Here is a 57,480-nt window from a genome sequence, read left to right on the forward strand (position 1 = left end):
AACCGCCTGCAACGTTGCACGTCGCTGGCAGCGGATGCGTACTCTACGGATTCCTCCGGGAGCACGCAAGGGCTTCAGGAAAGAAAAGTTGTGGATGAACTGCCTGAAGTGCAGAGACGACGACGCTCGCTCAGGGCGGGCGTCGTAGCGAAACTTGTGATGGGGTCAGGCGAGGTTCACCCGGGCATAGCGCTTCTTGCCCGCCTGAATGACATAGCTCCGCCCAGTGTCCAGCATATGATCGCGCTGGACCACGTCGCCATCCACCTTGACCCGGCCATTACCCAGCATGTCCTTGGCCTGGGCGCTGTTGTTGGCCAATCCCGAGCGATTCAGCACCGCCGCGATAGGCGCCTGGGCGCTACCCTCGAAGTCGACCTCTATCTCGGGCAGATCCTCGGGTAACTCACCCTCTGCCAGTTGGTTGCCGGCAGAGCGATGGGCGTTAGCCGCCGCATCCTCACCGTGATAGCGACCAATCAGCTCGCGGGCCAAGGTCATCTTGATGTCACGGGGATTAGCGCCGGCCTCGACATCGCGCTTGAGCGCCTCGAGCTCCTCGTTGGGCTTGAGCGAGAGCAGCTCGAAATACCGCCACATCAGGCTATCGGGCATGGAAACCAGCTTGTTGAACATCGCCCCCGGCGCCTCATCGACCCCGACATAGTTGCCCAGGGACTTGGACATCTTCTGTACGCCGTCCAACCCTTCTAGCAGCGGCATGGTGATCACGACTTGGGGCGACTGGCCGAAGTGTTTCTGGATCTCGCGACCCATCAACAGGTTGAACTTCTGATCGGTACCGCCGAGCTCAACGTCGGCCTCCAGCGCCACGGAGTCGTAGCCCTGCACCAACGGATAGAGGAACTCGTGGATGGAAATGGGCTGAGCCGCGCTGTAGCGCTTGTCGAAATCATCCCGCTCGAGCATGCGCGCCACGGTGCTCTGGCCGGCCAGCTCGATCATGTCGGCTGCGCTCATCGCGGAGAACCATTCGGCATTGAAGCGCACTTCGGTCTTCTCGGGGTCGAGGATCTTGAACACCTGCTCCTTGTAGGTCTGGGCGTTGGCCTTGACCTCTTCCTCGGTGAGCGGCTTGCGCGTTACGTTCTTGCCTGTGGGGTCACCGATGCGACCGGTAAAGTCGCCGATCAGGAAGATGACCTCGTGGCCCAGGTCCTGAAACTGACGCATCTTGGTCAGCAAGACACTGTGTCCCAAGTGCAGGTCCGGCGCGGTGGGGTCAAAGCCTGCCTTGATGCGCAACCTGCGCCCGGACTCCAGCTTCTTGACCAGCTCCTCCTCGAGGAGAATCTCATGGGTGCCACGTTTCAGCAGCGCCAGGGCGCCAGCAACATCGGTCATTGTCTCCTCTCCACTCAGCAGGCGGCCCGCAACCCCGCGGGCACGCGGTAGTCGAATGGTCGAGGATGTTACCATGTCCGGCCATCCACGGTTGAGCCCGTCAGGGAGTCCCCATGAGCCTCTTCATCGGCCTGATGTCAGGCACCAGCCTCGACGGCATCGACGCCGCCCTCGTCGAGATCCACGAGGAGGGCACACCACGCCTGGTTGCCACCCACCACACGCCGATGCCCGAGACGCTACGCGACCTGCTATGGCGGCTCTGTCATGCCGACCAGGCGGCCTTCAGCGAACTGGCGACCGCAGAGGACGCCTTCTGCCGTCTGCAGACCACCGCCGTCGAAGCCGTAATGGCAGCAGGTAACGTGGAAAAGGCGGCGATTTCCGCAATCGGTAGCCATGGCCAGACCATTGAGCACGCCCCACTGGGCCATGGCGGTGGCCCGAGCTATACACTACAGCTCGACAATCCGAGCTTGCTGGCCGAGCTCACCAACTGCCAGGTGGTGGCCGACTTCCGCCGTCGCGATCTAGCCGCCGGCGGCCAGGCCGCACCCTTGGCTCCAGCCTTCCATGAGGCATTGTTCCGGACATGCCGCGAATGGCGCCTGGTGCTCAACCTGGGCGGCTTCGCCAACCTTACCCTTCTGCCGCCCGCCGAGGACGAACGCCTGCCGCTGGGCTTCGATACCGGCCCCGCCAATGCTCTGCTGGACGCCTGGCATGCCCGCCATCGTGGGGGACGCTTCGATGCCGGTGGGGCCTGGGCAGCTTCGGGAAAAGTCGACGAGGCGCTGCTGAAGCGCCTCCTGGCGGAGCCCTACTTCCACCTGCCTCCGCCCCGCAGCACCGGCCGCGAGCTCTTCCACCTGCACTGGCTGCAAGGACACCTGCGGGGCGGAGAGGCGCCACGGGACGTCCAGGCTACATTGGCCGAGCTGACCGCCGCTAGCATAGCCCTCGGCGTGGACATGGCCAGGGAGCGCCTCGATGCCCCGCCAGCCGCGCTGCTGGTGCCCTGCGGCGGCGGCGCCCACAATCCGGACCTTCTGTCCCGTCTGGCCCGTCGGCTGCCCGAGACGCCGCTGCTTCCAGGAGATGACTGGGGCTGGCCCGCTGATTGGCTGGAAGCCGGCGCCTTCGCCTGGTTGGCGTGGCGGCGCCTGGCCGGGTTGCCCGGCAACCTGCCCTCGGTCACGGGCGCCGCCGGCCCCCGGCTGCTGGGCGGGATCTACGCCTCCTGAGCCGCCGGGCGCCCTAGAAGTCGTCCTCCCCGCGCAGTGACAGATGACTGGCCGCTTCCCTGGCCCCGGCCACCCCTTCGCTGTCCTTGTCGCCGTACTTGATCATCATGCGCAGGTCGTTGGCAGAATCGGCATGCACCAGCGCCACTTCCTCGGTGATCTTGCCGGCCTTGAAGAGATCGAAAAGCGCCTGGTCGAAGGTCTGCATGCCGAGATCCCGCGAGCGTGTCATGATGTTCTTGATCTCGGAGACCTCCCCCTTGCGCACCAGGTCACCGATCAACGGCGACTTGAGCATGATCTCGATGGCCGGACAGCGTCCGCCATCCACGGTGGGGAGCAGTTGCTGGGCAACGATGGCCCGCAGGTTGAGCGAGAGGTCGAGCCAAACCTGGGCATGCCGCTCGATAGGAAAGAAGTTGATGATTCGATCCAGCGCCTGGTTGGCGTTGTTGGCGTGCAAGGTGGCCAGGCAGAGATGGCCGGTCTCGGCGAAGGTAAGGGCGTGCTCCATGGTCTCCCGGGTACGCACCTCGCCGATCAGGATCACGTCCGGTGCCTGGCGCAGGGTGTTCTTCAGCGCCACCTCGAAGGATTCGGTGTCGATGCCGACCTCGCGCTGATTGATGATCGCCTTGCGGTGTGGATGAACGTACTCGATGGGGTCCTCGACGCTGATGATGTGCCCACCCACGGTCTCGTTGCGCTGCTGGATCATAGACGCCAGGGTGGTCGACTTGCCGGTGCCTGTCCCCCCGACCACGAACACCAGGCCACGCTTATTGTTGACCAGATCGCCGAGGGTGGAAGGCAGCGACAGCTCCTCCATGTGGGGAATCTCGAAGCCAATGCGCCGGATCACCATGGCCATCTGGTTGCGCTGCTGGAAGGCACTGACGCGGAAGCGACCCTTGCCCTTGAGGCTCAGCGCGAAGTTGGCCTCGTGCTCGACCCGGAAGCGTTCCTGCAATATATCGGGAATCGACGCAGCAACCAGTTCGGTGACCTGCGCCACGCTGAGCCCCTGGTCGCCCAAGGGAGTGAGCTGGCCGGCCATCTTGAGGGTCGGCGGCGCATTCACCGAGATCAGCAGATCCGACGCCTCCTTCTGCACCATGATGTCCAGCAGTTGGTTGAGCCACTCTTGAGCCGTCATGTCGCTGCTCCTTGGTTGTCGTTGTCTCTTCCTCAGCTCGCCAGCACGCTCTTGGCCTTTGCCTGGGCCTCTTCGCGCGCCACCGTGTTGTCCGTCACCAGGCGCGCCAACGAGGAATCCAGGGTCTGCATACCCAGGTTGCCACCGGTCTGGATCGCCGAGTAGATCTGCGCCACCTTGTCCTCGCGGATCAGGTTGCGCACCGCCGCAGTAGCCACGAGGATCTCGTGGGCCGCCACGCGGCCGCCGCCCTGGCGCTTGAGCAGGGCCTGAGAGATTACCGCCTGCAATGACTCGGAGAGCATCGAGCGCACCATGGACTTTTCATCACCGGGAAACACATCGATGATCCGGTCGATGGTCTTGGCCGCTGAGGTGGTGTGCAAGGTGCCGAACACCAGGTGGCCGGTCTCGGCGGCGGTGAGGGCAAGTCTGATCGTCTCCAGGTCGCGTAGCTCGCCGACCAGGATGATGTCCGGGTCTTCGCGAAGGGCACTGCGCAACGCCGGAGCGAAGCCATGGGTATCGCGGTGCACCTCGCGCTGGTTGACCAAACAGCGCTTGCTGCGGTGGACGAATTCCACCGGGTCCTCGATGGTGAGGATGTGCTCGAAGCGGTTGTCGTTGATGTAGTCGATCATCGCCGCGAGCGTGGTGCTCTTACCCGAGCCGGTGGGGCCGGTGACCAGCACCAGGCCGCGAGGCAGCATGGAGAGCTGACGGAAGACCTGCCCCATTCCCAGGTTCTCCATGGTCAGGACCTCGGTAGGGATCGTCCGAAAGACGGCAGCCGCGCCGCGCCCCTGGTTGAAGACGTTGACACGAAAGCGCGAGACACCCGGCACCTCGAAGGAGAAATCGGTTTCGAAGAACTCCTCATAGTCGCGGCGCTGGCGGTCCGCCATGATGTCGTAGATCATTTTACGGACCTCGCGGTCATCCATGGCCGGCACGTTGAGCCGGCGGATGTCGCCATCGACACGGATCATCGGCGGCAGACCCGCCGAAAGGTGGAGGTCCGAGGCGTTCTGCTTTGCCGAGAAAGCCAACAGTTCGGTAATATCCATGCGTTTCCCCTGCTCCCGGGATAAGGTTTCCTTCAGTATGACAGACACTCAGACATGACGGAGCTGGTACTTTCCGAGTCATTGGCCGCTGCCCGCACCCGCCTCGTCGAGGCGCTGAGCGCCGCCGACCGGCCCGCCGATGCCGTCCGACTGCTGGCCGTCAGCAAGACCAAGCCCGCCGCCATGATCCGCGAGGCCTGGCACCTCGGCCAGCGCGAGTTCGGCGAGAACTATGTGCAAGAGGCCTTGGACAAACAGGCCGAGCTGACGGAACTGGATCCCATCGTCTGGCATTTCATCGGCCCCCTGCAATCCAACAAGACTCGCGAGGTGGCCGAGCACTTCACCTGGGTACATAGCGTAGACCGTGAGAAGATTGCCAGGCGCCTGAATGATCAACGCCCCGAGGCGCTTGGCCCATTGGACATCTGCCTGCAGGTCAACATCAGCGACGAGGCGAGCAAGTCCGGCGTCTCGCTGGAGGCACTACCGGCCCTCGCCGAGGCAATACAGGCGATGCCGGCCCTGCGCCTGCGCGGGCTGATGGCGATCCCCGCTCCGGCCGAAGAGTTGAATGCGCAGCGTGCGCCCTTTGCCCGGCTCCGCGAGGCTCTCGAGGGGCTCCGCGAGCGCTTCCCTGAGGCGCCACTCGACACCCTCTCGATGGGCATGTCCAGCGACCTGGAGGCTGCCGTGCTCGAGGGTGCCACCCTGATCCGCCTGGGTACCGCGATTTTCGGTGAGCGAACCGCACGAGAGTGATAACCACCAGACGCCGGCAGACAAAACCGGCCACATACGTCGACCGACACAGGACAGATCCCATGGCCAGCAAAGTCACCTTCATCGGCGCCGGCAACATGGCGGGCGCCATCATCGGCGGGATGATCGAGAGCGGCTTCTCACCCGACGACATCATGGCCACCTCACCAAGCGACGACATCCTCGCCCCACTACGCGAAAGGCTGGGCATCCGCACCGCGACCGACAATGCCGCGGCCGTCGCCGAGTCGGATGTGGTGGTGCTGGCAGTCAAACCGCAAATCATGCGCGAAGTCTGCGAGAAGATGCGCGATGCCGTCCAGGCGCGCCGGCCGCTGATCGTCTCGGTGGCGGCAGGCCTGCCCGCCGAGACCCTGGAACACTGGCTCGGCGGCGACCTTCCCTTGGTACGCTGCATGCCCAACACTCCCGCCCTCGTCGGCGCCGGGGCCGCCGGACTCTTCGCCAATGCCAACGTGGACGACACCCAGCGCCGGCTGGCCACCGAGCTTATGGAGGCCGTGGGCCTGGTGGAATGGGTCGACGACGAGGCCTTGCTCGATGCGGTCACCGCGGTCTCGGGCAGTGCCCCGGCCTACTTCTTCCTGATGTTCGAGGCCATGGAGGAGGCCGGCGCAAAGCTGGGCCTGCCCGCCGACACCGCACGGCGACTGGCCATGCAGACCGCCCTGGGCGCGGCAAAGATGGCGCTCTCGAGTGACAAGCCACCCGCCGAGCTCAAGCGCAACGTCATGTCACCAGGCGGCACCACCGAGCGAGCCATCGAGCACCTGGAAGATGCCGGCCTGCGCCGCATCATGGCCGAGGCGATGACCGCTTGTGCCAACCGTGCCGGCGAGATGGCCGACGAACTCGGCAAGCGCTGACCCGATAGTGATAGTGTCCGTCACTCAATAAGGCCGACACGACGACGATTCAACGACACGGAGGAGCCCCGATGGGCAGTCAACTGGGAAGCGCCGGCCTACTGCTGGTAAACACCCTGATCAACATCTACATATTTCTGCTGATGCTGCGCTTCCTGCTGCAGGCATCCCGGGCCGACTACTACAACCCCATCAGCCAATCGGTGGTGAAGATCACCCAGCCGGCGGTGCGTCCCTTCCAGAGTTTCCTGGGACCGGTAATGGGACGCTTCGACCTGGCCACCCTGGCCACGGCCTTCGTCATCAAGGCGATCAGCATCATCGTGATCCTCCAGATCGCCGGCTTCGGCATGGCACCCATCGCCGGCGTGGCGATCGGCTCAGTGGCTGCCATTGCCAACGCCATCCTCAAGATCTACTTCTTCGCCCTGATCGTGATGATCATCCTCAGTTGGGTGGCCCCCCAGGCCAGCCACCCGGGCGCCCTGCTGGTGATGCAGCTGGTGGAGCCGATCATGGCGCCGGTACGCAAGGTGATCCCGCCACTCGGCATGATCGACCTATCGCCCATCGTGGTGTTCATCGCCATCAGCCTGATCGATGGTATCGTGGTGGGCTCGCTGACCCGTGCCGCCGGCATCGCCGGTGCCCTGGTCGGCCTCTGAGGCCGGCCGACACCCACGACTGGACACGACACGACTGATGCCCGAGCTTCCCCCCGATTCGGTCGGCCTGGTGACGCCCGAGACGGCGCACTTCGACGACCCGCTGCCCCTGGCCTGCGGCAGGACGCTGCCGGCCTATGACCTGGTATACGAGACCTACGGTACCCTAAACCCCGAACGCTCCAATGCTATCCTGATCTGTCATGCCCTCTCCGGCCACCACCATGCGGCGGGCTATCACGCGATGGACGAGCGCAAGCCGGGCTGGTGGGACGCGCACATCGGCCCCGGCAAGTCGATCGACACGGAGCGCTTCTTCGTGGTTTCGCTGAACAACCTCGGCGGCTGCCATGGCAGCACCGGCCCCACCAGCGAGAACCCGGCGACAGGGCACCATTGGGGGCCCGACTTCCCGATCATGACCGTAGAAGACTGGGTCCACAGCCAGGCGCGGCTGGCCGATCGACTGGGCATCGAGCGCTTTGCCGCCGTGATCGGAGGCAGCCTGGGGGGCATGCAGGTCCTGCAGTGGACCCTCGACTATCCCGAGCGAATCGCCAATGCAGTGGTCATCGCGGCGACGCCAAAACTGTCGGCACAGAACATCGCCTTCAACGAAGTGGCGCGCCAGGCAATCCGCTCCGACCGTGACTTCCAGGATGGTTGGTACGCCAATCATGACACGGTGCCGCGTCGCGGCCTCAAGCTCGCCCGCATGGTGGGCCACATCACTTACCTCTCCGAAGATGCCATGGGCAGCAAGTTCGGCCGCGACTTGCGCAGCAACGACCTGAACTTCGGCTACGACGTGGAATTCCAGGTGGAATCCTATCTGCGCCACCAGGGCGACACCTTTTCCAATTCCTTCGATGCCAACACCTACCTGCTGATGACCAAGGCGCTGGACTACTTCGACCCGGCTGCGGCCCACGGCGGTGATCTGGCTCGAGCTCTGGCCTCTGCCGCCTGCCCTTTCCTGGTGGTCAGCTTCACCACCGACTGGCGCTTCCCACCGCCGCGCTCCAAGGAGCTGGTCAATGCCCTGATCCGCGCCGACAAGGCCGTCAGCTATGCCAATATCGACTCGCCCCATGGTCACGACGCTTTCCTGATGCCCGAGCCGCGTTATCAGGCGGTGTTCGCCGCCTTCATGAACCGTGTTGCCCGCGACCAGGGCCTGGAGGAACGCCGATGATGCGTGCCGACCTCAAGCTGATTCACGACTGGGTTCCACAAGGTGCGAGGGTACTCGACCTGGGCTGCGGCGAGGGCACGCTGCTGGCGGCGCTGGCCAGCGACAAGCAGGTCACGGGCTTCGGCCTGGAGATCGACCCGGACGGCATCACCGCCTGCCTGGCCAAGGGCGTCAACGTCATCGAGCAGAACCTCGACGAAGGGCTCGCAAATTTCGAGGATGATGCCTGCGACCTGGTGGTCATGACTCAGGCGCTTCAGGCCCTGCGCCGCCCCGACCTGATGCTCGACGAGATGCTGCGCGTTGCCGGAGAGTGCATCATCACCTTCCCCAACTTCGCCTACTGGCGTCACCGCGCCTACCTGGGCTTCAAGGGCTACATGCCGGTATCCCGGTCGCTGCCTCACGCCTGGTACGACACGCCGAACATCCACCTATCGACCTTCAACGACTTTGAACAACTCTGCCGCGACAAGGGTCTGAGCATTGTCGACCGGGCGGTGGGCATCGGCGACCACGAGGGGCACTGGACCTCGCGGTGGTGGCCCAACCTGTTCGGCGAGATCGCCATCTTCCGGGTCGCCCGCCGCGAGGCATGATGCCGGGGAGGCGCAGGCGAAAGAGACCGAATAAGGGAGAACCGACGATGATGCGACACAGCCTGATAGCCCTGGCAGCGAGCCTGGTGCTGCTGTTGACCCTACCGGCCCAGGCCCAGCAGTACGAACAGGTGGGGAACCACCAGATCCACTACAGCGCAGTGAACACCAGCTTCCTGCCTGAGGAAGTGGCCCGGGAGCATGGCATCCAGCGCAGCCGGGTCATGGCCCTGCTCAACGTCAGCGTGATCGAAGAGCTCGAGGATGGCTCGACCCGGCCGGTCTCGGCGCCGGTCGACGGTAGCATCGGCGGGCTCGACGGGGACGACGCCATGCCGCTGGCGTTCCGCAGCCTGCGCATCGGCGACACGCCGTCCCAGGTAGCCGTCTTCCGCATCCACGAGGATGAGCCGATGCGCTTCGACCTGCGCGTGCGCTACGACCGCAATGCCGAGCCCGCCGAGGTCAGCTTCATCCAGCGCTTCTATATCGACCGCTGAGCACGCGAGTCTTCCGGCTCAATCGACGACCACGGCGGGGCCCAGCTCGCGGATGAACGAGACCGGCAACCGGCGTCCCAGGCGGATCGCCACCGGCACGCCGGCCTCGCGGAGTACATCGCAGCGCCGCGCCAGCACTTCCACGCCACGGGTCGCCACTTCACGCAGGGTATCGGCATAGGCCGGATCCAGGTGGGCCGCCGGGGCCACATCCTCGATGCCCTCGTGGGCCACGCAGAAGAGCAGCACGGCACGGTGGCCCTGGGCCGCCAGCGCGGCCAGCGCTTCGAGGTGCCGGCGGCCCCGCGTGCTCACCGCATCCGGGAAGTAGCCGTGGCCATCGGCCTCCCTGAGGGTCACCTGCTTGACCTCGACGAAGGTGGTGCCGCGTTCAGGGTCGTCGAGGCGAAAGTCGAGTCTCGCCCCCTCTACCGCGGCTTCCCTCCGGATCGTCGCATGACCGGCCAGTTCCTTTACACACCCCGCGCGCAGCGCTTCCTCGACGATGCGGTTGGCTCGCCCGGTATGCACCGAGACCGCCGCCATGGTGCCATCGAGTTGCGGCAACTCGATCAGCTCCCAGGTCCAGGCCAGCTTGCGGGCCGGGTTGTCGCTGGACGATAGCCAGACCCGGCAACCCGGCACGTTCACCGCCCGCATCGAGCCGGTATTGGGACAGTGAGCCACCACCTCGCGGCCATCGTCGAGGCGCACGTCAGCCAGGAAGCGCTTGTAGCGACGCAGCAGGGTCCCGGGGGCCAGGGCCGGATACTCCATCAGCGACGCGCCAGGAAGCGCTCGAGGCGACACACGGCTTCTTCAAGTCGCGCCTCGCCGGTGGTGAAGGCGATACGCACATGGTGCTCGCCGCCGAGCAGGGCGAAATCGGTGCCCGGGGTGATGGCGACGTTCTCTTCCTCGAGCAGCGCCTGGCAGAAAGCCTCGCTGTCGTCGCTGTAGCGCGAGATATCCAGCCACAGGTAGAAGGCCCCCTGGGGCGGCAGCGAGGGCGCCAGCCCCAGGCGGGAAAGCCCCGCCAGCAGGGCATTGCGGCGGCGCCCGAGCTCGCTGCGCCGAGTCTCGAGGATGCCCCGGCATTCGGGCGAGAAGGCGGCGAGTGCCGCATGCTGGGCTGGCGTGGAAGCGGCCAGGAAGACGTTCTGGGCCAGCCGAGCAAGCGGCTCCACCGCCGCCTCGGGTGCCAGCAGCCAGCCGAGGCGCCAGCCGGTCATGCCGAAGTACTTGGAGAAACTGTTGACCACGAAGGCGTCCGCGGTGATCGAGGCCACCGAGAGCGGCTCGAGATCGTAGCAGAGCCCCTGGTAGATCTCGTCCACCAGCAAGTGGCCGCCACGCGTCGCCACCGTTTCGGCCACCGCCGAGAGCTGGCCGGCATCGAGCATATGGCCGGTGGGGTTCGAGGGCGTGGCGAGCATCGCCAGACGAGTCTCGTCGCGCCAGTGGCTGTCGACGAGCCCCGCATCCAGTTGCCAGCCGCTGGCAGGCCCCACCGGCACGGCGTCCACCTCGGCACCGGCCAGGGCCATGAAGTGGCGATTGCAGGGGTAATTGGGGTCGGCCATCAGCACCCGATCACCGGAGCCGGCCAGCAGCTGGCTGGCCAGCAGCAACGCCCCGGAGGCGCCAGGCGTGACCAGGATCCGCCTCGGGTCGACCGTAGTGCCGAAGTGCTCGGCATAGTGGCCGGCGATGGCTTCACGCAGTGCCGGCAGCCCCGCCGCCGGCGTGTAACGCGTATGACCGGCAGACAGTGCGGCATGGCCAGCCTCGATCACCGGCTCGGGGGTCGGGAAATCGGGCTCACCGACCTCCAGGTGGATAACATCGTGCCCAGCGGCTTCGCGGGCCTGGGCCGTCTCCAGCAGGCTCATCACGCGGAAGGGGGCGATGCGCTCGACGCGCGAATTCCAGGACATGCACGGCTCCTCTAGACACGTCGCGGCACAACGGGCATCTTCCCGAGGCCGAGAGTAAAACCGGCATGTTACGACTTTTGGCGTGCAAGCGCAGTCCTGGCGGTGGAAGAGGTTGCACGACCTTTGTTTTTACGCTAAACAAGCACCCCTTTGGCGTGAGATACCAGGCATCACGGCGGGTATTGATCAGTAGTCACTCAAGTAACGAGGCAATCCCATGCCAGTAGCTGAAAAGAAGATGGATGCTCCCAAGAAATTCACCCCGTACGAGCCGGCGCCGGGTGAAGAGTACATGAACGATAAGCAGCTGGAGCACTTCCGACAGATCCTGCTGGGCTGGAAACAGGAGCTCATGGAAGAAGTCGACCGTACCGTGCGCCACCTGCAGGAGGAGGCGAACAACTACGCCGACCCCGCCGATCGCGCCACCCAGGAAGAAGGCTTCAACCTGGAGCTGCGCACCCGCGATCGCGAGCGCAAGCTGCTCAAGAAGATCAACGAGACGCTCGAGAAGATCGACGAGGACGAATACGGCTTCTGCGAGGCATGTGGCGTCGAGATAGGTATTCGTCGGCTCGAGGCACGGCCCACCGCCACCCTGTGCGTAGACTGCAAGACCCTGGCCGAGCTCAAGGAAAAGCAGTTGGGCGGCTGAGTCAGCCATGCCGATCGCCACGATCTCACCCCGCGACGGGCACCCCAGGGTGCCCGTTTGCGTATTGCCCCTGCGCGACAGGGAGTGCCGATGAGCAACTACCGTGGACGCTTTGCGCCAACCCCCTCGGGGCCCCTGCACTTCGGCTCTCTGGTGGCGGCCCTGGCCAGTTTTCTGGATGCCCGCCGTGCGAAGGGCGAGTGGCGTCTGCGCATCGAGGACATTGACCCGCCGCGTTGCCCCGCCGGGGCCGCCGATACCATACTGCGCCAGCTCGAGGCCTTCGGCCTGCACTGGGACGGCCCGGCCACCTGGCAACATGACTGCAACGATGCCTATGCCGCCGCCCTGGAGCGCCTGAAGGCACAAGGGCTCGCCTATCCCTGCAGCTGCTCACGCAAGCAGTGGCGCAACTACTCGGTCTACCCCGGCTGGTGTCGGCACGGGGTGCAAGAACCCGACAAGCCGGTGGCCTGGCGACTGCGCAGCGATCTGGGCCTGCGTCCGGTGGTCTGGCAGGACCGCCTGTTCGGAGAGCAGCGCTTCGACCCCGCCGAGCTCGGAGACGTGGTGCTCCAGCGCAAGGATGGCCTCTGGGCCTACCAGCTCGCCGTGGTGGTCGACGACGCCGACCAGGGAATCAGCGACGTGGTGCGCGGCTTCGACCTGCTCGACAACACCCCTTGGCAGCGCCAGCTGCAGCATGCCATGAGCCTCCCCGTCCCCCGCTACCTGCATCTGCCATTGATCATCGGGGAAGACGGTCAGAAGCTCTCCAAGCAGAACCTGGCGCCGGCCCTGCCGGAGTACGACGATGCGGTGCGCCCGCTGCTGCATGCGGCACTGACGGCACTGGACCAGGCACCGCCCCGGGAGCTGACCACCGCGCCGGTGGAGGAGCAGCTGAGCTGGGCGACAGCCCACTGGAAGATCGCCCGGCTGCGCGCCGAGGCTTACCATCAGGCAGGCGTCGTTACACTTTGAGAGGAGCCTCTCATGTACGTCTATCGCATCATGCTCTTCCTGGTTTTCGGCGGGTACCTGCTCTCCCCGCTGTTGATGAGCGGCTGGGCCAACCCCGAGGTGGCCTGGTACCGCCCCTTCGTCATCTGGGGGGTGCTGATCGCCCTGACCCTGTGGCTGGAGCAGAAGAGAAAACTCGATGAACGCTAGCCTCGGCGGCCTGCTCACCCTCGGCAGCGGCTACCTGCTGCTGCTGTTCCTGGGTGCCCTGGCGGTAGAGCGGCACTGGATTCCTACGCGCATCGCACGCCATCCTGTTGTCTACACCCTGGCGCTGGGGGTCTACGCCAGCGCCTGGGCGATCTACGGCAGCCTGGAGCTTGCCGGCAATGCCGGTTACGGCTATCTCGCCTACTATCTGGGGGTGGCGGGCGCCTTCCTGCTCGCTCCGGTCCTGCTGGTGCCGATCCAGCGCATGACCCGCACCTACCAATTGGCCTCGCTGGCCGACCTCTTCGCCTTCCGCTTTCGTTCACGCTGGGTCGGCACCCTGATCACCCTGATCAGCCTGTTGGCCGTGCTGCCCCTGCTGGCTCTACAGGTGCAAACCCTGGGCGATACCATCTCCCTGCTAACCGGCAGCGACTCGCCATCCCTGTTGGCTCTGCTGTTCTGTGCGCTGATCGCGCTCTTTGCCATTCTCTTCGGCGCTCGCCACAGCCGACTCCACGCCCGCCACGACACCCTGCTCGCCGTCATCGCCCTGGAGTCGCTGGTCAAGCTCACCGCCATGCTGGCACTGGGGACCTTCGCCCTCTTCGTGGTCTTCGATGGCCCCTCCGATCTCCAGACCTGGCTGGACGGCCCCGGACGCGCGGCCCAGGCCAGTGTCGCCCACCTCGATCCGGCCCAGTGGCGCACCCTGCTGCTACTGTTCTTCGCCGCGGCATTCCTGATGCCGCACATGTTCCACATCACCTTCGCCGAGACCCTCTCGCGGCGCACCCTCCTGCAGGCCGCCTGGTCGTTGCCGCTATTCCTGCTGCTGATGGCGCTGCCAGTGCCACTCATCCTCTGGGCCTCCCAGCGCCTGGGAGTCGATGCCGGCGGTCTCGGCACTGCCTACCTGGCCTATGGACTCTCCGAATCGCTGTGGCTCCAGGGACTGGTGTTCATCGCCGGACTGGCGGCCACCAGCGGTACCATGATCATCATCTCCCTGGCGCTGTCGGGCATGATCCTCAATCACCTGGTGCTGGTCGCCCACCCCCCGGTGGTCCAGCCAGACCTCTATCGCTGGTTGCGTTGGCTGCGCCGCGCCCTGATCGTGGCGGTGATCCTCGGCGGATGGATCTTCTACCGCCTGGTGGGGGTGAACCATGACCTCACCACCCTGGGGCTGGCCGCCTTCATCGGCATGGCCCAGTGCTTACCGGGCATGCTCGCGCTGCTCTACTGGCCGGGCGCCAACCGCAAGGGCATGGTCAGCGGGCTGACGGCGGGCGGACTGGTGTGGCTCGCCGGCACCTGGGTGCCACTGCTCAGCGACATCCCTGCCCTGGTGCTGCTGCCGCCGGGCCTCGAAGCACTGGCCGGCGACCCTGTCTGGTACGTGGTGACCCTGGTCTCGCTGGCGGCCAATATCCTGACCCTCATCCTGGTTTCGCTGATCACGCCCACCTCTGCCGGCGAGCAGGCTGCGGCCGAGGCCTGCTCGGTGGATGCGGTGATCCGCCCCAAGCGCCTGCCGCTGATGGCCGGTAACGGTGAGGAATTCAAGTACCATCTGGCCCGCGCCCTGGGCGAGGAGGTCGCCAGCCGAGAGGTCGACCGCGCCCTGACCGACCTGGGCCTGTCGCCGCTGGATGGCCGCCCCTACGCCCTGCGCCGGCTGCGCGACCGCATCCAGGCCAACCTCTCGGGACTGATGGGCCCTTCGGTGGCCCAGGACATCGTCGACCGCCACCTGCCCTATCGCCGTGGCGGCCTGGAGCCCAATGATGACGTCCAATTCGTCGAAAGCCGCCTGGAGGCCTATCGCACCCGACTGACCGGCCTGGCCCGGGAGCTCGACGGCCTGCGCCGCTACCACCGCCGCATCCTCACCCGCCTGCCGGTGGGGTTGTGTGCCTTCGGCGTCGACGACGAACTACTGATGTGGAACGACACCCTCGCCGAGCTTTCCGGCATCGAGGGCGACAGCGTGGTCGGTTCGCGCCGCGATGGCCTGCCGCCGCCCTGGGGGGCCCTGCTGGGCCGCGTGCTTCTCGAACATCATGACCACCTCTACAAGCAGCCGGTGACGCTGGACGGCACCACTCGCTACCTGAGCCTGCACAAGGCCGAACTGGAGGTCGACGAGGAGATGCGCGGCGGTACCGTGATCCTGGTGGAGGACCACAGCGAGATGAAGTGGCTGGAGGACGAGTTGGTGCATGCCGCCCGGCTGGCCTCCATCGGCCAGTTGGCGGCGGGCGTGGCCCACGAGATCGGCAACCCCGTCACCGGCATCTCCTCGCTGGCCCAGAACCTGCGCTACGACACCGACGAGCCAGAGGTACTGGAGACCGCTACCCAGATCCAGCAGCTCACCGACCGCATCTCGCGAATCGTCGAGTCGCTGGTGGGCTTCGCCCATGGCGGCCGACACGTGAGCGGCAAACCCTTCGCTCCGGTGTCGCTGGATATGCTGACAGACGAAGCCCTGCACTTGATCCACCTCGCCCGCTCGGGGGAGGATATCCACTACCACAACCTTTGCCCGGCTGGCCTCCAGGTCAAGGGGGATACCCAGCGGCTGCTGCAGGTGATGGTCAACCTGCTCGGCAATGCCCGAGACGCCAGCAACCCCGGGGGCGAGGTGATCATCGATGCCGTTGCCGAGGGCAAGTGGCTTCACGTCACCGTCACCGATCAGGGCCATGGCATCGACGAGCGGGTGCGCGACCACCTGTTCGAGCCCTTCACCACCACCAAGCCCCCCGGCGAAGGCACGGGACTCGGCCTGCCCCTGGTCTACAGCATCATTGCCGAGCACGGCGGCCAGATCGATATTGACTCACCGCCCCCCGGGCAAGCCAATGGCACCCGCTTCCACCTGTGGCTGCCCCTCAACCCAGAGCATGGTGACAGCACCGATGAGCCGGATCCTGATCGTTGAAGACGAAGCCATCATCCGCAGCGCCCTGAAGCGGCTGCTGGAGCGCCACGACCACCGCGTCAGCGAAGCCGGCTCGGTAACCGAGGCCCTGGCACTCGAGCCCCAAGGCTTCGACCTGGTGATCAGCGACCTACGGCTGCCCGGCGAGCCAGGCACCGAGCTGATCGCTCGTGCCGCCCCCGTGCCGGTACTGATCATGACCAGCTACGCCAGCATGCGCTCCGCAGTGGAAGCGCTGAAACTCGGTGCCGTGGACTATGTGGCCAAGCCCTTCGACCACGACGAGCTGCTCGAGACCGTGGCCCAGATCCTGCACCGGCAGGCCTCTCAGCAGGGCGAGCCACCCGACATCACCGAGCCCGGCGGCACGCGTCAGCCCATGATCGGCAACTGTCCCGCCATGCAGGTGGTCTACACGCGAATCCGCAAGGCAGCACCTGCTGATGTTACCGTACTGATCCAGGGCGAATCGGGCACCGGCAAGGAGCTGGTCGCCCGCGCCCTGCACCAGCAAAGTCGCCGCGTCCATGCGCCGCTAATCTGCGTCAACTGTGCCGCCATCCCCGAGACACTGATCGAGTCCGAGCTGTTCGGGCACGAAAAGGGCGCCTTCACGGGTGCCACTGCCTCGCGCACCGGCCTGGTCGAGGCCGCCGACGGCGGCACCCTCTTCCTCGACGAGATCGGCGAGCTGCCACTCGATGCTCAGGCTCGCCTGCTGCGCGTGCTTCAAGAGGGCGAGATCCGCAAGATCGGCTCGGTGGAAACCCGCCATGTCGACGTGCGCCTGATCGCCGCCACCCACCGCGACCTGCAGAGCCTGTCGAAGACCGGCGAGTTCCGCCTCGACCTCTACTACCGTCTCAACGTGATGCAGATCGACCTGCCCGCCCTGCGCGAGCGCGATGACGACATCCTCGAGATAGCCGACGTCTTGCTGGAGAAGGCCTGCCGTAGGCACGAGCGCGATAGTCTGCGCCTCTCGAGAGCCACCCGGCGCACCATCCGCGACTATCCCTGGCCTGGCAACGTGCGCGAACTGGAGAATGCGCTGGAACGCGGCGTGATCCTTGCGGAGGGCCATCTCATCCATCCCGACGACCTGGGTCTAGCGCCAACGTCCCAGCCGCCCGGCATGCCCCGATCCCCCGCGCCAGCCGTGGCCGGCCAGGAGGCGCAGGAGACCGGCGATGAGGAGGACCTCTCCCTAGAGGACTACTTCCAGCACTTCGTACTGGAGCATCAGGACCAGATGAGCGAGACCGAGCTCGCCCAGAAACTCGGCATCAGCCGCAAGTGCCTGTGGGAGCGACGACAGCGCCTGGGCATACCACGCAAGAAGAGCCCCCGCCGCAACACGGGATAGTGCGGCTGGCCATGCAATCACGGTGCAAGCGCCCGCGGCATCGTCCGCGGGCGTTTTTTACCCTCCCCGTCACACGGTCGGCACCATTTGTTACCTTCCCACACAACCAATGCCTCAAAACGGGGCCGATCGGGTAACACTCCGCACCCCTGCCAGCAAGACAACCCCCTCAAGAGCGCACAACAATCTGTTTTAAAAGAAATTATCATTGGATGGCACGCAGGCTGCTACATCTAGAGCAAGAAAAACAAATCCGGACGTCACCCGCTGCCAACAAGAACAACAGGTCAGCCAGGCGTGACGGGGCCCGACCCGCGAACAACAACAAGACAACCGGGCCCCTACGACTTCGGCGCTTGCCGACAACAAAAACAGCATCGGCACGGCGCGAGGCCTTCGGGTCCCAACAACAACAAGTTGCTCGAAGCACCGGAGCCATCAGGACGCGACGCACCCGAGTACGGCCGACCAACAATGACAATGGCCATCGAGGTGCACTCCCGGCAACAACATCAACAAGCCGGGAGGAGGCATACTTACATGCCGTCGTGGTTGGACTATTGTTTTGAATACGAGACGGTCGCCGTCAGGAGCATCAACAAACACAACAACACCGCTTGCCTGAACACTCCTTGGTGACTGTGGTGCGTATTCAGGGCGATGCGCCATCACGAAGAAAAATCAGCAGCAGGGATGCTGCATCCTGCTTGAACAGGGGAAGCCAACGGCTTCCCCTTTCTATTTCATGACGAACCTCAGTACCCTGCCGCGCTTTGCAAGGTGTCAGTGGTCGGCTACACTCAAGCCTTTTCCGCGTCCCGCGAGTCGATATCGTCGCATGATCAAAGGTTTTACCCGCTTTCTGCAGAGTCCGGGCGAGCGCATCAAGTCGCTGTTCGGCCCTCAGGATGCGCCGGCCGCCAGCACCGGCCCGCGCATCATTCCTCGCCAGGAACATCCTGTCTCGCGTCAGCACTTCAGCGACGCCGCCCTCAAGGTCCTCTATCGGCTGCACAACGCCGGCTTCCAGGCCTTCCTAGTGGGAGGGTGCATCCGTGATGCACTGCTCGGCCACATGCCCAAGGACTTCGATGTCGCCACCGATGCCACGCCGAATCAGGTCAAGGACCTCTTTCGCAATTCGCGCATCATCGGCCGGCGTTTCCGCATCGTGCACGTCCGCTTCGGCCGCGAGGTGATCGAGGTCACCACCTTCCGCGGCAAGCCCAGTGATGACCACGCCGACCATATCTCCCACCAGTCGGACGATGGCCTGCTGCTGCGCGACAATGTCTGGGGCAATATCGAGGAAGACGCCCTGCGCCGCGACTTCACCGTCAACGCCCTCTACTACAACATCGCCGACTTCTCGATCCACGACTTCGCCGACGGCGTGCGCGATATCGAGGCCCGCACCCTGCGGCTGATCGGCGACCCGGCCACCCGCTACCGCGAGGATCCGGTAAGGATGCTGCGAGCGGTGCGCTTCGCCGCCAAGCTCGACTTCCATCTCGATCCGGCCACCGAGGCACCCATCCAAGAGGCCGCGCCGCTGCTGCTGCAGATCCCACCGGCGCGGCTGTTCGACGAGATACTCAAGCTGTTCATGGCCGGCCAGGGGGTTGCCACCTTTCATCTGCTGCGCCACTACGGGCTTTTTGCGATGCTCTTCCCCGAGGCAGACGAGGCCATGGAAGAACAGCCCTGGGCCGAACGCCTGGTAGAGCTGGCACTGGAGAGTACCGACCGCCGCATCGCCGAAGACCGTCCGGTGACCCCGGCCTTCCTGTTCGCCGCCCTGCTCTGGGCTCCCGTCCAGCAGCGTCAGGCGATCCTCGAGGGCGATGGCATGCCGCCCATCCCTGCGCTCCAGGCGGCGTCCCAGCAGGTGGTCTCGCGCCAGCTTCAGCACATCTCCATCCCCAAGCGCTTCAGTCTACCGATGCGCGATATCTGGGACCTGCAGCAGCGGCTGCCGCTGCGCCGCGGCAAGCGTGTCTTCCAGACCCGCGAGCATCCGCGCTTCCGGGCCGCCTACGATTTCCTTCTGCTGCGCGAAGGTGCCGGCGAACTCGAACCCGGCCTAGGTGACTGGTGGACCGCCTTCCAGCAAGCGGACGAGCATGAACAGCGCCGCCTGCTGGGCAAGGTCGGCGCCGACCCGGCCGGCAGCGGGCAGCCGCGCAAGCGCCGCCGACGCCGCAGGAAGCCGCGGGGCCCCGCGAGCGAGACATGAGCCATCCGCGGCACCATGCCTGGATCGGCCTGGGCAGCAACCTCGATGGACCGCGGGAGCACGTCGAGCGTGCCCTTCGCGAGCTCGACAGCCTCCCTCTGACCCATCGCATCGCCGCCTCGCGGCTCTACGCCAGCCCTCCGCTAGGCCCCACCGACCAGCCGGACTACATCAATGCCGTAGCGCGCCTGGAGACGCGCCTTTCGCCGCTTGCCCTGCTCGACCAGTTGCAGGCCCTGGAACAGCGCCACGGCCGCGTGCGCGGCCGTCGCTGGGGCCCCCGGACCCTGGATCTGGATCTGCTACTCTTCGATGACCACCGGCTCACACTGCCACGGCTGACATTGCCCCACCCGGAAATGGTCCAGCGCGCCTTCGTGCTGGTCCCGCTGGAAGAGCTGGCGCCGACTCTGGTATTAGAGGGTCACACCCTGGCGCAACGGATCGCCAGGCTCGATACCCGAGGCCTTCAGCCGGTGTTACCGCAAGACTGAGAAACGCCCCGCATTGTTACCTGTCGACACTTCGGCATGATTCAGGTAACAATCGCAGGTTACACGAGGCAGGCCCGCCGAAGGCCTCCCACGACAAGACGATGAGAGCACGCGATGAAAACCGTCACCCTGAGCACGCTCAAGGCCTTCAAGCGCGCCGGTGAGCCGTTCAGCTGCCTGACCGCCTACGACGCCTCCTTCGCCCGGGCTGCCGGAGAGGCGGGCATCGAGGTGCTGCTGGTGGGCGACTCTCTAGGCATGGTCCTGCAGGGGCACGCCAGCACCCTGCCGGTGACTCTCGACGAGATCTGCTACCACACTCGCTGCGTCGCTCGCGGCAGAGGTCAAAGTCTGCTGATGGTAGACCTCCCCTTCATGAGCAACTCGAGCACCGAGCGCCTGCTTCAGGATGCCGGCGAGCTGATGCGAGCCGGGGCCGAGCTGGTAAAGGTCGAAGGCGAGGCCTGGATGGCCGACGGCATTCGTGAACTGACTCGACGAGGCGTTCCGGTCTGTGCCCACCTAGGCCTGACGCCCCAGTCGGTTTACCAGTTAGGTGGCTACAAGGTGCAGGGACGCGAGGCCGAGCAGGCAACCCGGATCCTTGAGGATGCTCGGGTCCTGGTCGAGGCCGGCGCCTCGGTCATCCTGCTGGAGTGCGTGCCGGCAAGCCTGGGCCGAGCGGTCAGCGAGGCGGTGGAGGTGCCGGTGATCGGCATCGGCGCCGGCCCCGATACGGACGGCCAGATTCTGGTGATGCACGACGTGCTGGGCATCACCCACGGCCGCACGCCACGCTTCGTGAAGAACTTCATGACCGAGGCGGACGATATCCCGAGCGCTTTCAACCGCTATCACGAGGATGTCAAGGCTCGTCGCTTTCCCGCTCAAGAGCATTGTTTCTAAGCTGCGTTTCGAGGAGCTCGCTGTGATGCGTACCCTGCGAGAGATTCCGCTCCTGCGCGAGGCCCTGGACGAGTTCCGTCACCGTGGCCAGCGAATCGCCCTGGTACCGACCATGGGTAACCTGCATGAAGGCCATCTGGCACTGGTGGCGGAAGCGCGCCGCCGGGGCGATGTGGTCGTGGCGACCATCTTCGTCAACCCCCTGCAGTTCGGTGCCGGCGAGGATCTGGACGCCTATCCGCGGACCCTGGCCGAGGATCAGACGAAGCTCGAGGACGCCGGCTGCGACCTGCTGTTCGCTCCCGAGATGACGGCCGTCTACCCGCGCGGCCTGGAGGCCCAGACACGAGTCTGCGTGCCCGAGGTCAGCGAGGGGCTCTGCGGTGGCGACCGGCCCGGGCACTTCGACGGTGTGGCCACCATCGTTACCATGCTCTTCAACCTGGTGCAGCCCGATGTCGCTTGCTTCGGCGAGAAGGACTACCAGCAGCTGGCGGTGATCCGCCGCATGGTCAACGACCTGCACCTGCCTGTAGAGGTCGTCGGCGTCCCCATCGTTCGCGCCGAGGATGGCCTGGCCCTCTCCTCACGCAACGGCTACCTGGATGCCACCCAGCGCGACGCCGCCCCTTCGCTGTACCTTACCCTGTGCGCGCTGCGCGATGCCCTGGAGGCCGGTGCCGACCCGAGCCACACCCTGGCCGAGGGCCTGGACCGGCTGAGGGAAGCCGGCTTCGCACCGGACTACCTCGAGCTTCGCGATACCGACCTGGGGCCGGTCACAGAGACCACTCGCGACGCCGTCCTGCTCGTCGCGGCACGTCTCGGCCCGACCCGACTGATCGATAACCTGAGCCTCACCCTGCCACGCTGAGGGCGTGACAACGCCACAAAGAGGAACCTTCACTCCATGCAGACCATCATGCTCAAGGCCAAGCTGCACATGGCCCGTGTCACCCACGCCGTTCTCAACTATGAGGGCTCCTGCGCCATTGACGGCGAGTTGCTCGACATGTCCGGCATCCGCGAGAACGAACAGATCCAGATCTACAACGTCGAGAATGGCCAGCGCTTCACCACCTACGCCATCCGCGCCGAGGAAGGATCCAGGATGATCTCCGTGAACGGCGCGGCAGCTCACCTGGCGAGTGAGGGGCAACGCGTGATCATCTGCAGCTATGCCCATTACAGCGACGCGGAACTCGAGGCACACGCACCGGCCCTGGTCTACCTCCGAGAAGGCAATGCCGTCAGCCACACCAGCAACGCCATCCCGGTACAACTCGCCTGACAGCCGTCTGCCACGGCACCCTGCGGGGTGCCGCACCTGCCAACGCCTCCTTCCTTCGATACCTTCCCGCGCATTCGTCCATGGAAGCATTGCCGCGACGCACAAGCGTCGCCTATGCTGGCTGTCCCGGCTATGTCTGAGACGTCTTCGAACTCAGACTGTCTTACAGACACCGCCGCAAGCCCGCTAGTCATTCTTCAGGAGTATCTCCAATGCAAGACGTGGTGATTGTTGCCGCTCGCCGCACTGCCGTCGGCACCTTCGGTGGCTCCCTGGCCGGCATCCCCGCCAGCGACCTGGGTGCCCATGTCATCAAGGACATCCTCTCTTCCACCGGCGTTGCCGGGGATCAGGTCGACGAGGTACTGCTCGGCCAGGTGCTCACCGCAGGGGTCGGCCAGAACCCCGCCCGCCAGGCATCCATCAAGGCAGGTCTGCCGGATGCCGTACCGGCCATGACCATCAACAAGGTCTGCGGGTCGGGCCTCAAGGCCCTGCACCTGGCCACCCAGGCGATCCGCTGCGGCGATGCCGAGCTGATCATCGCCGGTGGCCAGGAGAACATGTCCGCCTCACCCCATGTGCTGCCCAACTCCCGTACAGGACAGCGCATGGGTGACTGGAAGGCCATCGACACCATGGTCCACGACGGCCTGTGGGATGCCTTCAACAATTACCACATGGGCATCACGGCCGAGAACCTGGCAGAGAAGTACGGCATCAGCCGCGAGGAGATGGACGAGTTCGCCGCCGGCTCCCAGCAGAAGGCCGCCGCCGCCATCAGGGAAGGCAAGTTCAAGGGGCAAATCGTCCCCGTGGAGATCCCCCAGCGCAAAGGCGACCCGGTGGTCTTCGACACCGACGAGGGCCCGCGCGACGTAACCGCCGAGAAGCTAGGCGGCATGCGTCCGGCCTTCAAGAAAGATGGCGCCGTTACCGCCGGCAACGCCTCCTCCCTCAACGATGGGGCCGCCGTGGTGATGCTTTGCACCGCCGACAAGGCCAAGGCCCTGGGCCTCGAGCCGCTAGCCCGCATCAAGGCCTACAGCAACGCCGGCGTCGACCCCTCCATCATGGGTATCGGCCCCGCACCGGCCACCCGCCGCTGCCTCGAGAAGGCCGGCTGGAGCCTGGACGACCTGGACCTGGTCGAGGCCAATGAAGCCTTCGCCGCCCAGGCCCTATCGGTCAACAAGGAACTGGGCTGGGATGTCAGCAAGGTCAACGTCAACGGCGGTGCCATTGCCATCGGCCACCCCATTGGCGCCTCCGGCTGCCGTATCCTGGTGACCCTGGTCCATGAAATGATCGCCCGGGATGCCAAGAAGGGCCTGGCGACCCTGTGTATCGGCGGTGGGCAAGGGGTGGCGCTCGCCATCGAGCGGTAAGGCGCGCTACGCGCGAGCCTAAGCTGTAAGCTGTGAGCACCATTGAGAAGCCCTTGTGGATGAGTTCCACGAGGGCTTTTCTTTCGTTTGCCATCCTCAACTGAAAAACCCTCCACGGCTGGACCATGGAGGGTTTTTCTTACGGCTTATCGCTTAAGGCTTACGGCTCAGAGCTGGGGCTCGGCGACCTCCTCGGCCTCGAACGCCGCCTTCTCTTCCGGGGTGATCTCCTTGATGGTGAGCTTCACCCGGTTGCGGTTGTCGATGTCGAGCACCTTGACGATGGGCTCGTCGCCCTCGTTCAGGAAATCGCGGACGTCGTTGACCCGCTCCGGCACGATCTGGGAGATGTGCACCAGGCCGTCGGTACCCGGCATGATATTGACGAAGGCACCGAAATCGGCAATGCGCGCCACCTTGCCACGATAGAGCTTGCCGATCTCGGGCTCGGCAGTAATCGCCAACACGGTATCGATAGCCGCTTTGGCGGCTGCCTTGTCCTCTGCGTAGATGCGCACGGTACCATCGTCATCGAGATCGATAGAGGCGCCGGTATCCTCACAGATCTTGCGGATGGTCGCGCCACCCTTGCCGATGACGTCGCGGATCTTCTCCGGGTCGATCTTGATGGTCGCCATGGAAGGAGCGTTCTCGGACACCTCTTCACGACTCTGGCCGATCACCGTATTCATCTGCTCGAGGATCTGCTGACGGGCCTCATAGGCCTGCTGCAGGGCCACCTCCATGATCTCCTCGTTGATACCCTCGATCTTGATGTCCATCTGCAGAGCGGTGACGCCGTTGGTGGAGCCGGCCACCTTGAAGTCCATGTCGCCGAGATGATCCTCGTCGCCGAGAATGTCGGTGAGCACGGCGAAGCCGTCCTCATCCTTGACCAGGCCCATGGCGATGCCGGCCACCGGCGCCTTCATCGGCACCCCGGCATCCATCAGCGCAAGCGATGAGCCACAAACGGAGGCCATGGAGCTCGAGCCATTGGACTCGGTGATCTCGGAAACCACGCGGATGGTATAGGGAAAGTCTGCCTCGTCAGGCAGCATCGCCTGCACGCCGCGGCGCGCCAGACGACCATGGCCTATCTCACGGCGCTTGGGACCGCCCATGAAGCCAGCCTCGCCCACGCAGTAAGGGGGAAAGTTGTAGTGCAGCAGGAAACGATCCTTGCGCTCACCCTCCAGCGACTCGATCAGCTGGGAATCACGCAGGGTACCTAGCGTCGCCACCACGATGGCCTGGGTCTCGCCGCGGGTGAAGATCGCCGAGCCATGCGTCTTGGGCAGAGTGCCGACCTCAATATCCAGCGGACGTACGGTCTTGTGGTCGCGGCCGTCGATGCGCGGCTCGCCCTTGACCACGCGCGAACGCACCACGCGCTTCTCCAGGCCGGCAAAAGCACCCTTGACCTCGTCGGCGTCGTACTTGCCCTCTTCCTCACCGGCAAACTGCTCCATCGCCTGATCCTTGAGGGCGGAGAGGGAGTCCTGGCGGGCCATCTTGTCGGTGATGCGATAGGCCTCGCCGACCTTCTGCTCGAAGGCATCGGCCATGGCGCCCTTGAGGGCGGTATTGTCGGCGGCGGGCTGCCAGTCCCACTTCGGCTTTCCCGCCTCGGCGGTCAGTTCGTTGATGGCCTGAATGGCCACCTGCATCTCCTGGTGGGCATAGAGCACGGCGCCGAGCATCTCGTCCTCGAGCAGCTCGTTGGCCTCGGACTCGACCATCAGCACCGCCTTTTCGGTGCCGGCAACGACCATGTTGAGTTCGGAGCCGGTCAGCTCCTCGACGGTAGGATTGAGGAAATAGCCGTTATCCTCGGTGAAGCCTACGCGTGCGCCGCCGATCGGACCGTTAAAGGGCACACCGGAGATAGCCAGGGCAGCAGAGGTGCCGAGCATCGCGGCGACGTCCGGGTCATGGTTACGGTCGGTGGAGAGCACCGAACAGACAACCTGCACCTCGTTCATGAAGCCCTTGGGGAAGAGCGGACGGATCGGCCGGTCGATCAGCCGCGAGGTGAGGGTCTCCTTCTCGGTGGGACGCCCCTCGCGCTTGAAGAAGCCGCCGGGAATCTTGCCGACCGCGTAGGTCTTCTCCTGATAGAACACCCCTAGCGGAAAGAAGGGCTGCGCAGGATTGGCCTCCTTCTTGGCCACCACGGTGCACAGCACCACGGTATCATCCATGGTGACCATCACGGCACCGGTGGCCTGGCGGGCGATACGCCCGGTTTCCAGGGTGACGGTACTGCGACCGTACTGAAACGTTTTCTTGACCGGATTCACGGCGACTTCCTTCAACTTTTCGATGTTTGGTTCGTTTTGACTCGGCGACCATTTTAGGGGTTGACGCCCGCCGCGGCCACCGGTTAGCGACATTTCCGGCTCTGCATTACCGGGGCTGATCCGGCGACAGGCCTTCGGGGAGGCGCTGTGAATACCTCCCTGTACGCTACCTCGGCCATCCCTGGTCCTCGGACCTCCCCTCCGACCTGCCACCGGCGCCTCTGACATTGGCACAAATGAAACGGGCAGCCCGAAGGCTGCCCGTTTCGTTACCGCTTGGGAGGCGCCGCTTAGCGGCGCAGGCCCAGGCGCTGGATCAGCGACTGATAGCGCTCGAAATCCTTGCGCTTCAGGTAGTCCAGCAGCTTGCGGCGCTGGTTAACCATGCGGATCAGGCCACGGCGGGAGTGGTGATCCTGCTTGTTGGTCTTGAAGTGGTCCTGCAGGCCATCAATGTTGGCGCTCAGCAAGGCTACCTGCACTTCGGGGGAACCGGTGTCGTTCTCGCCACGACCGTACTCATTGACGATTGTGGACTTCTGCTCGGCTGTCAGTGCCATCTGTCTCTCCAGTAAGCAATATGCCTGGGTGATAAATGTTTGAGACCACGCATATTTGCAGTCTCGGGCGTATCTTCCTTCAGTCGGCTGCAGTGCTCAACAGCCTTTTAGGTGCCACCTCCTGTGGCCCCGTCACCGTGCCGAGACCCAGGAAGGCCCCGTCACGATAGAGTCTTGTCGTCTCGCCCTCGGCCAACTCGCCAGCCTCGACTCGGGCCGGCTGGCCATGTGTCAGCCGGCTGGCCACCACGGCATCGATCTCGAGCCGCGACAGGTGGTCGACCAGCACGTCGACGGGCAGCAGTACCGCCTCGCGATCGGCCTGGTCGGCCTGGGCCTCCAGCGCCTCGAGGGTCAACATGCCCTCGCTCGTGAAGGGGCCCGTTGCCAGGCGGCGCAGCGCGCTGATATGCGCTCCGCAGCCCAGAACCTGGCCAATGTCTTCGGCCAGGGTACGGATATAGGTGCCCTTGCTCACGCGCACTTCCAGTTCGAAGGCGGTATCGGCAAGAACAAGAAGGCGCGCATCATACACTGTCACGCGCCTGGCTGCACGCTCGATCGACTTGCCTTCGCGGGCCAGCTCGTAGAGCTTGCGCCCCTGGTGCTTGAGCGCCGAGTACATTGGCGGCACCTGGTCGATTTCGCCGCAAAACCCCTCGAGCACACCCTCGACGTCGGCCTCGGTCAGCCGGGGTACCTCGCGGCGCTCTACCACGTCACCCTCGGCATCGCCGCTATCGGTGATCGCACCGAGCTCCACCCGGGTGCGGTAGACCTTGTCGGCCTCCAGCAGATGGGCGGAAAACTTGGTCGCCTCACCGAAGCACACCGGCAGCAGGCCGGTAGCCATGGGATCCAGTGTGCCCGTATGACCAGCCTTCTGGGCCTGGAACAGGCGCCGGGTCCGCTGCAGCGCATGGTTGCTGGAAAGCCCCTTGGGCTTGTCCAGCAACAACACGCCGTTCACCGGCACACCGCGACGCCGCCTTGCCATCAGTTGCGCTCGTCTTCTTCTGCCGAACCGTCTGCCGAACCATCGATTGGATCGCGGCCGTCATCCGCCTCGTCATGCTGAGCCTGATCACTGGCGACGGCTTCGTCGATCAGCGACGACAGGTGCTGGCCACGAACCACACTCTCGTCATAGTGGAAGCGCAGCTCCGGCACATGACGCAACTTGATACGACGAGCGATCTGGCTGCGCAGGAAGCCGGCGGCCCGCTTGAGCACCGCCAGATTCTCCTTGATGTGCTCGGGGGTCTGCTCCCCCAGCAGGGTCACATGAACGTCGGCATAGCCGAGGTCGCGACTGACCTCGACGCCGCTGACGGTGACCATGCCCAGGCGCGGGTCCTTGACCTCACGCTGGATAAGCACCGCCAGCTCCTTCTGGAGCTGGTCGGCCACCCGGTCGGTACGCTTGAACTCGCGCATGTACGACTCCTCGAGCCTTAGAGGGTCCGCTCGACCTTGACCTGATCGAACACCTCGATCTTGTCGCCGACCTGGACATCGTTGTAGTTCTTCACGCCGATGCCGCACTCCATGCCGTTACGCACTTCCTGGACGTCGTCCTTGAAGCGACGCAGCGACTCGAGTTCGCCCTCGTAGATGACCACATTGTCGCGCAGCACGCGGATCTTCTTGTTGCGGTGCACGCTGCCCTCGACCACCATGCAGCCGGCCACGGCACCGATCTTGGGTGCACGGAAGACGTCACGAACCTCGGCAACACCGACGATCTCTTCCTTCCACTCCGGTGCCAGCATGCCGCTCATGGCCTGCTTGACTTCGTCGATCAGCTGGTAGATGACGCTGTAGTAGCGCAGATCCAGGCCTTCACGTTCGATGATCTCGCGAGCCGCGGCGTCGGCACGCACGTTGAAGCCGACCACGATGGCGTCACTGGCCAGCGCCAGGTTGGCATCGGTACCGGTGATGCCGCCCACCCCGGAGGAAACCACTGCCACTTCCACTTCGTCGGTGGAGAGTTCTTCCAGGGCGCCCTTGATCGCTTCCAGTGAACCCTGGACATCGGCCTTGAGGACGATGTTGAGCTTGGCGGCGACATCCTGGCCCATCTGGCTGAACATGTTCTCCAGCTTGGCCTTCTGCTGGCGTGCCAGGCGCACCTCGCGGTACTTGCCCTGACGGAAGTTGGCAACCTCGCGCGCCTTCTTCTCGTCGGCCAGCACCATGAAGTCGTCACCCGCTTCGGGGGTACCGTCCAGGCCCTGGATCTCCACCGGAGTGGACGGGCCAGCCTCGTCGACCTGCTTGCCCAGCTCGTTAGTCAACGCGCGGACACGGCCGTAGTGCAGGCCAGCCAGCACGGTGTCGCCCTTCTTCAGGGTGCCGTTCTGGACCAGCACGGTGGCCACGGGGCCACGTCCCTTGTCCAGGCGAGACTCGACCACCACGCCCTTGCCGGGCGCCTCGGGAACGGCCTTGAGCTCGAGCACCTCGGAAACCAGCTGAATGGCCTCCAGCAGTTCCTCGATCCCCTCGCCGGTGTGCGCCGAAACATACACGAACTGGGTGTCACCGCCCCACTCTTCGGAGATCACGCCGTGCTGGGAGAGCTCGTTCTTGATGCGGTCCAGGTCGATGCCCGCTTTGTCGATCTTGTTGACCGCGACCACCATGGGCACTTCGGCCGCCCGCGAGTGCTCGATGGCCTCGATGGTCTGGGGCATCACGCCGTCATCGGCGGCCACCACCAACACGACCACGTCGGTAGCCTTGGCACCGCGCGCACGCATGGCGGTGAACGCCGCGTGGCCCGGGGTATCCAGGAAGGTCACGCCACCGTGATCATCTTCCACGTGATAGGCACCGATATGCTGGGTGATGCCGCCAGCCTCGCCGGTCGCCACCTTGGCCTTGCGGATATAGTCCAGCAGCGAGGTCTTGCCGTGGTCGACGTGACCCATGACCGTGACCACCGGTGAGCGGGTGATCTCTTCGCCCTCGTAGGAAATGCCCTCGAGGACCTCGGTCTCCAGCGCATCATCCTTGACCAACTTGGGCTTGTGACCCATCTCCTCGACCACGATGGCCGCGGTGTCCTGATCGATGGTCTGGTTGATGGTCACCGCGGCACCCATGGTGAACATGGCCTTGATGACCTCATTCGCCTTGATCGACATCTTGTCGGCCAGGTCGGCAACGCTGATCGACTCGGGAATCGACACCTCGCGGATGATCGGCTGAGTCGGCTTCTGGAAGCCGTGCTTGCCGCCACCGCCCTGGCTGCCGCCACGGCGGCCACCCCGACGCTCGGCGCGCTTGGCCTTCTTGCCGCCACGGCGACGCTCTTCGCGGTCACCGCGATCGTCGTCGTCGCGCTCGCCACGTCCCTTCTTGCCGGCGCCAGCCTTGGTAGTGGCTTTCTTTACTGCAGCACGGCGCGACTCGGGACGACCCTCCTTGGGCGGAGCCGGCGGCTCCTCGGCGGGCGTGGTAGTCTCGAGCTCCGGCACCGGAATCTCGGGTTCAGCGGCAGCCTTGTCGGCTTCGAGTCTGGCCGCCGCTTCGCGGGCGGACTCCTCGGCAGCGCGCGCATTGGCTTCCTCGGCCTCACGAGCTTGCTTGGCTTTCTCGGCCTCACGAGCGTCCTTGGCTTCCTCGGCCTCACGGGCATCCTTGGCGGCCTGCTGGGAATCGGCCATGTCGCCCACCAGCTGGCGCGGCCCGGCGTCTTTTGCCGGCTCCGGCTTGGTCTCTTCTTCGGCACGCTTGACGTAGGTACGCTTCTTGCGCACCTGCACCTCGATGCTCTTGCCGCGCTCACCGGTCTTGATTCGACTGCGCGTCTTGCGCGTCAGCGTGATGCGGTCCTTCGCCCCGGCGCCACTGCCGCCATGGCTCTTGGTGAGATAGTCGAGTAACTGACGCTTATCCTCCTCGGAAACGGCGTCGCTCTCGGACTTCTGACCGAGCCCGGCTTCTTTCATCTGCTCCAGCAGGCGGGGCACATCGCGCCCCACCTTCGCTGCAAAATCCTTAACGGTCATCTCTGACATTACGACCCTCCTCAACCCGTGACCCGTTTACTGTTCGCTCTCGAACCATGGCGCACGGGCAGTCATGATCAGTGCCGCGGCGCGCTCCCCGTCAATTCCCTCGATGTCCAGCAGGTCATCGACGGACTGCTCGGCCAGGTCCTCCATGGTGACAATGCCCTGGCTGGCCAGGATGAAGGCCAGGTGGCGCTCCATACCGTCCATCTCCAGCAGGTCGTCAGCCGGCTGGACGCCATCGAGCTCCTCCTCGGAGGCGATGGCCAGGTTCAGCAGTTCATCCTTGGCACGAGCGCGCAGCTCCTCGATAAGCTCCTCGTCGAACTCCTCGATCTCCAGCATCTCGTCGACCGGTACGTAAGCAACCTCCTCCAGAGAGGTGAATCCCTCTTCCACCAACAGGCGTGCCACGTCCTCGTCGATACCCAGATGCTGGATGAAAAACTCGACCAGGCTGTCAATCTCCTGATCGCGTTTGTCCTCGGCCTCCTCCTCGGTCATGACGTTGATGCGCCATCCGGTGAGTTCGGAGGCCAGGCGCACGTTCTGGCCGCTGCGGCCGATGGCCTGGGCCAGATTGTCCTCGGCGACGGCCACATCCATGGCATGCGCTTCCTCGTCAACGAGGATCGAGCCGACATCCGCGGGCGCCATGGCGTTGATCACCAGTTGGGCCGGATTGTCGTCCCACAGCACGATGTCCACCCGCTCATTCTGCAGCTCCGAGGAGACCGCCTGAACCCGCGAGCCGCGCATACCCACGCAGGCCCCCACCGGATCGATGCGTCGGTCATTGGTCTTGACCGCGATCTTGGCACGCGAGCCCGGGTCGCGTGCCGCGCCCTTGATCTCGATGAGCTCCTCGGCGATCTCCGGTACCTCGATGCTGAACAGCTCGATGATCAGCTCCGGACAGGTACGTGAGAGAATCAGCTGGGCGCCGCGCGCCTCGGGATCGACCTTGACCAGCAGCGCGCGAACGCGTTCGTTCATGCGGTAGCGCTCACCGGGGATCATCTCGCTGCGCGGCAGGAAGGCCTCGGCATTCTCGCCGAGATCGATGATCAGACCGTCGCGTGTCGTTTTCTTGACGATCCCGGCGACCAGCTCACCCTCGCGCTCGGCATACTGGCGTACTACCTCGGCCCGCTCGGCCTCGCGCACCTTCTGCACGATGACCTGCTTGGCGGTCTGGGCAGCGATACGGCCGAAGGAGGCGTTCTCGATGCGCTCTTCGACCACGTCACCCAGACCCAGGGGCGGGTCGCGGCGCTCAGCGAAGGAGAGCTTGATCTGGGCATCGGGCCCGTCGAAGTCATCGTCCTCGACCACTTCCCAGCGGCGGAACGTCTCGTAGTCGCCGGTTTCGCGGTCGATGTGCACGCGCACGCTGGCTTCTTCGCCCTCGAAGCGCTTGCGCGATGCACTGGCCAGGGCCGCCTCGACGGCCTCGAAGATCACCTCGCGGGGGACCCCCTTCTCGTTGGAGATCGCGTCGACGACCGCCAGAATTTCTTTACTCATGCCTTAGCCTCGCCAGTGATCCTGTTCTTATGCACCGAGCCCATCATGTGAACTGCGGGACGACCCGCGCCTGATCGATGCCCTCGATGGGAAAGCAATATTCCTCGCCGTCGATCTGCAGCAGCACCTCGTCGCTCTCGACACCGGCCAACAGCCCTTGAAACTTGCGTCGCCCGTCGAAGGGCAGGCGCAGCTTCATGGCCACGACATGGCCGGCGTAGCGTTCGAACTGCTCGAGGGTGAACAGCGGCCGGTCCATGCCCGGCGAGGAGACTTCCAGCCGATACTCGCCGGGCACCGGATCCTCGACGTCGAGGACCGCACTGACCTGACGGCTGATATCGGCGCAATCGTCCACGCTGACCCCATCCGGGTGATCGATGTAAATCACCAGGCGGGAATGTTTGCCCTGGGACAGATGATCGATGCCCCATAGCTCGAATCCCATGGCGGAAACCACCGGTTCGATCAGCGCATGCAGCGCAGCATCCTTGATTGCCACGGAAGAAAGCTCCTACAGCCGTTGCATCAGGCACCTGGCCGGGAGTAAAGAAAAGAGTCAGGTGGCTGAATGGCGTTGCCCGGAACAGCGCCGCCGTCTCCGGCTGGCAAGCTGCTAACAAAAAGCCCCTTCACAGGAAGGGGCTTTCACAAGAAACCTGTATACCACTTCGGCTCTTCAGCATGCCCCTTAACAACTGCATGCCTGCCAGGAAGATGGTAGCGGGGACCGGATTTGAACCGATGACCTTCGGGTTATGAGCCCGACGAGCTACCAGACTGCTCCACCCCGCATCAATCTAGGTCGGTGATTGTAAGCCCACATGACAACATCGTCAAGCGGCAACACCGCATACTGCCAATCTTGCTTCAAAGCCTCGATCTTTTACATCGAACACTTCGTAATTGGTGCCGAAGGCGGGACTTGAACCCGCACGGCCATAAGGCCACTACCCCCTCAAGATAGCGTGTCTACCAATTCCACCACTTCGGCATCGGGGAGACTGGTTGGCGATATCAATCGCCGCTTTCCTCCAGCGCTGGCGGAGTATTATCCACATCACCGCCAGCATCGTCAAGGGTCGGGACGGCATTCTGCTGCTCGATAAGCTGCGCATCGGGGATACCGGCCTCGGGTGCTTCACCGGCCTGAGAGGCAAACCAGGCCAGGGTCAGGGAGGTGGCGAAGAAGGCCACCGCCAGCAGCCCGGTGAACTTCGCCAGGAAGCTACCGCTGCCCTTGGAGCCGAACACGGTCTGGGAGGCACCGCCACCGAAGGCGGCACCGGCTTCGGCGCCCTTCCCCTGCTGCAGCAGGATAAGGACGACCAAGGCGATGGCGATCGCCACATGGGTCATGAGAATGGCAACTTGCATGGATTCAACCTGCTGACTGACAAATGGCTAGGAAATCGTCGACCTTGAGCGAAGCGCCGCCCACCAGGCCGCCGTCGATATCGGGCTGAGCGAGCAGCTCGGCGGCATTATCCGCCTTCATGCTGCCGCCGTACAGCAGACGCACGCCATCGGCAAGCGCTTCGTCATAGCGCGCCAGGCACCCACGGATGGCCGCATGCACCGCCTGGGCCTGATCGGGACTCGCCGTGCGCCCGGTGCCGATGGCCCAGACGGGTTCGTAGGCGATCACCAGGCGAATGCGCTCGGCCTCATCGAGGGCGTCGAACACCGCCTCGACCTGGCCCAGCACCACCGCATCAATGCGCTCGGCCTCGCGCTCCTCCAGGGTCTCGCCGACGCACAACACCGGCGTGAGTTCCTCGGCCAGGGCCGCCTTGACGCGCGCCAGTACCGCTGCATCGTCTTCGCCAAACAGGATGCGTCGCTCCGAGTGGCCGACCAGCACCAGCCGGGAACCGCACTCACGCAACATGGCCGCGCTGACCTCACCGGTGAAGGCTCCCGACGGGCGGTCGCTGAGTGTCTGGGCCCCGACCGTCACCGACGTCTCGCCGAGCGCCCTGCCCGCCGCCTCCATGAACGGAAAGGGGACCATCAGCGCCACCTCGACGTTCACGGGCAGGGAGACATCGGCAAAGGCCCGGCCGAATTCCTCGACCAGGGCCAGGGAGCCGTTCATCTTCCAGTTTCCAGCGATCAGCGGCATGCGCATTGGGGTTCCTCTTTCAAGGTGGTGCGAAATGGTATAGGAGGGACCCTTTCAAGACAACCGGCCCCAGGAAGCCTGGCTTCAATCAGCCGAGCAGGGCCTCGACGTCGTCGGCCAGCCGACGCGCCAGGGCATCGACGTCCAGATGAGGGCGCCCCTCGACCATCACCCGGATCAGCGGCTCGGTGCCTGAGGGCCGCAGCAGCACGCGCCCCTGGTTGCCCAGCTCGGTCTCCAGACTGCCCACCGCTTGCTTGAGGGAAGCCTGCTCCATCAGCGTCCTGGCATTGGTGCCCGGTGTCAGACGCACATTGACCAGCGCCTGGGGTGTCTTCTGCAGGCCGGCGAGCAGGCGACCCAGTGGCTGCTGCTCGCGAACCATGATCGCCAGCACCTGCAGTGCCGAGACGATGCCGTCGCCGGTGGTCTGCACATGGCCGCAGACAATATGACCGGAAGACTCGCCGCCCAGCTGCCAGCCGTTGGCGGCAAGCCGCTCCATGACGTAACGGTCCCCGACGCTTGCACGTTCGAAGGGAATATCGCGCTCCTCCATGGCGGCCGCCAGGCCGAAGTTGGACATCAGGGTACCCACCACGCCACCACCCAACTCGCCACGACCATGCCGATCCATGGCGATCAGGTAGAGAATATCGTCGCCGTCGATCTCGCGGCCGTCTGCGTCTACCAGCAGCACGCGGTCGCCGTCACCGTCGAAGGCCACCCCGAGATCGGCACCCTGCTGGATCACCGCCGCACGCAGCGCAGCGGGATGGGTCGAGCCCACCTCCTGGTTGATGTTCAGGCCATCGGGATTGGCACCGATCAGACTCACCTCCGCGCCCAGTTCGCGAAACACGCTGGGAGCGATGTGGTAGGTGGCACCATGGGCACAGTCGATGACCATCTTGAGCCCGTGCAGGTTGACCCGGTCGGGGATGGTCGACTTGCAGAACTCGATATAGCGGCCGGGGGCATCATCGACCCGCATCGCCTTGCCCAGGTGATCCGGCGCCACCGTGGTCAGCGCCTCCTCGAGCATGGCCTCGATGCGCTCCTCGACCTCGTCGGCCAGCTTGGTGCCGGAGGCGGAGAAGAACTTGATGCCGTTGTCCTGGAAGGGGTTATGGGATGCCGAGATGACGATGCCCGCATCGGCACGGAAGGTACGTGTCAGGTAGGCGATCGCCGGGGTCGGCATGGGCCCCAGCAGCATCACGTCGACACCGGCGGCGGAGAGCCCTGCCTCCAGGGCAGACTCGAACATGTAACCCGAGATCCGGGTGTCCTTGCCGATCATCACCCGTGCACGTCTCTTGTCTCTGGTCAGCACCCGGCCGGTGGCCCAACCCAGCTTGAGCATGAAATCAGCCGTGATGGGCGGCTCGCCGACGGTGCCGCGGATGCCATCGGTGCCAAAATAGCGTCTAGTCATGCGCACTACCTTCCTCGAGTACGGCCCAGGTCATGTTCACCGCGTCCACGTGGGGCCCCACGTCGTGGACGCGCAGAATACGGGCGCCGCGCTCTACCGCCAGGGCAGAGAGCGCAAGGCCACCGGAGAGGCGCTCCTCCACCGGCCGCCCCAGCACCTTGCCGATCATGCTCTTGCGCGACATGCCCACCAGCAGCGGCAGCCCAAGCTCCCCCAGGCGGTCCATATGCTTGAGCAGTCGCAGATTGTGCTCCACCGACTTGGCAAAGCCGAAGCCCGGGTCGAGCAGCATGCGCTCGCGACGCAGCCCACCCGCCTCGCAGGCTGCCACCCGCTCCGCGAGGAACGTGGCCACGGCCTCCTCGACCGGACGGTCGTAGTGCGGGTCGTCCTGCATGTCTCCGGGCTCGCCGATCATGTGCATCAGGCACACCGGCAGCCCACTGACGACCGCCGCCGATAGGGCCCCCTCTCGGCGGAGGTTGCGCACGTCGTTGATCATGCCGGCGCCGGACTGTGCCGTTGCCTCCATGACCTCGGGCGTGCTGGTATCTACCGAGACCAAGGCATCGAACTCGCGCACCAGGGCCTCCACCACCGGCACCACTCGGTCCAGCTCCTGCTGGACCGAGACCGGCTCGGCGCCGGGACGCGTGGACTCGCCGCCCACATCGATGATCGCGGCCCCCTCGGCCAGCATCCGTTCGGCATGGCGCAGGGCATCGTCCGGCACAGCATGACGGCCGCCGTCGGAGAAGGAATCGGGAGTGACGTTGAGGACCCCCATGATGCGGGGGAAGGAGAGGTCTAGCCGGTGCCGGCCACACGGCAGATGCGTCGTTGCAGGGTTATCCATCATCTTCCTGTCGGTCGAACGGCAAAGGCGCCCCGCAGGGCGCCTGATAAAAATGGACTTAGCGGGCTCAGCTGCCGGCCGGGCCACCGAGCGGGTCGGAGGGCCGACGCGAGGGCGTCTCATCATCCTCGGCATCGTCACTCGACTCCGGCGCGGACTCAGCCTTGGGCTCGCCGCCCGAGGGCGCCCCGCTGCTCGGATCGTCCCAGCCCTCGGGGGGCCGCGGGTCACGCCCTTCCATGATGTCCTTGAGCTGATGGGAGTCGATGGTCTCGTACTTCATCAGCGCATCGGCCATGGCATCGAGCTTGTCGCGGTTCTCCTCGAGGATATTCTTGGCCTGTTCGTAGCAGCCGTCGATGATCTTGCGCACTTCCTTGTCCAGCCGGGTGGTGGTCTCGCCAGACTTGAGCTTGCCGCCCTGACCCGGGCCACCCATGAACTGGTGCGACTCATCCTCATCGTACATGATCGGGCCCATCTCCTCGGAGAGACCCCACTTGGCAACCATGTTATGCGCAAGCTCGGTGGCCCGCTTGATGTCGTTGGAGGCGCCGGTAGTGACACCGTTCGGCCCCAGCGTCATCTCCTCGGCGATCCGGCCGCCGAACAGCGAGCAGATCTGACTGATGATCTGCTGCCGGGACAGGCTGTAGCGATCCTCTTCCGGCAGGAACATGGTCACGCCCAGCGCCCGGCCCCGGGGAATGATGGTCACCTTGTAGACAGGGTCATGCTCGGGCATCACCAAGCCGATGATGGCGTGGCCCGACTCGTGGTAGGCGGTGTTAAGCTTCTCCTTGTCGGTCATGACCATGGACTTGCGCTCTGCGCCCATCATGATCTTGTCCTTGGCCATGTCGAGCTCTTCCATGCCCACCAGGCGCTTGTTACGTCGCGCGGCGAACAGGGCACCCTCGTTGACCAGGTTGGCCAGGTCGGCGCCGGAGAAGCCCGGCGTGCCACGGGCGATCAGCGACGGCTTGACGTCGTCGGCCAGCGGCACCTTGCGCAGGTGCACGTTGAGGATGTGCTCACGGCCGCGGATGTCCGGCAGCGGCACCACCACCTGGCGGTCGAAGCGGCCAGGGCGCAGCAATGCCGGGTCGAGCACGTCGGGGCGGTTGGTGGCGGCGATGACGATGATGCCCTCGTTGGGCTCGAAGCCGTCCATCTCGACCAGCAGCTGGTTCAAGGTCTGCTCGCGCTCGTCGTTGCCACCGCCCATGCCGGCGCCGCGAGAACGGCCTACCGCGTCGATCTCGTCGATGAAGATGATGCAGGGCGCCTGCTTCTTGGCCTGCTCGAACATGTCACGCACGCGAGACGCGCCGACACCCACGAACATCTCCACGAAGTCGGAACCGGAGATCGAGAAGAAAGGCACCTTGGCCTCGCCGGCGATAGACTTGGCGAGCAATGTCTTACCGGTACCCGGCGGGCCCACCATCAACACGCCGCGGGGGATGGTGCCGCCCAGGCGCTGGAACTTGGTGGGATCGCGCAGGAAGTCGACCAGCTCTTCGACCTCTTCCTTGGCCTCGTCACAGCCGGCGACATCGGCGAAGGTGGTCTTGACCTGATCATGGGAGAGCAGCTTGGCCTTGGACTTGCCGAAGCTCATCGGGCCACCCTTGCCGGCACCACCACCCTGCATCTGACGCATGAAGAACATGAAGATCGCCAGGATCAGCAGGATCGGGAAGCTGGCGATCAACAGGCGCATCCAGAGACTCTGCTGCTCGGGCTCCTTGCCGACCACCGTGACATTGTTCGACAGCAGGTCATCCATCAACTTGGGATCTTCTGCCGCCGGGCGGATGGTCCGGAACTGGGAACCATCCGTACGTTCACCGGTGATGGTGTAGCCATCGATGGTCACGTTGCGGATCTGTTCGTTCTGCACCTGCTGGACGAACTGCGAATAGTTCATCGCCTGCGGTGAGCTGTCGACGCTGAAATTGTTGAACACCGTCAGCAGCACTGCCGCGATGACCAACCACAGAATCAGGTTCTTCGCCATATCATTCAAGGGACTACCCTCATTGCAAGAATCTGTCGGCCGAAAATGCCTGGTCTTTCGACACTACATGAGCGGCACATGTTCAGCCAGCCTCCGTGCGGAGCGGTAAACTGCTGTCACTGTGACACAGTCGCTGTGCCCTGTCCGGCAATCGGCCCGTTAGGCGCAGCCTATCGTAAAGCTTCTGGTGCGGCCGGGGCATTGCCTCAGCCGCGAAACCCTTCCGCCAGCAGGTAGACCTCGCGGGAGCGCGCCCGGGAGGCCTCCGGCTTGCGAGTCACTACCCGCGTGAAGCTGCCGCGCAGCTCCTTGAGAAAGGCATCGAATCCTTCGCCCTGAAACACCTTGGCCAGGAAGGTGCCGCCGGGCGAGAGCGTCTGGCGTGCCAGGTCCAGCGCCAGCTCGGCAAGGTACATCGCCTGGGGCTGGTCGATGGCCGCCATGCCACTCATATTGGGGGCCATATCGGACATCACAAGGTCTACCGGCCGATCGCCCAGGGTGGCGAGAATTGCCTCGAGCACGCTCTCCTCGGTGAAATCACCCTGGACGAAGTCGACATCCGCCAGGGCATCCATCTCGAGGATGTCGGAAGCGATCACCACGCCCTCGGAGCCGACCTTCTCGGCGGCTACCTGGCTCCAGCCACCGGGTGCGGCGCCCAGGTCAATCACCGTCATACCGCGCCGCAACAGGCGATCCTTGTCATCAAGCGCCAGCAGCTTGTAGCTGGCGCGGCTACGATAGCCGTCCTGCCAACTCTGTTGCACGAAACGGTCGTCGAAGTGCTCCTTCAACCAACCCTTGCTGGTCTTGCTGGTCGGCGCCTTGCCGGCAGCGCCCTTGGCGCGGGAAGCATTGGAACGTGCCACGGCATCACCTGTGAATGACCATGAATGACAGGCAGTCGAGCGGTTTCCGGAAAGACCTGATAGAGGTAAGACGGGGTGCTGACCTGCGGACCCGGCCAGGACAATCATGAGGCCGGCAAAGCCACGCGCTTTCGCCGCGCGGCATTTCACCGTACCATGTGCGCTGCGCGCCAACCGGGAAGAAGCAAGATACCATGAGCTTGTCACAGGCACAAAAGAAAGCATTTCGCAGCATCGGGCACTACCTCGACCCCGTAGTCACCGTCTCCGAGAACGGAGCCTCCGAAGGCGTGCTGGCCGAACTCGAACGCGCCCTGGGCGACCACGAATTGATCAAGGTCAAGCTCGCCCTGCCCGAGCGCGACGACCGCGCCGCCATGCTCGACGAGCTGGTCGCGGCGAGCGGCGCCGAGGTGATACAGAAGATCGGCAAGATGGCCCTGCTCTACCGCCACAATCCCCGGGTCAACCCGAAGCTCTCCAACATCACGCGCTTCGAGAACCACCACGGGCGGCGCTGACGCTCTCATGAGCCAGCGGCGAGCCTCGGGCTCCGGGCCGCGAGCACCCTCACAAAAAGCCCGCGACGATCTGTCGCGGGCTTTTTGTTGGCTCGTAGCTCGTAGCTCGTAGCTCGTAGCTCGTAGCTCAGAGATGCTCCACGCTCGAGATCTCGTACTCGACCTCGCCGCCGGGGGTCTTCACCACCACCACGTCGCCCTCTTCCTTGCCGATCAGGGCACGGGCGATAGGCGAAGTCACCGAGATACGACCTTCCTTGATGTTGGCCTCATCCTCGCCGACGATCCGGTAGGTCACCTCCTCGTCGGTCTCCATGTTGATCAGCCCCACGGTCACGCCGAAGATCACCTTGCCGGTCTGCGGTAGCTTGGTGACGTCGATCACCTGGGCGCTTCCGAGCTTACCCTCGATCTCCTGGATACGCCCCTCGATGAAGCCCTGCTGCTCGCGGGCCGCATGATACTCGGCGTTCTCCTTCAGGTCGCCGTGCTCGCGAGCCTCGGCGATGGCGGCAATCACCCTCGGCCGCGCCTCGCCCTTGAGCTCCTCGAGCTCCTTGCGTAGCCGCTTCTCACCGGCGACGGTCATCGGGACCTTGTTCATTGCGTAGCTCCTGCATGCAGTTCCTGTAGCCGCCGCACAGTAATGGCATTGCCGTACTCGAGCGCCATGCAAACGGCATTTGCCCCTGCCAGGGTAGTGGCATAGGGGACCTTGCGAGCGAGTGCAGTGCGGCGGATCACCGAGGAATCGTTGATGGCCTGGCGGCCCTCGGTGGTGTTGACGATATAGGCGACCTCGTCGTTCTTGAGTAGATCGACGATATGCGGACGGCCCTCATAGACCTTGTTGACGATCTCCACCGGCAGGTCGGCGGCCTCCAGAGCCTCCGCCGTGCCACGGGTCGCGCACAGAGTGAACCCTAAGGTTACCAGAGAACGCGCCACCTCGATAACTCCCGTCTTGTCGGGGTCACGCACCGAGAGGAACGCCTTGCGGTCACCATCCAGAGGCGGGATCGCCTCGCCGGCGCCGAGCTGTGCCTTGTAGAACGCCTCGGCGAAGGTGTCGCCACTGCCCATCACCTCGCCGGTGGACTTCATCTCCGGCGAGAGGATCGGGTCGACGCCCGGGAACTTGTTGAACGGGAAGACCGCCTCCTTGACGCTGAAGAAGTGCGGTACGATCTCGCGAGTGAAACCCTGCTCCTCGAGGCTGGTGCCCGCCATGCAGCGCGCGGCGACCTGGGCCAGCGAGGTGCCGATGCACTTGGAAACGAAAGGCACGGTGCGTGAGGCACGCGGGTTGACCTCGATGATGTATATCTCGCCGCCTTGCCAGGCCAGCTGAACGTTCATCAGCCCCTTGACGCCGAGCTCCACGGCCATCTGCCTGACCTGCTCGCGCATCTCATCCTGTACCTCGGCGGGCAACGAATAGGGCGGCAGCGAGCAGGCGGAATCGCCGGAGTGCACGCCGGCCTGCTCGATGTGCTGCATGATGCCGCCGATCACAACCTGGGTCCCGTCACTGACCGCGTCGATGTCGATCTCGATGGCGGCGTTGAGGAAGTGGTCGAGCAGTACCGGCGAATCATTGGAGACCTTGACCGCGTGGGTCATGTAGTTCTCCAGCTCCGAGGCATCGTAGACGATCTCCATGGCGCGTCCGCCCAGCACGTAGCTGGGGCGCACCACCAGCGGATAGCCGATCGCCTCGGCCTTGGCGAAGGCCTCCTCGAAGCTGCGTGCGGTGGCGTTGGGCGGCTGCTTGAGGCCCAGCTTGTCGATCATCTGCTGGAAGCGCTCGCGATCCTCGGCGCGGTCGATGGCATCCGGGGTGGTACCGATGATCGGCACGCCGGCGGCCTCGAGCTCGCGGGCAAGTTTCAGCGGTGTCTGGCCGCCGAACTGTACGATCACGCCGACCGGCTGCTCCTTGTCGGCGATCTCCAGAACGTCCTCCAGGGTCACGGGTTCGAAGTAGAGGCGGTCACTGGTGTCGTAGTCGGTGGAGACGGTCTCCGGGTTGCAGTTGACCATGATGGTCTCATAGCCGTCGTCATGCATGGCGAAGGCGGCGTGAACGCAGCAGTAGTCGAACTCGATGCCCTGGCCGATGCGGTTGGGTCCGCCGCCCAGCACCATGATCTTCTGGCGGTCGGAAACCTCGGCCTCGCACTCCTCCTCGTAGGTGGAATACATGTAGGCAGTATCCGAAGCGAACTCCGCGGCGCAGGTATCGACCCGCTTGTAGACCGGCCGGATGCCGGCCCTCTGGCGAGTCTTGCGGAAGTCCTTCTCGGCGACCCCCAGCAGGCTCGCCAGGCGGGCGTCACTGAAGCCCTTGCGCTTGAGGGTAAACAGCTCGCGGGGAGTGAACTCGGAGAGCGAACGCTTCGCCACCTCCTGCTCGTCCTTCACCAGGTCCTCGATCTGCACCAGATACCAGCGGTCGATGTTGGTCAGGGTGAAGATCTCGTCGACGCTCATCCCGGCGCGCATGGCGTCGGCGACGAAGAAGATGCGCTCGGCCCCGACAGCCTGTAGCTCGCCCTTGATATGCGCCAGCCCATCGGCGTCGAAGCTGGTCACCTTGGGATCCAGGCCATCGTTGCCGGTCTCCAGGCCGCGCAACGCCTTCTGCAGCGACTCCTGGAAAGTGCGGCCGATGGCCATCACCTCGCCCACCGACTTCATCTGGGTGGTCAGGCGATCGTTGGCCTGGGGGAACTTCTCGAAGGTGAAGCGTGGGATCTTGGTGACGACGTAATCGATGGACGGCTCGAAGGAGGCCGGGGTGCGCCCGCCGGTGATGTCGTTCTGCAGCTCGTCCAGGGTATAGCCCACCGCCAGCTTGGCGGCGATCTTGGCGATCGGGAAGCCGGTGGCCTTGGAGGCCAGCGCCGAGGAGCGCGACACCCGCGGGTTCATCTCGATGACCACCACGCGCCCGGTATCGGGGTCGACCCCGAACTGCACGTTGGACCCGCCGGTCTCGACGCCGATCTCGCGCAGCACCGCCAGGGAGGCGTCGCGCATGATCTGGTATTCCTTGTCGGTCAGCGTCTGGGCCGGGGCCACGGTGATGGAGTCGCCGGTATGCACCCCCATGGGGTCGAAATTCTCGATGGCGCAGACGATGATGCAGTTGTCGTTCTTGTCACGAACGACCTCCATCTCATACTCCTTCCAACCCAGCAGCGACTCGTCGATCAGCAGCTCATGGTTGTTGGAGAGCTCGAAGCCTCGGGTGCAGATCTCCTCGAACTCCTCCTTGTTGTAGGCCACGCCGCCGCCGGAGCCGCCCATGGTGTAGGAAGGGCGGATGATCACCGGGAAGCCGAACTGCGCCTGGATGCGCCAGGCCTCCTCCATGCTGTGGGCCACCTCGGCCTTGGGGCACGCCAGGCCGATGCGCCGCATGGCCTGGTCGAAGAGGTCGCGGTCCTCGGCCATGTTGATGGCGTCGGCATTGGCGCCGATCATCTCCACGCCGTACTTGGCCAGCACGCCATGCTTGTCCAGGTTCAGCGCACAGTTGAGCGCCGTCTGGCCGCCCATGGTCGGCAGGATGGCATCCGGGCGCTCGGCCTCAATGATCTTCTCGACCGTCTGCCAGGTGATCGGCTCGATGTAGGTGGCGTCGGCCATCACCGGGTCGGTCATGATGGTGGCCGGATTGGAGTTGACCAGGATGACCCGGTAACCCTCCTCGCGCAGCGCCTTGCAGGCCTGGGCGCCGGAGTAGTCGAATTCGCAGGCCTGGCCGATGACGATGGGGCCAGCACCAATGATCAGTATGCTCTGGATGTCGGTACGCTTGGGCATGACGGTTCCCGCGGCTAATCGATGAATGACGGTCTGATGGAGGCGATGCAGCCTAGCGGCGTTCCTTCATCATGGTGACGAAGCGGTCGAACAGCGGCGATACGTCGCGCGGCCCGGGGCTGGCCTCCGGGTGGCCCTGGAAGCTGAAGGCAGGGCGGTCGGTGCGCTCGATGCCCTGCAGGGTGCCGTCGAACAGCGAGCGGTGGGTGGCCCGCAGGTTGGCCGGCAGGCTCGCCTCGTCGGCGGCGAAACCGTGGTTCTGACTGGTGATCATCACCTGGCCACTGTCGAGATCCTGCACCGGGTGGTTGGCGCCGTGGTGGCCGTGGTTCATCTTCACCGACGTGGCACCGGAGGCCAGGGCCAGCAGCTGGTGACCCAGGCAAATACCGAACACCGGAATCTCGGTCTCGAGGATCTCCTGGATCGCCGAGATGGCGTAGTCACAGGGCTCGGGGTCGCCGGGCCCGTTGGCCAGGAAGACGCCGTCGGGGTTCATGGCCAGCACCTCGGCGGCCGGGGTCTGGGCCGGCACCACGGTCAGGCGGCAACCGCGCGAGGCGAGCATGCGCAGGATGTTGCGCTTGACGCCGTAGTCGTAGGCAACGACATAGTAAGGGCGCTCTGCCTTTCCGTCAGGGCCGGACGCATCAGCATAACCCGCGCCCAGCGCCCACTCGCCTTCGCTCCACTCATATGGGGTCTGGCAGGAGACCACCTTGGCCAGGTCCATGCCCTTGAGGCCGGGGAAGGCGCGGGCCGCGGCCAGGGCCCGCTCGACGGCATCGTCACCCTCGGCATCGGAACCGGCGAGAATCGCGCCGTTCTGGGCGCCCTTGTCACGCAGGATGCGGGTCAGGCGGCGGGTGTCGACGTCGGCGATGCCCAGCACGTTCTCGCTTTTGAGGTAGTCGGAGAGCGTCTGTTCACTGCGGAAGCTGCTGGCCAACAAGGGGAGGTCACGGATCACGAGGCCGGCGGCGGCGATGCCGCCTGACTCGACATCCTCGGCGTTGACGCCGGTGTTGCCGATATGCGGATAGGTCAGGGTGACAATCTGGCGGGTGTAGGAGGGATCGGTCAGGATTTCCTGGTAACCGGTCATGGCCGTATTGAACACCACCTCACCGCTGGTTTGTCCATCGGCACCGATGGCCGTGCCGTGGAATACACTTCCATCTTCCAGGGCCAGTATTGCGGGCTTGTTCAATGCAACGTCCTCCCATGTTTTTGCGAACAGCTTTTACAGACAGCTATAAAGAGACTGCTTGTTCAGGAATACTGCGGGCCCTGGCCGGGCAGTCGGGCCTCAGTTGGCCGCCCCGCGGAGGGCCGCCCCGCAAAAAAGCGGGACGAAACCCGATGAAGACCGGTTTCATCCCGCTTGTTGTCATTCGCTCGGAACTGATTCGTTCAGAACATCAGCACACTGGGGGCCGAAGCAACAAGCGCAGCGAAGGGGGCTCTCGCCCATGCGCCCGGCCAAAATTTTTGCGAAGCGATGATTACGAGGACCAATGCCAGCCCATGGCTACCGACCCTCAGGAGACGCCGACACTCCACGGTGCAGCGTTCCCAGGCCAAGCACGTCCTGCATCGAGTAGCGGCCATTGGCCTGGCCGGCCACCCAGCGCGCCGCGCGCACCGCGCCCTTGGCGAAGGTCATGCGGCTCGACGCCTTGTGGGTGATCTCGATGCGCTCGCCCTCGGTGGCGAACATCACGGTGTGCTCGCCGACAATGTCGCCGGCACGCACCGTAGCGAAGCCGATCTCCTTGGAATCGCGCGGTCCGCACTTGCCCACCCGCTCGAAGATGCCGTGCTCCTTGAGACTGCGGCCCAGGCTCTCGGCCACCACCTCGCCCATCTTCAGCGCCGTGCCGGAAGGGGCATCCACCTTGTGACGGTGATGGGCCTCGATCACCTCGATGTCATAGCCCTCGTCGCCCAGCGCCCTGGCCGCCGTCTCGAGCAGCTTCAGCGTCAGGTTCACCCCCACGCTCATGTTCGGTGCGAAGACCATCGGCACACGATCACGGAAAGCGTCCAGCGCGGCGAGCTCCTCGTCGTCGAGGCCGGTGGTGCCGATGACGATGCGCTTGCCGTGCTCGGCGCAGAATGCCAGGTTGGCCAGGGTCACCTTGGGGGTGGTGAAGTCGATCAGCACCTCTATGTCATCGGCCAGGGCCTCGAGCGAGTCCACGGCGGCCACGCCCAACTTGCCGACCCCCGCCAGCTCGCCGATATCGGCCCCCGCGAGCGAGCTCCCCGGCTCGACGATACCGCCGGCCAGGGTGGCACTGTCATCCTGCTGCACGGCGTTGACCAGGGTGCGGCCCATGCGGCCGGCGACACCGACGATGGCGATACGGGTCATGCGGACTCCTGAGAATTCGATGGCTGCGGAATGGGCGTCAGTATACCAGAGGCATACCGGTGACCATCAGCCACTCCTTGAATCATCTCGCCCCATCAGCAACCCCATGGCGACCAGCACCAGCAGGCTGCCCGGCAGCCAGACCCAGCCGACCCGCTCGGGCTCCCGGACAAACAGCAGCAGCATGGAGACAAAGGGCACCAGGTAGCTATAGGCGGTGACCGCCCCCGGTGTAAGCACGGAGGTAGCACGCTGCAGAAGCCAGAAGGTCAGGGCACTGGAGAAGAGCCCCAGATAGACCAGCAGCAGCAGGTCGCGGCCGCTCATGGTGCCCAGGCGTTCCACCGGCTCGACGACGAGCCCCAGCAGCCCGATCAGCACGGCACCCAGGCCCAGGCTCCAGAAGGTGCGCACCGCCGCCGACGTCGGCAGGCGCCCGGTAGCCAGCCCCCATTTGCTGAGCACCGGATAGAGCGCCGTGGAGAGGCAGCCCAGGAAGAACACCGCCTCGCCGATGCCGAACTGCAGCCGCCCGCCCTTGACCAGGGATTCCGCGAACGCCAGGCCCAGCGCCCCCGCCGCGCCAAGCGACAGGATCGCCGGCAAACGCCAGGCCAGCCGCTCCACGCCAAAGCCCAGCCCCATCAGGAAGGCCAGCAGGGGCACCGTGACAAAGAGAGTCGCCATGGAGAGCGCCGTGGCATGGTGCGCCGCCCAGAACATGGCACCGAAGAAGCCGGCCAGGCAGAGCCCCATCAGAGCGTAGAGCGGCAGCTGCCGCCAGGAAGGGAGGAAGGCCGGCGAGCGCCGGGCCAGCCACCAGAGGCCACTGCAGGCGATGACGAAGCGCAGCGCGGTGAGGGAGAACGGCGGCAGCTCGCTCATCACCCCCACCGCGGGAAACGAAAGCCCCACCAGCACTGCCCACAGCAGCATGCCAAGGTGGGCGGCGTGAGAGGCGCTGCTCACGCCTCCCAGACGATGTCCAGCTCGACGCCCTTCAGGGAATCCAGGGCGGCATCCACCTGGCCCTCGAGCTGATTGTGGGACTCGTCATCCAGTGCCTCGACCACCACCACCAGCTTGTTCGGCTGCGCCTGGAGGAAGCAACTGCCCTCATCTAAGGTGATTTGCACAGGATCGCTGGTGCGGTCCACCTCCTTGGCGTCTGACCAGCGCTCGCATAGCTGGTTGACCAGCGACGCCGCATCCTCGGCGGGAATCTCGGCTCGTGAAATCGGCATGGCGGCCTCCGCATCTCGTTGGGTGAGCGTTCAGACTATGACGACGCCACCCCGGAACGCCAGCCCTGCCCGCACTTTACCGCCCACTCCACGTGCCGCACCGTTGGAAGGGGACGGCAGGCCGAACGGCCTCAGCGTCTATGCTCACGCACACAGCTCTATCACTCGCCGGGGAGGAGGAAACACCAATGATCGTCAACTGCGCGGCCTACGAGAAGGGGCACCGCCTGCAAGACATCCAGACCCACGAGATCGGCGACTACCTGGGGACGCCGGACCGCTTCGTGTGGGTGGCGCTGCACAACCCTGGCGAGGAGGAGATGGCCGCCTTCCAGAAGGTGTTCAACCTGCATGAACTGGCCGTGGAGGACGCCTTGAACGGGCACCAGCGCCCCAAGTTAGAGGAGTACGGCAACGCGCTGTTCATGGTCATGCACATGATCACGATGCACGACGACCAGCTTGAGACCGGCCAGGTGGCGGTGTTTGCAGGCCCAGGCTACGTGCTTTCAGTACGGCTCCACCCGGGCCGGGGCTTCTCCGAGGTACGCCAGCGCTGCGAGCACGAGCCGAAGCTGCTGCGGCATGGGCCAGCCTTCGTGCTCTATGCCCTGATGGACACCATCGTCGACCGCTACTTCCCGGTGATCGAGGCGCTGCAGGCGGAACTCGAGAGCATCGAGGACGAGATTTTCGTCAAGGGTACGGCCCGCCGGAGCCTGGAGCGCCTCTACAAGCTCAAGCGCCAGACCATGAAGCTCAAGCATGCCGCCATGCCCCTGGGCGAGGCCACGGCGCACCTGTTCGGCGGCCGGGTCCCGGCGCTGTGCCGCAAGACGCGGGAGTACTTCCGCGACGTGTACGACCACCTGAATCGCATCGAATCGGCGGTGGATACCATCCGCGAGATGACCATCACCGCCATCCAGGTCAACCTCTCGATGGTGGCGATCGACGAGGGCGAGGTGCACAAGCGGCTGGCGGCCTGGGCCGCCATCTTCGCGGTGGCCACCATCCTCGCCGGCATCTGGGGCATGAACTTCGCCCACATGCCGGAGCTGGACTGGCGACTCGGCTACCCCCTGGCCCTGCTGGTGATGGGAGGTACCTGCAGCCTGCTCTACTATCGCTTCCGTCGCGCCGGCTGGCTATAGCAGGGCACTGCTCATCAGGGCCACGCTTGGCACGTTCCTGCAGTTCTCCGCTCGTCAATCAACGGGCGCCCAGACGATGCCAGCGACACCACCGGCGCCAGGCGCCTATTTCAGCAGCACGAAGTGTTCGATCAGCCGGATCATCAACGACTTCTGCGCCGGCTGACTCTCAGCGACCAGCAGCGCCAGAGCCACCAGGGTGTTGTCATTGATCAGCCGCTCGACGGGGCGGGCCAGCAGAGGCTGGTTCAGGCGTAGATACCAGAGGAAGAGGAAAGAGCCGATGCGCTTGTTGCCATCGGCGAAGGGGTGGTTCTTGATGACGAGGTAGAGTAGGTGGGCCGCCCGACTGGCCACGTTGGGGTAGAAGAGCTCATCACCGAAGCCCTGTTCGATGGTCGCCAGCGCCGAGGCCAGCCCTTCGCCGCGCAGCTGGCCGAACAGCTCGCTGGCCTCCCCCTTGGCGACGAGTTCCCGCTTCAACGCCGCGATGCCATCGCGCGCGTCTTCCAGCGACAGCGGGCACATATCGGCCTGGCGTTCCGACACTTCTGCCAGGCTCTGGTCATCATAGCCCTGGATCAGGCTCCAGGAACGCGCATAGTCGCCGATGACCTTGAGTACCTCCTCGCCCGCCGGCTCCACTAGGCCCTTGGCATCCTCGGCGAGTCGGTCGCGAAGAGGCATGACGGCCTCAGCGCCTGTTCGAACTCCAGACATGCCGACGGGCATCCTCGAGCCGCTTCTGTGATTCGGGGAGTGTGTCAGCCCTCGCACCAGATGCTGCCTGAGTACCGAGGTCGCCCACTGGCGGAACTGTTGGACCCTGCAAGCTGAGCGATTTGACTACGATAACCGACAGACAATGATTCACATCGAGGTTAGTCAGTGAGCTTGGATCGGCATCAGCTCTTGCCGTCCTCCGCAGTTGTCCAGGAATTTCACGGACAACGGCGCAGGAGTGGACGCGATGCCAAGGCGTTGGCCCCCTCGGCTGGCAAGATGTTGACGAATATGTTCCGCAGATGGCGCTGCTTGTTCTGTGCGCGAACACGCTCGCGGACATCTGCGCCTGGGTCGAGCCACCACCCAGTCTGACCCGCTACGAGGGATACCTCGAGAGACACGTCACCGTCGCTGGACTGGAAGATCTGGATCTGCTGCATGGCCCTTTTCTCTGGCATCCTAGCTGGCCAGGTTATCATCATCCCTCACGACCGACGTGGTAGCGTGGTAGCGATACTGCCCAAGGAAGGAGGGAGACACCGCATGGTCGACACGCTTGGCTGCCTAACACGACTTAAGGTTGACCGGAGCTCTGGGCGACCCGCCCCACACCAGCCATGCCTGCTGTTGGCGATCATCTGCGAGATTCAAGCAGGTCATATCGTCTCACCACGAATCCCGATCGATACCCGCTTGATTGCCCGCTACTACGACATCTTCGAGACAGTGACAGAAGAAAGGTCCCGGAATCGCCGTCCGCTGTGATGCCGACTGTGGGCATTGCAGACACCGGGAAGCTGTGCGGACTGGCTGCCGCTCTGCCGTCACCTCTGCATGATTATCCGTGGCGCCAGATCGCCTGGCAGCTGGCGCTACCGGTTCGGCCAAGCCGAAGTCCCTCGACCCAGCGTCGCAGCGAGCGACTTTTGCTTCGGCAGCCGACTGGGCGATCCCGAATAGCAGCCATGTTGCTTCGCGCCCTTCAGTGATGCGTGCCAGACCAGCATGCGAAAGGGCCTGCACACCTGGCCAGGCCAACTCGGCATACCTGTCATCGGATCAGGCGGCCCATGAGCGCCTTCGAGACCGGGATGCTTGACGCAGCGACGTTAGGCCAGCAGTGAATACGAGCAACACCCGGAACGTCTGGTGGGCTGCGTCCAGGAGATTCGCCAGCAATATGCTCGTTCCGCGGCCTTTCGCACCCTGGTGCTAGAGGCCTACCGATTCATCAGGCTGTGCCTGGCCAGAAAGCCGCATTGCGACTATAGCACGCCCGATTATCGTTGCCAGGCACGACAGGCGGCCCACCCTTGCATTGCCTATGGTCACATCAGACCAGGATGATCGCGCCTCTGCCAACGGCCACTGCTGCGCTTGGGCACGCCGGCAGAACAATGCACTGTGGAACCATGCGCACAGCCACCCTGATAGCCAACTCGGCCAGATCCGATCGGCTCGGCACGTTGATGGAGGCAGCACGCAGCGACATTCTTGCCTGGTGGGAGATTGTCGACGCCGAGCCAAACATGGCGACTCAGTTCCGTGATGAAGTCCAGGCATCACTACCGCTGGTATCGCAGGACACCTCTTGGACGGCCTATTCGACAGCGTGCAGCTGGCCACGACGACGCCTTAAGGCTAATCAGCAGCTGGCAGAGCGGCATGGCTGCTCGCCGACTGATCGACATGGTGCCACGACACTGACAGGTATTCCCTGAATCTGCCCACTACACGCTCAGTTGCGAGTAAAAAAACCCCCGCCGGATGAACGGCGGGGGTGACGGCAGTGCCATATGACAATTCGATAGTTACGGCTTCATGTCCTCGAAGAACTTCTTCACACCATCGAAGAAGTTCGACTTCTTCGGCGAGTGGTGATGGCCGTGGCTGCCGCCCAGGCTGTCCTGGAACTTGCGCAGCAGGTCCTTCTGCTCCTCGCTGAGCTTCACCGGGGTCTCGACCACGACCTTGCACAGCAGGTCGCCCGGCGGGCCGCCACGCACCGGCTTGATGCCCTTGCCCTTGAGACGGAAGACCTTGCCGGTCTGGGTCTCGGGCGGGATCTTCAGCTTGACCCGGCCATCCAGCGTCGGCACCTCGAGCTCGCCACCCAGAGCGGCGTCGACGAAGTTGATCGGCACCTCGCACTGCAGGTGGCGGCCATCGCGCTGGAAGATGGGGTGCGGCTTGATCGCCGCCTGGACGTAAAGATCCCCGGGCGGGCCACCATTGATGCCGGCCTCACCCTCGCCGTTGAGGCGAATGCGATCACCGGTGTCTACACCGGCCGGAATCTTCACCGAGAGGGTGCGGGTCTCGCGTACCCGGCCCTCGCCGTTGCACTTGTGACACGGCACCTTGATGTGCTGGCCGCTGCCGTGGCAGGTCGGACAGGTCTGCTGAACGGCGAAGAAGCCCTGCTGCATGCGTACCTGACCCATGCCATTACAGGTCGGGCAGGTATCCTTCGAAGAGCCCGGCTCGGCACCATTGCCGTCGCAGCGTTCGCACTCGACATGGCGCGGCACGCGGATGTCCACGCTGGTGCCGGCCACGGCGTCCTCGAGGTCGAGCTCGAGGTTGTAGCGCAGGTCCGAGCCACGGGCCGGCGCATTGGGATGGCGACGTCCGCCACCCCCGCCGAAGATATCGCCGAACACATCGCCGAAGATGTCGCTGAAACCGCCAGCACCGGCACCGCCGAAGCCACCGCCGCCACCGGCTTGCTCGTCGACCCCGGCATGGCCGAACTGGTCGTAGGCGGCGCGCTTCTCGCTGTCGGTCAGGACCTCGTAGGCCTCCGAGACTTCGCGGAATTTCTCCGCCGCACTGTCATCATCCGGGTTGCGGTCCGGATGGAATTTCTGGGCGAGGCGTCGGTAGGCCTTCTTGATGTCCTTCTGGTCGGCCCCGCGCTCGACGCCCAGTACTTCGTAGTAATCACGCTTGGACATGAGTCTGTCCGCCTCCGTAGGGACTCAGCGGAAACACCAACGCGGGAGTCAGGCCCCCGCGCTGGCGTCATCCGTGGTTCAGATGTCGTGGTTTACTGCTTTTTCTGGTCGTCGTTGACTTCTTCATACTCGGCGTCGACCACGTCATCTTCCTTCTTGGCGCCAGCCTCGCCGCCGGCTTCACCGGTGTCACCGGCCTCAGCCTGGTCGGCGTACATCTTCTGGGCCAGGTTGCCGGACGCCTCGGTCAGCTTGTCCAGCTTGGCCTGGATGTCGTCCTTGTCGTCGCCCTTGATCGCCTCTTCCAGCTCGGCTGCAGCACTCTCGATAGCCTGCTTCTCCTCGTCGCTGGCCTTGTCGCCGGCCTCCTCGAGGGTCTTGCGGGCGGCGTGGACCATGCCGTCGGCCTGATTGCGCAGCTGCACCAGCTCCTCGAACTTCTTGTCCTCGTCGGCGTGGGCCTCGGCGTCCTGCATCATCTGCTCCACTTCTTCCTCGGAGAGACCGCTGGAGGCCTTGATGACGATCGACTGCTCCTTACCGGTAGCCTTGTCCTTGGCGGAGACGTGCAGGATGCCGTTGGCGTCCAGGTCGAAGGCGACCTCGATCTGTGGCACACCGCGCGGCGCCGGCGGGATATCGCTGAGGTCGAAGCGACCCAGTGACTTGTTGCCGCTGGACTGCTTGCGCTCACCCTGCAGCACGTGAATGGTCACGGCGGTCTGGTTGTCATCCGCGGTCGAGAAGGTCTGGGTCTTCTTGGTCGGGATGGTGGTGTTCTTCTCGATCAGCGGGGTCATCACGCCACCCAGGGTCTCGATGCCCAGGGTCAGCGGAGTAACGTCGAGCAGCAGCACGTCCTTGACGTCGCCGCCCAGCACGCCGCCCTGGATGGCAGCACCCACGGCCACGGCTTCATCCGGGTTGACGTCCTTGCGGGCGTCCTTGCCGAAGAAGTCGGCCACGGACTTCTGCACCATGGGCATGCGGGTCTGGCCGCCGACCAGGATGACGTCGTCGATCTCGGAAGCGGACAGGCCGGCATCCTTGAGCGCGGTCTTGCACGGATCCATGGAGCGCTTGATCAGATTCTCGACCAGCGATTCCAGCTTGGCACGGGTCACCTTGACGTTAAGGTGCTTGGGCCCGGTGTTGTCGGCCGTGATGTACGGCAGATTGACGTCGGTCTGCTGGGCGCTGGAGAGCTCGATCTTGGCCTTCTCGGCGGCTTCCTTGAGGCGCTGCATGGCCAGGTTGTCGCCGGAGAGGTCGATGCCGCTGTCGGACTTGAACTGGTCGACCAAGTAGTTGATCAGCGCCAGGTCGAAGTCCTCGCCGCCCAGGAAGGTGTCACCGTTGGTGGCCAGCACCTCGAACTGGGTCTCGCCGTCGACGTCCGCCACCTCGATGATGGAGATGTCGAAGGTACCGCCGCCCAGGTCGTAGACCGCGATGGTCTTGTCACCGCGCGCCTTGTCCATGCCGTAGGCCAGCGCCGCCGCGGTCGGCTCGTTGATGATGCGCTTGACCTCGAGACCGGCGATACGACCGGCGTCCTTGGTGGCCTGACGCTGGCTGTCGTTGAAGTAGGCCGGCACGGTGATGACCGCCTCGGTGACTTCTTCACCCAGGTAGTCTTCCGCGGTCTTCTTCATCTTCTTCAGTATTTCGGCGCTGACCTGAGGCGGAGCGAGCTTCTTGCCCTTCACTTCCACCCAGGCGTCACCGTTGTCGGCCTCGGAGATGGTGTAGGGCACCATCTTGATGTCCTTCTGGACGACGTCGTCCTTGAAGCGACGGCCGATCAGGCGCTTGATGGCGTAGACGGTGTTATGCGGGTTGGTCACCGCCTGGCGCTTGGCCGCCTGGCCCACCAGGATCTCGCCGTCTTCGGTGTAGGCGATGATGGAAGGCGTGGTACGTGCGCCTTCGGCGTTCTCGATCACCTTGGCCTGGTCACCGTCGAGCACGGCGACACAGGAGTTGGTGGTCCCCAGATCAATACCGATGATGCGTCCCATAGGAAATCCTCAAAATTACAGTTGAATTCATTGTCTGCGGCTTTCACCGCGGGGTTGCCGTGTATCTGGGGGCCCTCGAGACCTTTTCAAGACCCGAGGGCCGCTTTTGTATGCCCCGGTGTACGGCCCGGCCTCAGCCGGCGGCCTGGCTGACCACCACCATGGCGGGGCGCACCAGGCGTCCGTTGAGCAGGTAGCCCTTCTGCATCACTTCCATGACGGTGTTGGGCTCCATCTCGGGGTTGGGCACCATGGCCATGGCCTCGTGGTACTGCGGGTCAAAGGGCTCGCCATGAGGGTCCACCACCTCGACGCCGAACTTGGCCAGCACATCGTGCTGCATCTTGAGAGTCATGGAGACGCCCTCGCGGTGCGCCTCGGAAGCGCCGTCCTGCATGGCCTCCAGCGCCTTCTCCAGGCTGTCGACCACCGGCAGCAGCTCCTTGACGAACTTCTCGAGAGCGAACTTGCGCGCCTTTTCGGCCTCCTGCTCAGCCCGGCGACGCACGTTCTGCGCCTCGGCGGCAGTGCGTAGCTGCTGCTCCTTGGCGTCGGCGACACTCTGCTCGAGCTCCTCGACCCGGGCGGCCAGCATCTCGGCCTCGGGATTGTCCGCGGCCTGGGACTCGGTGGCAGCCTGTTCGGCGCCCTCGATGGCGTCCTCCAGCTCACCCTCCACGGTCTCGGGCTCGGCCTGCGGCTCGGCTTCCTGCTCTTCGCTCGCGAGCTCGCGAGCGAGTTCGTCTTCCTGCGGCGTCTGGGGCTCTTTGGCCATTATGGGTCTCCTGAATGGCAATCAGCGGCCAAGGGCCGCTGGCAAGGCATGAATGATGGCTTGATGACGTGTCTGCGGGGTATATGGGGCTGCCCGTCGCGAACTCAAGGCGTCACCGAGAGACGAGGCCGGACGTGCATTGTGGGCGAACCTTGGCTACTGTATAAAAGAACAATATGTGTATAGATAAACAGTGTTCACAGACAGAGTATTCCGAGACAGCGCGGATTCTGAGAGAGTCCCAGACAGGCCCCCGGGAGGCACCATGCTGACAGAGCTTGCCATTCGCGACTTCGCCATCGTCGACCATCTCGAGTTGGAGCTTGGTGCCGGCATGACCGCCATCACCGGCGAAACGGGGGCCGGCAAGTCCATCCTGCTGGGTGCCCTGGGGCTATGCCTGGGCGAGCGAGCCGACAGCGCCAGCGTGCGCCATGGCCGCGAGCGCGCCGACCTGAGTGCACGCTTCGATCTCCAGGCGCTGCCCGAGGCCCGCGCCTGGCTCGAGACCCGCGAGCTACCCACGGACGACTGCCTGCTGCGCCGAGTGGTCACCCGCGGCGGGCGCTCCAAGGCCTGGATCAACGGACAGCCGGCCACGGTGGCCGACCTGCGCGCCCTGGGTGAACACCTCATCGAGATTCATGGCCAACATGCCCACCAGGCACTGCTGCATGAAGAGACCCACCTGCGCCTGCTCGATGACTTCGCCGGTCACCGCGAGCAGGTGGCCCAGATGCGCCAGGCCTTCCGCGACTGGCAGTCGACCCGCCGGCGCCTCGAGCGCCTGGCCGAGGACGGCGACGAGATCCGTGCCCGCCGTCAGCTACTGCGTTACCAGGTCGAGGAGCTTGACCAGTTGGCGCTGGCCGAGGACGAACTCAAGGGGCTCGAAGAGGAGCAGGAGGAGCTGGCCCACGCCGAAGAGCGGCTGCGCGAGGCTCAGTTCGCCGCCGAGTGCTGCGACGGCGAAGAGGGCGGCGCCCTCTCGCTGATCAACCAGGCGATCCAGCACCTCTCGGCGCTGCCGGGCAGCGAGCGTGGCAGCCTGGCCGACACCCTCAGCATGCTCGGCGATGCGCGTATCCAGGTCGAGGAGGCCAGCCGAGAGCTCGGCCACTTCGCCGGCAACGTCGAGCTGGACCCGGAGCGGCTCGCCTGGGTAGAAGGGCGCCTAGGCGAGGTGCATCGCATCGCTCGCAAGCATCATGTGCTGCCCGAAGAGCTCCTCGCCCTGCACCGGCGGCTGGCCGAAGAGCTCGAGGGCCTCGAAGGCGGCGACGGCGACCTGGAGGCCCTGGCCGCAGAGGCAGAAGACCTGAAGAGCCGGTGGCATGAGCAGGCCGCCGGGATCTCCCGAGCCCGCCGGCAGGCCGCCCGCCGCTTCGGCCAGGCCGTGCAGGAGCAGCTGGCCTTCCTGGCCATGGACAAGGCGACCTTCGAGGTCGAGCTGGAGAGCCGCGAGACTCCGGCCGCCGAAGGGCTCGAGATCGCCCGCATGCTGATCAGCGCCAACCCCGGTCAACCGGCTCGGCCGTTGGCCAAGGTTGCCTCCGGTGGCGAGCTCTCGCGAATCAGTCTAGCGATTCAGGTGGTGGCGGCCCAGAACTCCACCATCGCCAGCCTGGTGTTCGACGAGGTGGACGTGGGCGTCTCCGGCGCTACCGCCGAGATCGTCGGCCAGCTGCTGCGCCGGCTCGGCGAGAACGGCCAGGTGATGACCGTCACTCACCTGCCCCAGGTGGCGGCCCAGGCGAACCATCATCTGCACATCGAGAAGCAGGCCGGCGAAGACTCCACCCTGACCCGCATGGCGCTACTCGACGAGGCGGGCCGAGTCGGCGAGCTGGCTCGCATGCTGGGCGGGGTGAACCTCTCCGACCGCACCCTGGCCCATGCCCGGGAAATGCTCGATGCCAGCCAGCGCGCCCACCACTGAGCACTCCACACCGCTTGGCCCGTTCTAATGCCAAGCCCTGACGTTAAGACCTAACGCAACGCGGCCCCGATCCAAGGATCGGGGCCGCGCTCACATACCTGACAGATTCAGCGGTACGAGATCACTTCTTCTGGATGCCTTCCTGACGAGTCACCCGGGAACCAAGAGGCCTCACGTAGAGCACCAGCGCATGGTCGACCAGCTCGAAGCCGTGTTCCTCGGCGATCTCCTGCTGGCGACGCTCGATGGTCTCGTCGAAGAATTCGATGATCTCGCCACTCTCCAGGCACACCATATGGTCGTGGTGCTCCTCCTGAGAGAGCTCGAAAACTGCATGACCGCCATCGAAATTGTGGCGAATCACCAGGCCGGC

Annotated in this window: 49 protein-coding genes, 2 tRNA genes and 2 pseudogenes (1 of these 53 only partly in view); 21 read left to right on the top strand and 32 right to left on the bottom strand. The window is 64.7% G+C overall.

Annotated elements, in window-relative coordinates; genetic code table 11:
- Positions 1-165: 165 nt before the first annotated feature.
- Positions 166-1,365: a tyrosine--tRNA ligase gene (gene tyrS, locus U5L98_RS04020; protein ID WP_322557068.1), complete on the bottom strand. Its 1,200-nt coding sequence runs from the start codon at positions 1,363-1,365 to the stop codon at positions 166-168.
- A 113-nt stretch (positions 1,366-1,478) separates the two neighbouring features.
- On the opposite strand from tyrS, the gene U5L98_RS04025 reads away from it, so the two are divergent.
- The gene (locus U5L98_RS04025; RefSeq protein ID WP_322557069.1) at positions 1,479-2,609 is read left to right on the top strand and encodes an anhydro-N-acetylmuramic acid kinase; all 1,131 of its coding nucleotides are present in this window, start codon (positions 1,479-1,481) and stop codon (positions 2,607-2,609) included.
- Positions 2,610-2,622: 13 nt separating this feature from the next.
- On the opposite strand, the gene U5L98_RS04030 is transcribed toward U5L98_RS04025, so the two are convergent.
- Together U5L98_RS04030 and U5L98_RS04035 are read right to left on the bottom strand one after the other, a co-directional pair.
- Positions 2,623-3,765, bottom strand: coding sequence for a PilT/PilU family type 4a pilus ATPase (locus U5L98_RS04030; protein ID WP_322557070.1), 1,143 nt, complete (start codon positions 3,763-3,765; stop codon positions 2,623-2,625).
- Between the two features lie 32 nt (positions 3,766-3,797).
- Positions 3,798-4,832: a type IV pilus twitching motility protein PilT gene (locus U5L98_RS04035; protein ID WP_322557071.1), complete on the bottom strand. Its 1,035-nt coding sequence runs from the start codon at positions 4,830-4,832 to the stop codon at positions 3,798-3,800.
- 54 nt (positions 4,833-4,886) lie between these two features.
- On the opposite strand from U5L98_RS04035, the gene U5L98_RS04040 reads away from it, so the two are divergent.
- The 6 genes from U5L98_RS04040 to U5L98_RS04065 all read left to right on the top strand — a co-directional run bounded on the left by U5L98_RS04040 (position 4,887) and on the right by U5L98_RS04065 (position 9,440).
- On the top strand, positions 4,887-5,594 hold the full coding sequence (locus tag U5L98_RS04040; protein ID WP_322557072.1) for a YggS family pyridoxal phosphate-dependent enzyme: 708 nt from the start codon (positions 4,887-4,889) through the stop codon (positions 5,592-5,594).
- A gap of 62 nt (positions 5,595-5,656) precedes the next feature.
- Positions 5,657-6,481: a pyrroline-5-carboxylate reductase gene (gene proC, locus U5L98_RS04045; protein WP_322557073.1), complete on the top strand. Its 825-nt coding sequence runs from the start codon at positions 5,657-5,659 to the stop codon at positions 6,479-6,481.
- 71 nt (positions 6,482-6,552) lie between these two features.
- The gene (locus U5L98_RS04050) at positions 6,553-7,146 is read left to right on the top strand and encodes a YggT family protein (RefSeq protein ID WP_322557074.1); all 594 of its coding nucleotides are present in this window, start codon (positions 6,553-6,555) and stop codon (positions 7,144-7,146) included.
- Between the two features lie 37 nt (positions 7,147-7,183).
- On the top strand, positions 7,184-8,341 hold the full coding sequence (metX, locus tag U5L98_RS04055; protein ID WP_322557075.1) for a homoserine O-succinyltransferase MetX: 1,158 nt from the start codon (positions 7,184-7,186) through the stop codon (positions 8,339-8,341).
- Positions 8,341-8,940: a methionine biosynthesis protein MetW gene (gene metW, locus U5L98_RS04060; protein ID WP_322557117.1), complete on the top strand. Its 600-nt coding sequence runs from the start codon at positions 8,341-8,343 to the stop codon at positions 8,938-8,940. Before metX ends, metW begins: the two co-directional genes overlap by 1 nt.
- A 47-nt stretch (positions 8,941-8,987) precedes the next feature.
- Positions 8,988-9,440, top strand: a complete 453-nt coding sequence (locus tag U5L98_RS04065; RefSeq protein WP_322557076.1) for a DUF4426 domain-containing protein — start codon at positions 8,988-8,990, stop codon at positions 9,438-9,440.
- Between the two features lie 18 nt (positions 9,441-9,458).
- Here U5L98_RS04065 and sfsA read toward each other — a convergent pair whose 3' ends face one another.
- Together sfsA and U5L98_RS04075 are read right to left on the bottom strand one after the other, a co-directional pair.
- Positions 9,459-10,217, bottom strand: coding sequence for a DNA/RNA nuclease SfsA (sfsA, locus tag U5L98_RS04070; protein WP_322557077.1), 759 nt, complete (start codon positions 10,215-10,217; stop codon positions 9,459-9,461).
- Complete coding sequence (locus tag U5L98_RS04075; RefSeq protein WP_322557078.1) at positions 10,217-11,377, bottom strand: aminotransferase class I/II-fold pyridoxal phosphate-dependent enzyme; 1,161 nt, start codon at positions 11,375-11,377, stop codon at positions 10,217-10,219. The genes sfsA and U5L98_RS04075 overlap by 1 nt, the downstream gene beginning before the upstream one ends.
- 217 nt (positions 11,378-11,594) lie before the next feature.
- Between U5L98_RS04075 and dksA the strand changes: the two genes are divergently transcribed.
- The 5 genes and pseudogenes from dksA to U5L98_RS18665 all read left to right on the top strand — a co-directional run.
- Positions 11,595-12,032: an RNA polymerase-binding protein DksA gene (gene dksA, locus U5L98_RS04080; RefSeq protein ID WP_151442237.1), complete on the top strand. Its 438-nt coding sequence runs from the start codon at positions 11,595-11,597 to the stop codon at positions 12,030-12,032.
- A gap of 90 nt (positions 12,033-12,122) precedes the next feature.
- Positions 12,123-13,016, top strand: a complete 894-nt coding sequence (gluQRS, locus tag U5L98_RS04085; RefSeq protein ID WP_322557079.1) for a tRNA glutamyl-Q(34) synthetase GluQRS — start codon at positions 12,123-12,125, stop codon at positions 13,014-13,016.
- 12 nt (positions 13,017-13,028) lie between these two features.
- On the top strand, positions 13,029-13,205 hold the full coding sequence (locus U5L98_RS04090) for a hypothetical protein (RefSeq protein ID WP_322557080.1): 177 nt from the start codon (positions 13,029-13,031) through the stop codon (positions 13,203-13,205).
- On the top strand, positions 13,195-16,155 hold the full coding sequence (locus U5L98_RS04095; protein ID WP_322557081.1) for an ATP-binding protein: 2,961 nt from the start codon (positions 13,195-13,197) through the stop codon (positions 16,153-16,155). The genes U5L98_RS04090 and U5L98_RS04095 overlap by 11 nt, the downstream gene beginning before the upstream one ends.
- Positions 16,133-16,990, top strand: a pseudogene (locus U5L98_RS18665) (sigma-54-dependent transcriptional regulator); the annotation flags it as partial. The gene U5L98_RS04095 and the pseudogene U5L98_RS18665, both read left to right, overlap by 23 nt.
- Positions 16,991-16,993: 3 nt before the next feature.
- Here the strand turns inward: U5L98_RS18665 and U5L98_RS18670 are convergent.
- Positions 16,994-17,248: pseudogene (locus tag U5L98_RS18670) on the bottom strand (hypothetical protein); the annotation flags it as partial.
- A 1,111-nt stretch (positions 17,249-18,359) separates the two neighbouring features.
- Between U5L98_RS18670 and pcnB the strand changes: the two are divergent.
- The 6 genes from pcnB to U5L98_RS04130 all read left to right on the top strand — a co-directional run bounded on the left by pcnB (position 18,360) and on the right by U5L98_RS04130 (position 23,836).
- On the top strand, positions 18,360-19,757 hold the full coding sequence (pcnB, locus tag U5L98_RS04105; protein WP_322557083.1) for a polynucleotide adenylyltransferase PcnB: 1,398 nt from the start codon (positions 18,360-18,362) through the stop codon (positions 19,755-19,757).
- The gene (gene folK, locus U5L98_RS04110) at positions 19,754-20,251 is read left to right on the top strand and encodes a 2-amino-4-hydroxy-6-hydroxymethyldihydropteridine diphosphokinase (protein ID WP_322557084.1); all 498 of its coding nucleotides are present in this window, start codon (positions 19,754-19,756) and stop codon (positions 20,249-20,251) included. The genes pcnB and folK overlap by 4 nt, the downstream gene beginning before the upstream one ends.
- 114 nt (positions 20,252-20,365) lie before the next feature.
- Positions 20,366-21,157: a 3-methyl-2-oxobutanoate hydroxymethyltransferase gene (gene panB / locus U5L98_RS04115; RefSeq protein WP_322557085.1), complete on the top strand. Its 792-nt coding sequence runs from the start codon at positions 20,366-20,368 to the stop codon at positions 21,155-21,157.
- Positions 21,158-21,182: 25 nt separating this feature from the next.
- The gene (gene panC, locus U5L98_RS04120) at positions 21,183-22,031 is read left to right on the top strand and encodes a pantoate--beta-alanine ligase (protein ID WP_322557086.1); all 849 of its coding nucleotides are present in this window, start codon (positions 21,183-21,185) and stop codon (positions 22,029-22,031) included.
- A 36-nt stretch (positions 22,032-22,067) separates the two neighbouring features.
- Complete coding sequence (panD, locus tag U5L98_RS04125) at positions 22,068-22,448, top strand: aspartate 1-decarboxylase (protein WP_322557087.1); 381 nt, start codon at positions 22,068-22,070, stop codon at positions 22,446-22,448.
- A gap of 212 nt (positions 22,449-22,660) precedes the next feature.
- On the top strand, positions 22,661-23,836 hold the full coding sequence (locus U5L98_RS04130; RefSeq protein WP_322557088.1) for an acetyl-CoA C-acetyltransferase: 1,176 nt from the start codon (positions 22,661-22,663) through the stop codon (positions 23,834-23,836).
- Positions 23,837-24,003: 167 nt separating this feature from the next.
- On the opposite strand, the gene pnp is transcribed toward U5L98_RS04130, so the two are convergent.
- The 15 genes from pnp to rlmE all read right to left on the bottom strand — a co-directional run bounded on the left by pnp (position 24,004) and on the right by rlmE (position 39,562).
- Entirely contained in the window at positions 24,004-26,139 is a 2,136-nt protein-coding gene (pnp, locus tag U5L98_RS04135) for a polyribonucleotide nucleotidyltransferase (RefSeq protein ID WP_322557089.1), read from the bottom strand.
- 290 nt (positions 26,140-26,429) lie between these two features.
- The gene (rpsO, locus tag U5L98_RS04140) at positions 26,430-26,699 is read right to left on the bottom strand and encodes a 30S ribosomal protein S15 (RefSeq protein WP_040183911.1); all 270 of its coding nucleotides are present in this window, start codon (positions 26,697-26,699) and stop codon (positions 26,430-26,432) included.
- 79 nt (positions 26,700-26,778) lie between these two features.
- Complete coding sequence (gene truB / locus U5L98_RS04145; protein ID WP_322557090.1) at positions 26,779-27,696, bottom strand: tRNA pseudouridine(55) synthase TruB; 918 nt, start codon at positions 27,694-27,696, stop codon at positions 26,779-26,781.
- A complete protein-coding gene (gene rbfA / locus U5L98_RS04150; protein WP_322557091.1) occupies positions 27,696-28,136 on the bottom strand; it encodes a 30S ribosome-binding factor RbfA in 441 nt (146 codons plus the stop codon). Before rbfA ends, truB begins: the two co-directional genes overlap by 1 nt.
- A 17-nt stretch (positions 28,137-28,153) precedes the next feature.
- Positions 28,154-30,727: a translation initiation factor IF-2 gene (gene infB / locus U5L98_RS04155; protein WP_322557092.1), complete on the bottom strand. Its 2,574-nt coding sequence runs from the start codon at positions 30,725-30,727 to the stop codon at positions 28,154-28,156.
- A 27-nt stretch (positions 30,728-30,754) separates the two neighbouring features.
- Positions 30,755-32,248, bottom strand: a complete 1,494-nt coding sequence (gene nusA, locus U5L98_RS04160) for a transcription termination factor NusA (protein WP_322557093.1) — start codon at positions 32,246-32,248, stop codon at positions 30,755-30,757.
- Positions 32,249-32,291: 43 nt separating this feature from the next.
- A complete protein-coding gene (rimP, locus tag U5L98_RS04165; protein ID WP_322557094.1) occupies positions 32,292-32,750 on the bottom strand; it encodes a ribosome maturation factor RimP in 459 nt (152 codons plus the stop codon).
- 216 nt (positions 32,751-32,966) lie between these two features.
- Positions 32,967-33,043 (bottom strand) — tRNA-Met (locus tag U5L98_RS04170).
- A 112-nt stretch (positions 33,044-33,155) separates the two neighbouring features.
- A tRNA-Leu gene (locus tag U5L98_RS04175) sits at positions 33,156-33,242 on the bottom strand.
- A 23-nt stretch (positions 33,243-33,265) separates the two neighbouring features.
- Positions 33,266-33,625 (bottom strand): preprotein translocase subunit SecG, encoded by a 360-nt coding sequence (gene secG, locus U5L98_RS04180; RefSeq protein WP_322557095.1) that lies wholly within the window; start codon positions 33,623-33,625, stop codon positions 33,266-33,268.
- A gap of 4 nt (positions 33,626-33,629) precedes the next feature.
- Positions 33,630-34,379 (bottom strand): triose-phosphate isomerase, encoded by a 750-nt coding sequence (tpiA, locus tag U5L98_RS04185; RefSeq protein WP_322557096.1) that lies wholly within the window; start codon positions 34,377-34,379, stop codon positions 33,630-33,632.
- An 82-nt stretch (positions 34,380-34,461) separates the two neighbouring features.
- On the bottom strand, positions 34,462-35,811 hold the full coding sequence (gene glmM / locus U5L98_RS04190; protein ID WP_322557097.1) for a phosphoglucosamine mutase: 1,350 nt from the start codon (positions 35,809-35,811) through the stop codon (positions 34,462-34,464).
- Positions 35,804-36,667, bottom strand: a complete 864-nt coding sequence (gene folP, locus U5L98_RS04195) for a dihydropteroate synthase (RefSeq protein ID WP_416208171.1) — start codon at positions 36,665-36,667, stop codon at positions 35,804-35,806. The genes glmM and folP overlap by 8 nt, the downstream gene beginning before the upstream one ends.
- Before the next feature lie 67 nt (positions 36,668-36,734).
- Positions 36,735-38,699, bottom strand: coding sequence for an ATP-dependent zinc metalloprotease FtsH (ftsH, locus tag U5L98_RS04200; RefSeq protein ID WP_322557098.1), 1,965 nt, complete (start codon positions 38,697-38,699; stop codon positions 36,735-36,737).
- A 197-nt stretch (positions 38,700-38,896) separates the two neighbouring features.
- Entirely contained in the window at positions 38,897-39,562 is a 666-nt protein-coding gene (rlmE, locus tag U5L98_RS04205) for a 23S rRNA (uridine(2552)-2'-O)-methyltransferase RlmE (RefSeq protein WP_322557099.1), read from the bottom strand.
- Between the two features lie 194 nt (positions 39,563-39,756).
- Between rlmE and U5L98_RS04210 the strand changes: the two genes are divergently transcribed.
- On the top strand, positions 39,757-40,083 hold the full coding sequence (locus tag U5L98_RS04210) for a YhbY family RNA-binding protein (RefSeq protein WP_322557100.1): 327 nt from the start codon (positions 39,757-39,759) through the stop codon (positions 40,081-40,083).
- Between the two features lie 127 nt (positions 40,084-40,210).
- Here the strand turns inward: U5L98_RS04210 and greA are convergent, their stop codons facing one another.
- The 6 genes from greA to U5L98_RS04240 form a co-directional block, all read right to left on the bottom strand.
- Positions 40,211-40,687 (bottom strand): transcription elongation factor GreA, encoded by a 477-nt coding sequence (gene greA / locus U5L98_RS04215; protein ID WP_322557101.1) that lies wholly within the window; start codon positions 40,685-40,687, stop codon positions 40,211-40,213.
- Positions 40,684-43,914, bottom strand: coding sequence for a carbamoyl-phosphate synthase large subunit (carB, locus tag U5L98_RS04220; protein ID WP_322557102.1), 3,231 nt, complete (start codon positions 43,912-43,914; stop codon positions 40,684-40,686). The genes greA and carB overlap by 4 nt, the downstream gene beginning before the upstream one ends.
- A gap of 52 nt (positions 43,915-43,966) precedes the next feature.
- The gene (gene carA / locus U5L98_RS04225) at positions 43,967-45,124 is read right to left on the bottom strand and encodes a glutamine-hydrolyzing carbamoyl-phosphate synthase small subunit (RefSeq protein WP_322557103.1); all 1,158 of its coding nucleotides are present in this window, start codon (positions 45,122-45,124) and stop codon (positions 43,967-43,969) included.
- Positions 45,125-45,445: 321 nt separating this feature from the next.
- Positions 45,446-46,291 carry a 4-hydroxy-tetrahydrodipicolinate reductase gene (gene dapB, locus U5L98_RS04230; protein ID WP_322557104.1) on the bottom strand — a complete coding sequence of 282 codons (846 nt, stop codon included), beginning with the start codon at positions 46,289-46,291 and terminating at the stop codon, positions 45,446-45,448.
- Positions 46,292-46,357: 66 nt separating this feature from the next.
- A complete protein-coding gene (locus tag U5L98_RS04235) occupies positions 46,358-47,260 on the bottom strand; it encodes a DMT family transporter (RefSeq protein WP_322557105.1) in 903 nt (300 codons plus the stop codon).
- The gene (locus tag U5L98_RS04240) at positions 47,257-47,535 is read right to left on the bottom strand and encodes a DUF2218 domain-containing protein (protein ID WP_322557106.1); all 279 of its coding nucleotides are present in this window, start codon (positions 47,533-47,535) and stop codon (positions 47,257-47,259) included. The genes U5L98_RS04235 and U5L98_RS04240 overlap by 4 nt, the downstream gene beginning before the upstream one ends.
- Positions 47,536-47,723: 188 nt before the next feature.
- On the opposite strand from U5L98_RS04240, the gene corA reads away from it, so the two are divergent.
- The gene (corA, locus tag U5L98_RS04245; RefSeq protein WP_322557107.1) at positions 47,724-48,689 is read left to right on the top strand and encodes a magnesium/cobalt transporter CorA; all 966 of its coding nucleotides are present in this window, start codon (positions 47,724-47,726) and stop codon (positions 48,687-48,689) included.
- Positions 48,690-48,794: 105 nt separating this feature from the next.
- Here the strand turns inward: corA and U5L98_RS04250 are convergent, their stop codons facing one another.
- The 4 genes from U5L98_RS04250 to grpE all read right to left on the bottom strand — a co-directional run bounded on the left by U5L98_RS04250 (position 48,795) and on the right by grpE (position 55,168).
- Positions 48,795-49,376 (bottom strand): Fic family protein, encoded by a 582-nt coding sequence (locus tag U5L98_RS04250; protein WP_322557108.1) that lies wholly within the window; start codon positions 49,374-49,376, stop codon positions 48,795-48,797.
- A gap of 1,850 nt (positions 49,377-51,226) precedes the next feature.
- On the bottom strand, positions 51,227-52,372 hold the full coding sequence (dnaJ, locus tag U5L98_RS04255; RefSeq protein ID WP_322557109.1) for a molecular chaperone DnaJ: 1,146 nt from the start codon (positions 52,370-52,372) through the stop codon (positions 51,227-51,229).
- Positions 52,373-52,464: 92 nt separating this feature from the next.
- Entirely contained in the window at positions 52,465-54,393 is a 1,929-nt protein-coding gene (gene dnaK, locus U5L98_RS04260; protein ID WP_322557110.1) for a molecular chaperone DnaK, read from the bottom strand.
- 133 nt (positions 54,394-54,526) lie between these two features.
- Positions 54,527-55,168 carry a nucleotide exchange factor GrpE gene (gene grpE, locus U5L98_RS04265; RefSeq protein WP_322557111.1) on the bottom strand — a complete coding sequence of 214 codons (642 nt, stop codon included), beginning with the start codon at positions 55,166-55,168 and terminating at the stop codon, positions 54,527-54,529.
- Between the two features lie 265 nt (positions 55,169-55,433).
- On the opposite strand from grpE, the gene recN reads away from it, so the two are divergent.
- A complete protein-coding gene (gene recN, locus U5L98_RS04270) occupies positions 55,434-57,107 on the top strand; it encodes a DNA repair protein RecN (RefSeq protein WP_322557112.1) in 1,674 nt (557 codons plus the stop codon).
- A gap of 121 nt (positions 57,108-57,228) precedes the next feature.
- Here recN and fur read toward each other — a convergent pair whose 3' ends face one another.
- Positions 57,229-57,480, bottom strand: the 3' portion of a protein-coding gene (gene fur, locus U5L98_RS04275) for a ferric iron uptake transcriptional regulator (RefSeq protein ID WP_322557113.1). Its footprint extends 195 nt past the window's final position; the window shows 252 of its 447 coding nt (coding positions 196-447); the start codon falls outside the window, past its right edge — the gene reads right to left on this strand; the stop codon is at positions 57,229-57,231.

This window comes from Halomonas sp. (genome assembly GCF_034520545.1).
Lineage (GTDB): Bacteria > Pseudomonadota > Gammaproteobacteria > Pseudomonadales > Halomonadaceae > Halomonas.

What these genes read in the sequence shown, in the direction of transcription:
- tyrS (WP_322557068.1), bottom strand. Translation starts at nt 1,365, where the DNA reads ATGACCGATGTTGCTGGCGCCCTGGCGCTGCTGAAACGTGGCACCCAT.
- U5L98_RS04025 (WP_322557069.1), top strand. Translation starts at nt 1,479, where the DNA reads ATGAGCCTCTTCATCGGCCTGATGTCAGGCACCAGCCTCGACGGCATC.
- U5L98_RS04030 (WP_322557070.1), bottom strand. Translation starts at nt 3,765, where the DNA reads ATGACGGCTCAAGAGTGGCTCAACCAACTGCTGGACATCATGGTGCAG.
- U5L98_RS04035 (WP_322557071.1), bottom strand. Translation starts at nt 4,832, where the DNA reads ATGGATATTACCGAACTGTTGGCTTTCTCGGCAAAGCAGAACGCCTCG.
- U5L98_RS04040 (WP_322557072.1), top strand. Translation starts at nt 4,887, where the DNA reads ATGACGGAGCTGGTACTTTCCGAGTCATTGGCCGCTGCCCGCACCCGC.
- proC (WP_322557073.1), top strand. Translation starts at nt 5,657, where the DNA reads ATGGCCAGCAAAGTCACCTTCATCGGCGCCGGCAACATGGCGGGCGCC.
- U5L98_RS04050 (WP_322557074.1), top strand. Translation starts at nt 6,553, where the DNA reads ATGGGCAGTCAACTGGGAAGCGCCGGCCTACTGCTGGTAAACACCCTG.
- metX (WP_322557075.1), top strand. Translation starts at nt 7,184, where the DNA reads ATGCCCGAGCTTCCCCCCGATTCGGTCGGCCTGGTGACGCCCGAGACG.
- metW (WP_322557117.1), top strand. Translation starts at nt 8,341, where the DNA reads ATGCGTGCCGACCTCAAGCTGATTCACGACTGGGTTCCACAAGGTGCG.
- U5L98_RS04065 (WP_322557076.1), top strand. Translation starts at nt 8,988, where the DNA reads ATGATGCGACACAGCCTGATAGCCCTGGCAGCGAGCCTGGTGCTGCTG.
- sfsA (WP_322557077.1), bottom strand. Translation starts at nt 10,217, where the DNA reads ATGGAGTATCCGGCCCTGGCCCCCGGGACCCTGCTGCGTCGCTACAAG.
- U5L98_RS04075 (WP_322557078.1), bottom strand. Translation starts at nt 11,377, where the DNA reads ATGTCCTGGAATTCGCGCGTCGAGCGCATCGCCCCCTTCCGCGTGATG.
- dksA (WP_151442237.1), top strand. Translation starts at nt 11,595, where the DNA reads ATGCCAGTAGCTGAAAAGAAGATGGATGCTCCCAAGAAATTCACCCCG.
- gluQRS (WP_322557079.1), top strand. Translation starts at nt 12,123, where the DNA reads ATGAGCAACTACCGTGGACGCTTTGCGCCAACCCCCTCGGGGCCCCTG.
- U5L98_RS04090 (WP_322557080.1), top strand. Translation starts at nt 13,029, where the DNA reads ATGTACGTCTATCGCATCATGCTCTTCCTGGTTTTCGGCGGGTACCTG.
- U5L98_RS04095 (WP_322557081.1), top strand. Translation starts at nt 13,195, where the DNA reads ATGAACGCTAGCCTCGGCGGCCTGCTCACCCTCGGCAGCGGCTACCTG.
- pcnB (WP_322557083.1), top strand. Translation starts at nt 18,360, where the DNA reads ATGATCAAAGGTTTTACCCGCTTTCTGCAGAGTCCGGGCGAGCGCATC.
- folK (WP_322557084.1), top strand. Translation starts at nt 19,754, where the DNA reads ATGAGCCATCCGCGGCACCATGCCTGGATCGGCCTGGGCAGCAACCTC.
- panB (WP_322557085.1), top strand. Translation starts at nt 20,366, where the DNA reads ATGAAAACCGTCACCCTGAGCACGCTCAAGGCCTTCAAGCGCGCCGGT.
- panC (WP_322557086.1), top strand. Translation starts at nt 21,183, where the DNA reads ATGCGTACCCTGCGAGAGATTCCGCTCCTGCGCGAGGCCCTGGACGAG.
- panD (WP_322557087.1), top strand. Translation starts at nt 22,068, where the DNA reads ATGCAGACCATCATGCTCAAGGCCAAGCTGCACATGGCCCGTGTCACC.
- U5L98_RS04130 (WP_322557088.1), top strand. Translation starts at nt 22,661, where the DNA reads ATGCAAGACGTGGTGATTGTTGCCGCTCGCCGCACTGCCGTCGGCACC.
- rpsO (WP_040183911.1), bottom strand. Translation starts at nt 26,699, where the DNA reads ATGGCACTGACAGCCGAGCAGAAGTCCACAATCGTCAATGAGTACGGT.
- truB (WP_322557090.1), bottom strand. Translation starts at nt 27,696, where the DNA reads ATGGCAAGGCGGCGTCGCGGTGTGCCGGTGAACGGCGTGTTGTTGCTG.
- rbfA (WP_322557091.1), bottom strand. Translation starts at nt 28,136, where the DNA reads ATGCGCGAGTTCAAGCGTACCGACCGGGTGGCCGACCAGCTCCAGAAG.
- infB (WP_322557092.1), bottom strand. Translation starts at nt 30,727, where the DNA reads ATGTCAGAGATGACCGTTAAGGATTTTGCAGCGAAGGTGGGGCGCGAT.
- nusA (WP_322557093.1), bottom strand. Translation starts at nt 32,248, where the DNA reads ATGAGTAAAGAAATTCTGGCGGTCGTCGACGCGATCTCCAACGAGAAG.
- secG (WP_322557095.1), bottom strand. Translation starts at nt 33,625, where the DNA reads ATGCAAGTTGCCATTCTCATGACCCATGTGGCGATCGCCATCGCCTTG.
- tpiA (WP_322557096.1), bottom strand. Translation starts at nt 34,379, where the DNA reads ATGCGCATGCCGCTGATCGCTGGAAACTGGAAGATGAACGGCTCCCTG.
- glmM (WP_322557097.1), bottom strand. Translation starts at nt 35,811, where the DNA reads ATGACTAGACGCTATTTTGGCACCGATGGCATCCGCGGCACCGTCGGC.
- folP (WP_416208171.1), bottom strand. Translation starts at nt 36,667, where the DNA reads ATGGATAACCCTGCAACGACGCATCTGCCGTGTGGCCGGCACCGGCTA.
- U5L98_RS04210 (WP_322557100.1), top strand. Translation starts at nt 39,757, where the DNA reads ATGAGCTTGTCACAGGCACAAAAGAAAGCATTTCGCAGCATCGGGCAC.
- greA (WP_322557101.1), bottom strand. Translation starts at nt 40,687, where the DNA reads ATGAACAAGGTCCCGATGACCGTCGCCGGTGAGAAGCGGCTACGCAAG.
- carB (WP_322557102.1), bottom strand. Translation starts at nt 43,914, where the DNA reads ATGCCCAAGCGTACCGACATCCAGAGCATACTGATCATTGGTGCTGGC.
- dapB (WP_322557104.1), bottom strand. Translation starts at nt 46,291, where the DNA reads ATGACCCGTATCGCCATCGTCGGTGTCGCCGGCCGCATGGGCCGCACC.
- U5L98_RS04240 (WP_322557106.1), bottom strand. Translation starts at nt 47,535, where the DNA reads ATGCCGATTTCACGAGCCGAGATTCCCGCCGAGGATGCGGCGTCGCTG.
- corA (WP_322557107.1), top strand. Translation starts at nt 47,724, where the DNA reads ATGATCGTCAACTGCGCGGCCTACGAGAAGGGGCACCGCCTGCAAGAC.
- U5L98_RS04250 (WP_322557108.1), bottom strand. Translation starts at nt 49,376, where the DNA reads ATGCCTCTTCGCGACCGACTCGCCGAGGATGCCAAGGGCCTAGTGGAG.
- dnaJ (WP_322557109.1), bottom strand. Translation starts at nt 52,372, where the DNA reads ATGTCCAAGCGTGATTACTACGAAGTACTGGGCGTCGAGCGCGGGGCC.
- dnaK (WP_322557110.1), bottom strand. Translation starts at nt 54,393, where the DNA reads ATGGGACGCATCATCGGTATTGATCTGGGGACCACCAACTCCTGTGTC.
- grpE (WP_322557111.1), bottom strand. Translation starts at nt 55,168, where the DNA reads ATGGCCAAAGAGCCCCAGACGCCGCAGGAAGACGAACTCGCTCGCGAG.
- recN (WP_322557112.1), top strand. Translation starts at nt 55,434, where the DNA reads ATGCTGACAGAGCTTGCCATTCGCGACTTCGCCATCGTCGACCATCTC.